Here is a 57,671-nt window from a genome sequence, read left to right on the forward strand (position 1 = left end):
AGCCGGTTCGGAACGCGGATCACACGGGGCTGGCCGTTGAGTTCAAAGAAGACTTTGACCTCGCCCTTTTCGTCAGTATCGCCAATGGCCTGACAGCGGATTTCCAGCGTCTTGCCCGGGTCGATCTCGGCGGTGATCTCTTCGCCCGGCTCCATGCCATAGAAGAACGTGCGCGTGGGCAGGGTGCGCACAGGGCCATAGGTCCGATGGCGGCCCATGTAATCCAGGAACACCTTGGGATACATCAGATATCCGTTCAGATCCTCGTCATCGACCTCTTTGCCTTCCAATTGCTGCGACAACTCGGTCCGGGTGGCCTCAAGATCCACGGCTGCCACATCTTTGCCGGGGCGGGCGGTATTCGGGGCCTCGTCCTTCAGCACCTTCTTGATGATCGTGTCGGGGAACCCGCCCGGAGGCTGACCCAGGTTGCCGCGCATCATGTCGACCACCGAGTCGGGGAAGGCCACATCGGTATCCGGGTCTTCGACCTGCGCGCGGGTCATGTTCTGGCTGACCATCATCAGCGCCATGTCGCCGACAACCTTCGAGGATGGCGTCACCTTGACGATATCGCCGAACATCTGGTTCACATCGGCATACATCTGCGCCACCTCGTGCCAGCGTTCCTCCAGCCCTAGCGAACGCGCCTGCGCCTTGAGGTTGGTGAACTGACCGCCGGGCATCTCGTGCAGATAGACCTCGGACGCCGGGGCCTGAAGGCTGGATTCGAAGGCTGCGTATTGGCCACGCACCACTTCGAAATAGTCGCTGATTTCGCGGATTGCCTTAATGTCCAGCCCGGTGTCCCGCTCGGTATGGCGCAGCGCCTCGACCACGGTGCCCAGCGTCGCCTGGCTGGTGTTGCCGCTGAAGCTGTCCATCGCGCAGTCTACCGCGTCCACGCCGGCCTCAGAGGCCGCAAGAATGGTCGCGCTGGCGATGCCCGCCGTGTCGTGCGTGTGGAAATGGATCGGCAGACCGACCTCTTCTTTCAATGCGCGGATCAGGATCTTGGCGGAGGCCGGCTTCAGCAGGCCGGCCATGTCCTTGAGACCCAGCACATGTGCACCTGCATCGCGCAGATCCTTGGCCATGCCGACATAGTATTTCAGGTCATACTTGGCGCGGTCCGGATCAAGGATATCGCCGGTGTAACATACTGTGCCTTCACAGATCTTACCGTTCTCAACGACCGCATCCATCGCGACGCGCATGTTTTCGACCCAGTTCAGCGAGTCAAATACGCGGAACACGTCGATGTTGTGCGACGCCTGACGCACGAACTCCTGCACCACGTTGTCGGGATAGTTGGTGTAACCAACCCCGTTCGCGCCGCGCAGCAGCATCTGCGTCATCAGGTTCGGCATCGCTTCGCGCAGGTCGCGCAGGCGTTGCCACGGGCATTCCTGCAAAAAGCGATAGGCCACGTCGAAGGTCGCGCCGCCCCAGCATTCGACGCTGAAAAGCTGCGGCAGGTTCGCGGCATAGCTGGGTGCCACCTTGATCATGTCAATCGACCGCATCCGGGTCGCCAGCAGCGACTGATGCCCGTCGCGCATGGTGGTGTCAGTGATCAGCAACTGCCGCTGTGCCTTCATCCAGTCGGCCACGGCCTGCGGGCCTTTCTGCTCCAGCAGGTTGCGGGTTCCCATCTGGGGTTCGGCCTTCAGCGCGGGGGGCTTGGCCTCTTTCAGATCGGCACGCGGCTCGGGCCGGTCCTTTGTTTCTGGGTGCCCGTTCACCGTGATGTCGGCAATGTAGGTCAGGACTTTGGTGCCCCGGTCGCGGCGGCGCTTGAAGGTGAACAGATCCGGCGTCGTGTCGATGAACTTGGTGGTGTATTCGTTCGACAGGAACGTGGGATGTTTCAGCAGGTTGATGACAAAGTCGATATTGGTGCTGACGCCGCGGATCCGGAACTCGCGCAGGGCACGGTCCATACGGCTGATCGCCTTGTCAGGCGTGGGGGCCCAGGCGGTGACCTTGGTCAGCAGCGAGTCGTAATACCGCGTGATCACCCCGCCCGCATAGGCCGTACCGCCATCCAGGCGGATGCCCATACCGGTGGCCGAGCGATAGGCAGTGATGCGGCCATAGTCGGGGATGAAATTGTTCTGCGGGTCCTCGGTGGTGATCCGCGTTTGCAGGGCGTGGCCGTTCAGTTGCACGTCAGCCTGGCTGGCCGCGCCGGTGGCCTCGGCCAGTGATTTCCCCTCGGCGATCAGAATCTGTGCCTGAACGATGTCGATGCCTGTGACTTCTTCGGTGACGGTGTGTTCAACCTGCACGCGCGGGTTCACTTCGATGAAGTAGAACTTGCCGGTTTCCATATCCATCAGGAATTCGACAGTGCCCGCGCATTCATAGTTCACATGGGCACAGATTTTGCGACCCAGCTCACAAATCTCGGTGCGCTGTTCTTCGGACAGATACGGCGCAGGGGCGCGTTCAACGACCTTCTGGTTACGGCGCTGGACCGAGCAATCGCGTTCGTAGAGGTGATAGATCTCGCCATGTTTATCGCCGAGGATCTGTACCTCGACATGGCGGGCGCGGGTGATCATCTTTTCCAGATACCCCTCTCCATTGCCGAACGCGGCTTCGGCCTCTCGGCGGCCTTCCAGAACCTTTTCTTCCAGTTCATCCTCGGACTGGATCGGGCGCATACCGCGTCCACCGCCGCCCCAGGAGGCCTTCAGCATCAGGGGATAACCGATTTCGGCAGCTTCCTTGCGGATCGCGTCCATGTCGTCGCCCAGTACCTCGGTCGCAGGGATTACTGGCACACCGGCCGCGATGGCGACGCGCCGGGCGCTGGCCTTGTCACCCAAGGCGCGCATGGTTTCTGCCTTGGGGCCGATGAAGGTAATGCCGTTCTGAACGCAGGCATCCACGAAATCCGGGTTCTCGGACAGCAGGCCGTAGCCCGGGTGGATCGCATCTGCACCACATTCTTTAGCCACGCGGATGATTTCATCGATCGAAAGATAGGCGGCAACCGGCCCCATCCCTTCGCCAATGCGATATGCCTCATCCGCCTTGAAACGATGCAGGCCCAGCTTGTCCTCCTCGGCAAAGACGGCAACGGTGCGTTTTCCCATCTCATTGGCTGCGCGCATCACGCGAATGGCAATCTCGCCGCGATTGGCGATCAGGATCTTGTTGAAGTCGGTCATGTCAGGTCCCGGTCCTACTTGTTTGGCCGTGTTCATAGGCGGACAATACGCGCTCGTATATCAGTCGTTCTGGGTAGAACCGGCATGTTAACGCTCGCAAACGCCTTCTGTTAGCGCTATCTTTCTATACGTGCTGCGTTGCGGCATCAATCAGTGTCTCGATCGGTGGCAACTGATCCAGCGTTTCCGCGCCCAGCTGTCCCATATTCGCCGTCATATCCTGCCGCAGAATATCGATGACATGGGCCGGTCCGCGCGCGCCCAATGCGGCAAGACCATACAGGAAAGCCCGCCCAAGCATAACAAAATCGGCCCCCAACGCCCTGGCGCGCAGAATATCAAGGCCGCCTTCGATGCCGCTGTCAAAAATCAGCGGCAAATTCGTCGCCGCGCGGATCGCCGGAAGCACCTCGATACTGGCCGGCGCGCCATCGAATTGCCGGCCCCCATGATTCGAAACCCAGAGCGCGTCGACGCCCGCCTGTTGCAGCCGCTCGGCGTCCTTGGCCCGCATCACGCCCTTTACGACAAACGGACCGTCCCATGCGTCCCGCAGCCACTTTACATATTCCATGTCCGGCGAGGTTCGCAGCAGGTATCCGATATGAGCGGTCGGCGGCAGAGCGCTGTCGCCGTCGATGTATTTGTCCAAAGTCCGCATTCTCGGCATACCGCGCCGCGCCATTCCCAGAGCCCATCCGGGTCTTTGCGCGACTTGCAATAGCAGCCTTGGGGTCAGTCGCGGCGGGTTGGTCAGGCCCGAGCGAGTCTGCCGCTCGCGCCGGGATGCGACCGGTACGTCAGCGGTCAGGATGAGCGTCGAGAACCCCGCCGATTTTGCGCGGCTTAACACGTCCTTGCGTATCTCGGGGTTCCTCGGAGGGTAAAGCTGAAACCAGGCATTCGGACCAAGAAAAGGGGCCATTTCCTCGGGACTTTGGCTCGCCACCGTCGACAGGACATAGGGCAATCCCGCTGCGGCGGCGGCCTGCGCCAGCAGTATTTCCGCGCCGGGCCAGATCAGCCCGCACATTCCGATGGGCGCCATGCCAACAGGCAGCAGGTAGTCCTGGCCCAGAAACCGCGTGCTGGTATCGCAGTTGATTGGCCCATGCAGGATCGAGGGCAGGAATCCGATGCGGTCCAGCGCGTCCCTGTTGCGGTGCAGAGTGGCTTCGTTGCCCGTGCCGCTGGCCAGATACTCCCAGACGAAATGCGGGATTCTGCGCTGCGCGCGGCGTTTCAAATCGGCAATGCCGGGGAATGTACTGTGCAGGTCCATGTGAATTGATCCGACCTGCCACGCGATTCTGCAAGGATTTCAGGCCGCTGGTGCCGGCGGGGCCGCGTTGGGCGGTTGCGCTGGCTTCCGTTTGGTCCTTTCGGCCTCTGGAATTGCCGCAGAGACCGACCGGGCGGCGTGCACCTGGTTGCGCCCTTTGTCCTTGGCAACGTACAGCGCGTCATCTGCGGCGCGCATCAGATCCTGTGGCATGGTTCCATGCGCCGGGTAATGGGCCACACCAACCGAGATCGTGATACGCGGCAGCGATTTCTCGCCATAGCGGACCGCGACCGCCTCGACCGCCTGGCGCAGCTGTTCAGCCCGCATCATCGCGTCGTCCGGCGTGTTGTCCGGCAGGATCAGCATGAACTCCTCACCGCCAATGCGACAGGCAACCTCGTCCCGGTCGCAACCTTGTTCCAGCGCCGAACCCACGGCCCGCAGAACCATGTCCCCGGCGTCATGCCCATGCGTGTCATTGAACTTTTTGAAATGATCGACATCCACGGCGATCAGGCTCAGCTGTGCGCCGGTTTGCTGGCTGCGGCTGATAGCTTTGCGCAGGGTTTCGGTCATGTGCCGGCGGTTGAACAGCCCGGTCAGGGGGTCCCGGACTGACTGATCGTGCAACTGATCCCGCATCCGCACATTTGCGATTGCCATGCTGATTTGTTCGGCGCAGAGCTGCGCCAGTTTCTTGCTGGCGTGAAACGAGTTGTCGGTGCCTTCGTGGGCGCGCAGGTGCAGCAATCCAACGGTTTCGCCATGGGCCAGAATAGGGAAACAGAAATATGGCCGTCCGTCATGCGGTTCTGCATGTTCGCAGACAAAGTCGATCTCGGACGCCCCGTATTCATAGGTCCGGCCCCGTCGCAGGCCCCAGCACCCTTCGGGATGTATATGCGCCTTATGTGTTCCTCCGTTCCAGCTGGCGCAGCCATCCAGAACGTCCCGCGAATTCGAGTAGACATAAACGCTGCCTTCCGCCTCGGGCAGGATATGGGTCATGAACCGCGAGACCATGTCGAACAGTTCGTCCAGAGACCGGCTGGATTGCAGCCATTCGTTCAACTCGCCCAGCAACCGAACCTCACGTGCAAGGCGAAGCTGGTCATCCATCAACTCGCGTTCCTTGGCGGCGCGGATGCGCAGATCGCGCACCTGCCGACGATTCGTGCGATGGATCACCAGAATGACCGCCGTCAGCGCCAGCAGCGACACCGCGCAAAGCACTGTCAGAGATAGCCGCACGCGCGTGATGAACAGGTCCCGTTGTGGCGTGATGTCCGAATAGAACTCAATCGCGCCCAGAAACCGCCCGTCTTTGATGATCGGGGTATATATCTCGGCCACATGGCAGGTTTTCTTGCCGCCGGCCTCCATACTCTCCATGTCGAAAGACCGAACCTCGGAGATCGGTTTTTCTTCGTGCCTGTAGTACATATTCCCTGTGGCAATGACCTCTTTGAAATAGGGGTTGGCGTTCACCGACCCGACATCCGCCTCGCGCGTTGACCAGAACACACGCCCGGATGCATCGAACAGTTTGAAACGGTAGATGTCCGTGGTTTCTGGCAAAAGCTCCAGAAACTCCTGATCGTGTTCGTCCAGAATGCCGTGTCCAAACGTGGCCTCAACGTCGTGAAGATGGGTTGCGACCTGCTGATTCAATTGCGCCGCACGGTGCCGCAGATCCGATTCCAGCATCCGGTCGACCACCGGCGCCGGTATTGCGTAGATCCCCCATCCCGCAAGCGCCGTCAGCGCCACCAGCATCAGCGAGATGCCCGCGATTTTCAGGCCCGATGTCCGGCCCTTTATGTCATTCTGTTTCATTTCCCGCGCTCCCACAGCTTTGGGTCAAGCATCTTTGGTAAGGTTTTACGGGGAGTTAACGGCGATGGCGCGTTTGTTTAGAATTAAGCTGAAACCATGCAAAATCCTTGTGAACAAGCCGTGAACAAACTCTTTCCCTCGGCGCGCATCCGGCGTAGTTTGGACCCATGAGCAGTTATGACGAAATGGACGCGTTTGAAGGCGCATCGCTGTCCGCGCGGGCGATGGCGACGCGCCCGACGCCCTATCTGGACGAGTTGAACCCGGCGCAGCGTGAAGCGGTTGAGCGTCTGGACGGCCCGGTACTGATGCTGGCCGGTGCGGGGACGGGCAAAACCAAGGCCCTGACTGCCCGTATTGCGCATTTGCTGAGTACCGGCCGGGCACGCCCGAACGAGATTTTGTCGGTCACTTTCACAAACAAGGCCGCGCGCGAGATGAAGGAGCGTGTCGGCCGCCTGCTGGGGCAGCCGGCAGAAGGGATGCCGTGGCTGGGCACCTTCCACTCGATCTGTGTCAAGCTGTTGCGTCGCCACGCAGAGCTGGTCGATCTGAAATCAAACTTCACCATTCTGGACACTGACGACCAGTTGCGCCTGCTCAAGCAACTGGTCCAGGCCGCCAATATCGACGACAAACGCTGGCCTGCACGGATGCTGGCCGGGATCATTGACGATTGGAAGAACCGCGCACTGACGCCGGACAAGGTGCCTGCTGCGGATGCCGGGGCCTATAACAACAAGGGTATCGAGCTATACGCTCAGTACCAGACCCGCCTGCGGGAACTGAATGCGGTGGATTTCGGCGACCTGCTTTTGCATATGGTCACGATCTTCCAGACCCATCAGGATGTGCTGGAGCAATATCAACGCTGGTTCCGCTACATCCTCGTGGATGAATATCAGGATACCAACGTTGCCCAGTACCTCTGGCTGCGCCTGCTGGCCGGGGCGCATAAGAACATCTGCTGTGTGGGCGACGACGACCAGTCAATCTATGGCTGGCGCGGGGCCGAAGTGGGCAACATTCTGCGGTTCGAAAAGGATTTCCCCGGCGCCTTCGTGGTGCGGCTGGAGCAGAACTATCGCTCGACCCCGCATATTCTGGCGGCCGCGTCGAATGTCATTCGCGGCAATGAAAGCCGTCTGGGCAAAGAGTTGTGGACCGAAGCGGAAGAGGGGCACAAGGTCCATCTGATCGGTCATTGGGATGGCGAGGAAGAGGCCCGTTGGATCGGTGAGGAAATTGACGCCTTACAGGGGGGCACACGCGGAATTCGTCAGATGAATCTGGATGAAATCGCCATCCTCGTGCGCGCTTCTCACCAGATGCGCGCATTCGAAGATCGGTTTCTGACCATCGGACTGCCCTACAAGGTGATCGGCGGCCCGCGGTTCTATGAGCGGATGGAGATTCGCGATGCCATGGCCTATTTCCGGCTGGTGGTCAGCCCCGGAGACGATCTGGCCTTCGAGCGGATTGTGAATACGCCCAAACGCGGCCTTGGCGACAAGGCACAGCAGACGATTCAGATGACGGCACGGGAAAATGGGGTGTCTCTGGTCGACGGCGCGCGAATCGCGGTCGACAACGGGCTGATCAAGGGCAAGGGCGGCAAGGCGCTGCGCGAGTTGATTGACGGGTTGGCGCGGTGGAACGCGATGACGCGCGGGCCACGGCTTGAGGTCGACGACGAGTCGGTGATTGATGACGGTGCCCCCCTGCGGTTCGGTGAACCTGAAATGACGCATATTGAACTGGCACAAGTCGTTCTGGACGAATCCGGCTATACCGCGCACTGGCAGAACGAAAAGACACCCGAGGCACCGGGGCGGCTGGAAAACCTCAAGGAACTGGTCAATCAGCTCGACAATTTCGAAAACCTGCAGGGGTTTCTGGAACACGTCAGCCTGGTCATGGACAACGAGCAGGAGGGCGACGGGGCCAAGGTCTCGATCATGACGCTGCATGCGGCCAAGGGGCTGGAGTTTCCCGCTGTGTTCCTGCCGGGGTGGGAGGACGGGCTGTTCCCCTCGCAGCGGTCGATGGACGAAACCGGAATCAAGGGATTGGAAGAGGAACGGCGGCTGGCCTATGTCGGCATCACCCGGGCGGAAGAGGTCTGCACGATTTCCTTCGCCGCCAACAGACGGGTATTCGGGCAGTGGCAGAACTCGATGCCGTCGCGCTTCATCGATGAATTGCCCGAGGATCATGTTGAGGTTTTGACGCCCCCGGGGCTTTATGGCGGGGGACAGCATGCGGCCAGTATCGAAACCCGCGCGGCAGAGGCAAATGTCTATAACTCGCCCGGGTGGAAACGGATGCAGGCGCGGCAGGGGCAGTATGGAACCTCTCAGCCACGCGAAAGCCGCAATACGGTGATCGACGCCACGGCAGTCGCCAGCTTCACACTGGGCGAGCGCGTGTTTCACCAGAAATTCGGCTATGGCGCAGTGATCGGTATCGAGGGAGACAAGGTCGAGGTCAATTTCGACAAGGCCGGGGTCAAGAAAGTCGTCTCGCGGTTTTTGTCAGCCAAGGACGACGTGCCCTTTTAGTCAAATCGAATGTGCCTGGCGGCACATGCTCTGCCTTTTCTGGGGCGCCCGGCACCGGCCGAGGCGCCCATTTATTTGTCCGTGAAAACAAAAACGGCGGTTCCCAGGGAGGAGGAGGGGAACCGCCGTTCTTTTCAACACCAGGGCAGGGAGGAGGAGAGCCCCGATGTATCCGAACCCGGGTCTGATCCCGGTATGAGGAAGACGCGGCGACGTCAGGGAGGAGAAGAGGCGTCGCCGCGCGCTTTCAACACCAGGGCAGGGAGGAGGAGAGCCCCGATGTATGCGAACCCGGGTCTGATCCCGGTATGAGGAAGACGCGGCGACGTCAGGGAGGAGGAGAGACGTCGCCGCGCACTTTCAACACCGGGAAAGGGAGGAGGAGTACCCGGTGTGTTCGTGTCCGGCGTCCGGAGCCGGTATAAGGGGCGGCGACATCAGGGAGGAGGAGAGATGCCGCCGCTGAAATACAGGTCCTTAAGGGAGGAGAAAGGACCTGATCTCGGTTATGTGGTGTTGCGCTTAGTGCGCAAAGTGTTCTTCGGCCGCCTGCTGCGCCAGACGACGGATCATCGAGCGGTGCAGGCCAAGGTCGGCCAGTTCGCGATCCGACAGTTCGGACAATTCGCTGACCGTCTGGCGATAGACGCGATAGCGGGCGAACCGGGTCTTTGCAGCCTCGATCAGCGAAGCCAGGCCGGTTGTCGGAGCGCCTTTGAGCGCGGTCTGATGTGTTGCTACAGCCATTTGCGTAACCCGTAATATTGTGTTGCTGCCGGTGTTTCCGGCGTTTGCTTGAGACTGAAAATAAGTGAATGCTGCGATTGCACAATAGCTGATGGTGTCAATGCTGCTATGCAGCAAGTGCATAGATATCAACGCGTTGCGATCCCGTTGGCGAATTCCCTTGAAAATAAGGGTATTGGCTGCGCCTTTTCTGAGGTGCGGAAAACTTCGTGTTTTTTGGCATGCCGGGTTCTGCCCCTTCTTTGTGCGGTGTCTTCCGAAATTTGTGCGTTATGAAATTGGGAGGGATCGGTGATGGGCGGCCATCGAACCGTCATGGGAAATCGTGGGCGGTTAGCGGAAGGGGTGCATATGCGCCGACCCGTCCGGGTTGATTCGTTGGGTTGGACCTGATCGATCTGGTCTTTCGGGCAATAATCGCTTCTTGGTGAATAATTATTGGGAAATCGTGGGACAAGGTGGGCGCGCAGCTATACTACAATATGTAGCGATCATGGTTAGACAGATGCGTATTTATGGTAATTTCGGAGTATTTTCATTTAGCCTTCGCTCCGATATAAAGTGATTCCGGAGCTGGTTTTGAAAATTTTCCTGTTGATTTCCATGAATTCCCATGGCATCCCTTATTTATCCGATGAGGACGAGGTACATGGGGCGCCAAACGACCCCGAACCAACAAAAACAGGTTTCATACAGGCATCTCGCTTTCATCAATCAAGAGATCCGGCGCGCGGGCGAGCAGACATCCCCCCAGGTGGCGCGCGCAGCTGGACATCCCGCAAAGCGGGTCAATGCGGCGGGTTGATCAGTGGCAGCAGATCAACCCGCCGTTTTTCATCCGGGGGGAAATGTAGGTGGGGCGCAAGCGAAAGGGACAGTCGTCTTGGCGCGCAGGTTCAGAGGTGAAAGCCACCACAAGGTGGATGCGAAAGGCAGGGTATCAATCCCGGCCTCTTTTCGCCGTGTGCTTGAAGCTTCGGACCCGAACTGGCAGCCCGGTGACAGCCCTGAACTGGTGATTGTCTATGGCGACCACCGCCGCAAATTCCTTGAATGTTACACGATGCAGGCGATTGACGAGGTCGACGCCAAGATCGACGCGCTGCCGCGCGGCTCGATGCAGCGGAAGATGCTGCAGCGCATGTTCCATGGTCAGTCTTTCCCGACCACAGTAGACGAAACAGGAAGGCTGGTGCTGCCTGCCAAGCTGCGCAGCAAGATCGGGCTTGAAGGCGAAGCTTTCTTTATCGCCGCCGGCGACACGTTCCAGATCTGGAAGCCCGAGACCTACGAATCCGTTGAACTGGCCGCTGCCGAAGAATGGCTCGACGATCAGCCCGAGGATTTCGACCCGCTGGAATTCCTAGACGGCACCGGGGATGCCTAGCGGCATGACCGGCGCGGATACCCCTTCGGACAAACCTCATATCCCTGTTTTGCTGCGTCCGTTGCTGGCAGCCGTAGCCCCCGTGACCGGCGTCTGGCTGGACGGGACATTTGGTGCCGGCGGCTATACCCTTGGTTTGCTGGAGGCCGGGGCGGACAAGGTCATTGGCGTGGATCGGGACCCGCTGGCCTTTGAGATGGCGGCGGATTGGGCGGGTGCCTATGGTGACCGGCTGGTGATGCAACCCGGAGTGTTCTCACGCATGGACGAATATGCGCAGGATTTGGATGGGGTGGTTCTGGATCTCGGCGTTTCGTCCATGCAGCTGGATCAGGCCGAGCGCGGCTTTTCTTTCATGAAAGACGGCCCGCTGGACATGCGTATGAGCCAGGAGGGCGAAAGCGCAGCCGATCTGGTGAACAACGCGACCGAGGCGCAACTGGCCGATATCCTGTTTCACTATGGCGAGGAACGCGCCAGCCGCCGTATCGCCAAAGCCATCGTCAGGGCGCGGGCCGAAGAAACGATCACCACAACGCTGCGACTGGTTGAGATCATCGAATCCTGCCTGCCGCGTCCGAAACCGGGGCAGTCGCACCAGGCCACGCGCAGTTTTCAGGGGCTGCGGATAGCGGTGAACGCCGAGTATGAAGAACTGTTTCAGGGCCTCATGGCTGCCGAACGGGCGTTGAAACCGGGCGGACAGCTTGCCGTGGTCACCTTTCACTCGATCGAGGACCGGATGGTCAAACGGTTCTTTCAGTCCCGTGCCGGCAAAACAGGGCGCGCCAATCGCTATGCGCCCGAGGTGGAACAGGAACAGCCGCAATTCACGCTCAAGACCCGCAAGGCCGTGGGTCCGGACGCGGAAGAGTTGCAGGACAATCCGCGCGCGCGCTCGGCCAAGCTGCGCGTTGCAATTCGGACCGAGGCTCCGGCCGGGGAAATAGATGCCCGCGCCATCGGCATGCCGCAACTGGGGGAAAGGGCAAGATGAAGAGTGTTTTGTATGTGTTGACTGCTCTGGCCGTGTTTGGACTGGCGCTGTGGGCGTATCAGGAGAATTACCGCACCCAGCAGGTGGTGAAGGAAACGCAGAAATTGCAGCGTGAGATTGGCATGGCGCAGGTGCGGCTGGCGGTGCTGAATGCGGAATGGGCCTATCTGAACCGTCCCGACCGGTTGCGCGAACTGGCGGATCTGAACTTTGAACGCCTGGGTCTGCTGCCCCTGCGTGCGGAACAATTCGGTCGTGCGGATCAAATCGCATATGCCGAGGACCCCGACCTGCCGATTGTCGACCCGATCGAACTGCAGGCTATCACCGACACCCAGGCGCTGGGTGAGGTGCAGATCCCATGACCCGCACGCCTCTGCGTCCTCTGGCCCGCATTCTTGACGCCCGCGCGCGCGGTGAAAACCCCAAGACGATTGAACGCGAAAACATCCGTCGGCGTCACGAAGACATGAAGGACCGCGCCCGCGCCCGGGCCGAAGGGCGTCTGCTGGTGCTGGGTCTGTTCTTTTTCTGCGCTTTTTCTGTGGTGGGCTTTCGCATGGGCATGCTGGCCACGTCCGAGGCGCAGGAACCGCTGGCCTCGGCCCCCGGTGCCGCAATTGCGATGCAGCGCGCCAATATCGTGGATCGCGAAGGGCGCATTCTGGCGACCAATCTGGACACCTATTCGGTTTACGCCCAGCCGCCCTTGATGATCGACCCGATTGCGGCTGCTGATCAGTTGGTGGCGATCTTTCCCGATCTTGAGAAAGAACGACTGGTCAAGGATTTCACAGGCAGTCGCAAATTCCTGTGGATCAAAAAGCGCATTTCTCCTGAACAGAAACAGGCGGTTCACGATATCGGTGATCCCGGCATTCTGTTCGGCCCGCGCGAAATGCGGCTGTATCCGAACGGACGTCTGGCAGCGCATATCCTGGGTGGTTCCGGCTTTGGCCGCGAAGGCGTGAGCGCCGCTGAGGTCATCGGTGTGGCCGGTGTCGAGAAACAGTTCGACGACTATCTGCGCGACCCGGCAAACGGCAACAAGCCCCTGCAACTGTCGCTGGACCTGACCGTTCAGGCGGCGGTCGAGCAGGTGCTTTACGGCGGCATGAGGATCATGAATGCCAAGGGCGCGTCGGCCGTTCTGATGAATGCGCATACGGGCGAGGTGGTCTCGGCCGCGTCGCTGCCGTCCTTCGACCCCAACGATCGCCCGCGCCCGCCGACATCGGGGTTTGATCCCTCGGACAGCCCCCTGTTCAATCGCTATGTGCAGGGCGTTTACGAATTGGGCTCGGTCTTCAAGATCTTTACCGCTGCACAGGCGGTTCAACTGGGGTTGGTGAACGCGAACACCATTATCGACACTTCGGGCCCGATGAAGATTGGCCGCTTTCCGATCGGCGAGTTCAACGGCAAGAACTATGGCAAGATCAGCGTTTCGGACGTGATCGTCCACAGCTCGAACCGGGGCACCGGGCGGCTGGCGCTGCAAATCGGGGCGCAACGGCAGCAGGATTTCCTTCAGTCCCTTGGCATGTTCGAACCCACTCCGTTCGAGATTGTCGAGGCCGCAGGAGGGGAGCCGCTGAAGCCCAGGAAATGGGGCGAGCTGAGCACCGTGACCATTTCTTATGGGCACGGGTTGTCGACCAGCCCGATGCATCTGGCTGCGGGTTATGCGGCGATTGCCAATGGCGGGTATTATGTCAGCCCGACCGTCCTGCGCAAAAACGGGCCGCAATATGGCCCACGCGTGTTGTCGGAAAGTGCCGCGAAACAGGCGCAGAAAATGCTGCGTCGCGTAGTGACTGACGGCACGGCCAGTTTCGGCGATGTGGCCGGTTATGATGTGGCCGGCAAGACCGGGACGGCCGACAAGCCGAAACCGCGCGGCGGGTATTATGACGACAAGGTCATTGCCACCTTTGCCACCCTCTTCCCCGCCTACGACCCTAAATACGTGCTGATCGTCACATTGGATGAGCCGTCCATCGTCGCCTATGGCGAAAAGCGGCGCACGGCGGGCTGGACAGCAGTTCCCGTCGCGGCAGAACTGATCGGTCGCGTCGCCCCTTTGCTGGGTCTGCGTCCACGGCTTGAGCCTGAGGCGGGCGCTGCTATAACGCTGACCTCAAATTAGGCTGTCCGAAAAGAGGTGGGGCATGGGCGCAAGGACAAAGAAACTCAGCCAACTGGCCCTGACCGCACGGGGGGGCGTCAATCCCGACATCACCGGGCTGGCCGTCGACAGCCGCGAGGTTCAGGAGGGTTACCTCTTTGCCGCGCTGCCCGGCACGCGGGTTCACGGCGGTGAGTTCATTCAGTTCGCCCTGCGTATGGGCGCGGTTGCCATTCTGACGGATGCCGAGGGCGCGGAGATCGCAGCAAGTGAACTGACCGCGTCTGACGCAGCCCTGATCGTCGTCGAAGACCCCCGTCAGGCGCTGGCCGGATGCGCCGCGCTGTGGTTCGGCGCGCAACCGCAGACCATTGTCGCGGTCACGGGGACCAACGGCAAAACTTCGGTCGCCACTTTCGTGCGCCAGATCTGGATGGAACTGGGTCACGCGGCGGTGAATCTTGGCACAACCGGGGTCGAAGGCGCATGGACCGCGCCGCTGGCCCACACGACCCCCGAACCGATCACGCTGCATCGGTGTCTGGCCGAGGCCGCCGAAAACGGTGTAACCCATGCCGCGATGGAGGCATCCTCGCACGGGCTGGAACAGCGCCGTCTGGATGGTGTGCACCTGACGGCGGCCGGGTTTTCAAACTTCACGCAGGACCATCTGGACTATCACGAAACCTTCGAAGCCTATTTCAACGCAAAGGCCGGCTTGTTTGACCGTGTGCTGCCACAGGATGGCACAGCCGTCATCAACATGAGCGACCCAAAAGGCGCTGCCCTTTGCAAAATCGCCGAGGCGCGCGGCCAATCGGTGCTGCGGGTCGGTTTGGGGGACGCCGATCTTTGCCTGATAAACCAGCGCTTTGACTCGACGGGCCAGGATTTGCGCTTTGCCTGGCAGGGTAAAACCTTCCAGACCCGGCTGAACCTGATCGGCGGGTTTCAGGCCGAGAACATCCTGCTGGCATGCGGATTGGTCATCGCCGCCGGGGAAGAGCCCGAGCGTGTCTTCGAAACCCTGCCGCACCTGTCCACAGTGCGCGGCCGGATGCAGTTGGCCGCAACCCGGGAAAACGGCGCCGCCGTGTTTGTGGATTACGCCCATACGCCCGATGCGGTGGCGACCGCCCTCAGGGCGCTGCGCCCGCATGTGATGGGCCGCCTGATTGCCATAGTTGGTGCAGGCGGGGATCGCGATGCCACCAAACGCCCGTTGATGGGTAAGGCGGCGTCGGATCACGCAGATATCGTCTTTGTCACCGATGACAACCCGCGCAGCGAAGATCCGGCCACCATTCGCGCCGCCGTGTTGCTGGGTGCGCCCGAAGCGACCGAGGTTGGCGACCGGGCCGAAGCCATTCTGCGCGGCATTGATGCCTTACAACCCGGCGATGCGCTGTTGATAGCGGGCAAGGGGCACGAAACCGGGCAGATCGTGGGCGATCAGGTTCTGCCCTTCGATGATGTCGAACAGGCCAGTATCGCGGTTGCCGCTCTGGATGGGAGGGTCGCATGACGCTCTGGACAGCGGCAGAGGCCGCGCAGGCGACCGGTGGGCGTGCCACCACGGATTGGCGGGCGGATGGTGTTTCCATCGACACCCGTACATTGCAGCCCGGGGACCTGTTCGTTGCATTGAAGGCCGCGCGGGATGGGCATGACTTTGTGGCGCAGGCTCTGGAAAAGGGGGCCGGGGCCGCCTTGGTATCGCGCGTCCCCGATGGCGTGCCCGAGGATGCGCCGCTGTTGATCGTTGCGGATGTTCAGGAAGGCCTGGAGGCGCTGGGGCAGGCGGCGCGCCAGCGTAGCGATGCGAAAGTCGTTGGCGTTACCGGCAGCGTCGGCAAGACGTCGACCAAGGAGATGCTGGCGACGATCCTTGAAGCACAGGGCAAAACGCATGCCAGTGTCGCCAGCTACAACAACCATTGGGGCGTACCTTTGACGCTGGCCCGGATGCCGCGCGACACCGAATTCGCCGTGATCGAGATTGGAATGAACCACCCCGGAGAGATTGCGCCCCTGGCCCGGCAAGCCCGCCCTCATGTAGCGCTGGTGACAACAGTGGCCGCGGTGCATCTGGAGGCGTTCGACTCGGTCGCCGGAATCGCGCATGAAAAGGCGGCGATATTTGACGGGCTGTCACAAGGCGGGTCCGCCATCGTGAACGCCGACATTGATCAGGCAGACATTCTGCGGAGCTGTGCCCGGGATCGCGGCGCAAAAACGGTCGAGTTCGGCCGGAACGGCGCGGATTACAAATTGACGGAAGTGTCGCAGCGGCCCGACTCGGTTCATGCGACGGCGTCTGTTGCGGGCAGGACAGTCTCGTTTAACGTAGGGTCCGCAGGTACACATTTTGCAATGAACGCGCTTGGGGCATTGGCTGCTTGCGTCGAAATGGGTGTCGATCTGGATCAGGCCATCGCCGGGCTTGGCGCGTGGTCGCCCGTCAAGGGGCGCGGGGTGCGGGAACAGATCACGCTTTCAAGTGGCGGGCAGATCGAATTGCTGGACGACAGCTATAACGCGAACCCGACCTCGATGGAGGCCGCGCTGGACGTTCTGGCCGCATCGCAGGCGGCTCGCCGCATCGCATTTCTGGGCGATATGAAAGAGTTGGGAGCCCAAGAAACCGCCATGCACGCCGACATGGCTGGTGTCGCGGCGATGGCGCGGGTCGATCAGGTGCATTGCATCGGCCCGTTGATGCAGGCGCTGCATCAGGCTTTGCCCGAAGAGAAGCGCGGGCTTTGGTTTATGACCAGCGACGAGATGGCCGCGCAGCTGACGGATCTGGTGCGCCCGGGCGACACGGTGCTGGCAAAAGGATCGCTGAGCATGGCGCTGGCACAGATTGTTGACGGTTTGCGGAAAATGGGGCAAGGGAGCGCGCTTGACCCATGATCGCCGCACGAGAAAGGTTTTGACATGCTCTATTGGTTGACCGCCCTGTCGGATGGAGGGGATTTCTGGAACCTCTTCCGCTATATCACGTTCCGAGCGGGCGGGGCCTTTCTGACGGCGCTGATTTTCGGGTTCATCTTTGGCAAGCCTCTGATCAACGTGCTGCGCAAAAAACAGGGCAAGGGTCAGCCGATCCGGGATGACGGTCCCGAGGGTCATTTCTCGAAAGCCGGAACTCCGACCATGGGCGGGTTGCTGATCGTTGGGGCGCTGGTGACTTCGACACTGGCCTGGGCGCGATGGGACAACCCCTATGTCTGGATGGTGTTGTTCGTGACGCTGGCCTATGCGGCGATAGGCTTTGCGGATGATTACGCCAAGGTTTCGAAACAGAATACCCAGGGTGTTTCAGGCCGGATGCGGCTGGCGCTGGGGGTCATTATTGCGGTTCTGGCATCGCTCTGGGCGACGTTGCACCACCCTGATGCATTGCAGAACCAACTGGCGGTGCCGGTGTTCAAGGATACGCTGGTCAATCTTGGGATATTCTACATTCCTTTTGCCATCGTGGTGATTGTCGGGGCCGCGAACGCGGTCAACCTGACCGATGGGCTGGACGGGCTGGCGATCATGCCCGCAATGATTGCTGCATCGACGCTGGGGATCATCGCCTATGCGGTGGGTCGGGTCGACTTTACCGAGTATCTGGATGTGCATTACGTGCCGGGAACCGGCGAGATTTTCATCTTTACCTCAGCGTTGTTCGGCGCGGGGCTTGGGTTCCTGTGGTATAACGCGCCGCCCGCCGCGGTGTTCATGGGCGACACCGGTTCACTGGCGCTGGGGGGCGCGCTGGGTGCCATTGCGGTGGCCACCAAGCACGAACTGGTGCTGGCTGTTGTCGGTGGTCTTTTCGTGGTCGAAGCGCTGAGCGTGATCATTCAGGTTCTGTATTTCAAGCGCACCGGGCGCCGTGTGTTCCTGATGGCGCCGATCCACCACCATTATGAGAAAAAGGGCTGGGCCGAGCCGACCATCGTGATCCGGTTCTGGATCATCTCGCTGATCCTGGCGATGATCGGTCTGGCGACGCTGAAAGTCCGGTAAAGCTCCCGCCAGGTTCGGCGGACCTGTGGTCCGACTGCCACCTGTTGGGCCCGGCTCGCGCTGGAGCGCGAGCCTTTGCCCCCCTTGCCATCAGTGACCTCTTCTGCGCAGTGTGGCCGCCAATCGGACGGCAAAAAAGGGTAGGTCGGAATGATCCCGGTCAAAGGGTTTTCAGGGCAGAAGGTTGCAGTTCTGGGGCTTGGCAGGTCGGGTCTGGCTGCCGCCCGCGCATTGCGGGCAGGCAAGGCCGAGCCAGTCTGTTGGGATGACAATCCCGCCGCCCGTGAGACCGCTGAGGCCGAGGGCTTCACTTGCATCGACCTGCACCGTCACGGGGCGTTTGACGACATCGCCGCGCTGATCGTTTCGCCCGGAATCCCGCATCTTTACCCCGAACCAAACCCGGTCGTCGTGGCGGCATTGGATGCCGGTGTTCCGGTCGACAATGATATCGGTCTGTTCTTCAGGTCTTTCGCCGGGCCGGAGTGGAACAGGTTTGACACCCCGCCGCGCGTGATCGCGGTTACCGGGTCGAACGGGAAATCGACTACGGCGGCCCTGATCCATCACATCCTGACCGCAGCCGGGCGCGCGGCGCAATTGGCCGGAAATATCGGGCGCGGCGTGCTGGATATCGATCCCGGCAGCGATGGGTCGGTCGTAGTGCTGGAGCTTTCCAGCTATCAGACCGAACTGGCGCGTGCCCTGACACCGGACGTTGCAGTTTTCACCAACCTGTCGCCGGACCACCTGGACCGGCACGGAGGGATGGGCGGCTATTTCGCAGCCAAGCGCAGGCTTTTTGCCGAAGGTGGTCCAGACCGCGCAGTCATCGGCATTGACGAAAAAGAAGGCGCGTTTCTTGCGGGGCAGCTGTCGGAAGGGCCTGCGGACGATCAGGTGATCCGCATCTCGGTGACGCGAAAGCTGACCGGGCCGGGCTGGCAGGTCTTTGCGCGCAAGGGGTTCCTGTCAGAGTACCGCAAGGGCCGGCAGGCGGGCTCGATCGACCTGCGCGGGATCCGGGGGCTGCCCGGGGCGCATAACCACCAGAACGCCTGCGCTGCTTACGCAGCCTGCCGCGCGTTGGGTCTGGCCCCCCGCGTGATCGAGGATGCGCTGCACAGTTACCCCGGTCTGCCGCATCGCAGCCAGATCATCGCCGAAGCAGACGGCGTGACCTATGTGAACAATTCCAAGGCAACAAATGTGGACAGCGCGCTCAAGGCGCTGAGCGCCTTTGCAAAGATTCGCTGGATTTGTGGCGGGTTGCAGAAAGAAGGTGGCCTGGATGCCCTGAACGGCGCCGCCGATCAGGTGATCAAGGCCTATGTCATCGGGCGCGAGGCGGCCGGTTTTGCCATGCAGTTGCAGGCTGAGGCGCAGGTTTGCACAACTATGGCGGCCGCCGTTGAACAGGCGATGGCCGATGCACAGCCGGGTGAGACGATCCTGCTGGCCCCGGCCGCGGCCAGCTTTGATCAATATGACAATTTCGAACAACGCGGCGAAGACTTTGTGGCGCAGGTCCGGCAGCGGCTGGCCGATTAGGTGTTTGCAATAGACCGCCGGTTGGGCGAAGCTGAATTGCTAGCTGCTTGACGCGCCATGCTTATTGGGTTTGCCTTTCGGAAATTCAACACGAGGTCATGATTATGCCATACCGTAAGTTTTCTCTGATCCTTCCTGCCGTTCTGGCGATCGGAGCCTGCACGAACGTTGGTGCGAATTACCAGCCGATTGTCGACGGACCGGTCGGTCCGAATTACAACGCGGATCTGGCCCAGTGTCAGGCGTTGGCAAGATCGCAACCCACGGTAGACAGCAACACGGCAGGCGCCGCCGCGATTGGTGCCGCCGGTGCCGCCGGTGCGAAAGCCATTATCGATGACAGCGCCAGCGATCTGGGCCGCGCGGCTGTCGCGGGCGCTTTGGTTGGTGCCGGGGCAAGCGCGATCAACAATACCCAGAATCAGGAAGTCATCGTGCGCAACTGCATGCGCGGGCGCGGCTATAACGTCGTGGGCTAACGGGCTGCGATGGCTGTTCCGGCGGCGTGGCCCGAGGACCACGCCCACTGGAAATTGTAGCCGCCCAGCCAGCCGGTGACATCCACCGCTTCGCCAATCACATAGAGGCCGGGGACATCCCTGGCCTCCATTGTTTTGGACGACAGGTCATCGGTGTTGATCCCGCCCAGCGTGACCTCGGCGGTGCGGTAGCCTTCGGTACCCGAAGGCGTCAGACGCCAATCGGACAGCGCCGCAACTAGTTCGGTCAGCGCGGCGTCCGACTGATCGGCCAGATTGCCCAGCATCGGAACATGCTGGCTGAGGTAATCCACCAGTCGCGCGGGCAGGTGGCGCGCCAATTCGGTGGTCAGCGCCTTGCGGCCCCCGGCCTGGCGCTGTTCGCGCATCAGGTCGAACAGGGGAAGCTCAGGGATCAGATTGACGCGGACCGCCTCGCCCTCGCGCCAGTAGGACGACAGTTGCAGCACCGATGGCCCACTGAGACCGCGATGGGTGAACAGCAGCGCTTCGTCAAATGTGGTGCGGTCGTTTGACAGCCGCGCGGGCAGAGAGACCCCGGAGAGGTCCTTGAACTTCCCGTCCGAAAAGGTGAACGGCACCAGTGCTGCCCGCGTCTCGGTCATCCGAAGCCCGAACTGCTGCGCAATGTCATAGGCCAGCCCGGTCGCCCCCATCTTGGGGATCGACTTGCCGCCCGTGGCCAGTACGAGGTTGGTACAGGTCAGGCCAAGGCGCTGCCCTTCACGCTCAACCTGTAACGCATAGCCGCCGTCGGTCTTGCGCAGGTCCTTCAGCTCGGTCCGCACCCAGAGCTCGGCCCCGGCGCGCTCCATCTCGGTCAGCAGCATCTGGATGATCTGCTTCGAGGACCCGTCGCAGAACAACTGACCCAGCGTTTTTTCATGCCACGCGATGTTGTGGCGTCCGACAAGATCAATGAAATCCCATTGCGTGTAGCGCGCCAAAGCGGACTTGCAGAAATGCGGGTTCTGCGACAGGAAGTTGCCCGGACCCGCATACATGTTGGTAAAGTTGCAGCGCCCGCCGCCCGAGATACGGATTTTCTCACCCGGCGCTTTCGCGTGATCGATCACCAGAACGCGCCCGCCGCAATGCGTCGCGCACATCATACCGGCAGCGCCGGCACCGAGGATGATCGTGTCATAGGTCATGCGCAGCGCATGGCGTGGATTGAAAGCGAAGGCAAGGGGCCACGCCGACGTCCGGACCAAGAATGGCCGCGAATGTCATCCGGCCATCGCCTGTTTTGAGAACCGTTGGCAATGCGGATTGTCAGCCGCCCGGTGCACTGTCATGTTTCCACATTAAGAATAGGACTGCAGGTCAAGTCAGCGAAGAAGGATAGCCGATGCAATTCCCCGAGTTTATTTCAGCATTTCCTAAGCTGGACGTGCCCTTTCCGGACGATGTGGTCCAGACGTCAGTCGTGCGGTCAGATGCCGGTCTGGTCGCCTTTTTCACGTTTCTTCAGGACATGGAGCTCCCCTTGCATGCCCATGGCGCCCAGTGGGGAACGGTTGTTGCCGGCGCTGTTGAACTGACTATTGGCGGCGAGGCCAGAACCTATCGCCCCGGCGACAGCTATTCGATTCCGGCCGGGGTTGAGCATGGCGGCGTTATCAAGGCCGGTACAAAGGTCATCGACGTGTTTGAAGAGCCTGACAGGTATCCGATCAAAGCATGACCTGAACACGGCAGGCGCGGTTTTTGCCTCTCACGGATTTGAACGCCGTCGGTTCCGCGCTTTTGTTAAGTGGATTTCTGCGCCTGCCCGTCATTCCGCTAGCCCAATCGCCAAATTCCCTGTAGACTCTCAATCAGATCCCGAAAACGGGACGTGAGCGAGGCAGAGAGTGGCGGTATCTCATGACTGAGATGGTGTATGGCGCGGTCCAGGACCAGCGCGGCGAACCGATTCTACCAAAGTGGTGGCGAACGATTGATCGCTGGACAATGTCCTGCGTGCTGATCCTGTTTGTCATCGGGTTGTTGCTGGGGCTGGCCTCATCGCCGCCTTTGGCCGGGCGCAACGGGTTCGATCCTTTCCACTATGTCGAACGTCAGGCGCTTTTTGGCGGGCTGGCGCTGATCGCGATGCTGCTGACCTCGATGATGTCGCCGATACTGGTGCGGCGGCTGGCGGTTCTGGGCTTTCTGGCGGCCTTTGTGGCGCTGGTTTTCCTGCCGGTTTTCGGCACCGATTTTGGCAAAGGCGCGGTGCGTTGGTACTCGCTGGGCTTTGCCTCTCTGCAACCGTCCGAGTTTTTGAAACCCGGCTTTATCGTGGTGGCGGCGTGGCTTCTGGCGGCGTCACAGGAAATTAACGGCCCGCCGGGGCGGTTGTGGTCCTTCGCGCTGTGTATGGCCATTGTTGCGATGCTGGTTCTGCAACCCGATTTCGGGCAGGCTTGCCTGATCCTGTTTGGCTGGGGCGTGATGTATTTCGTTGCCGGGGCGCCGATGATGCTACTGGTCGGTATGGCTGGCGCCGTCGTCATGGGCGGCATGTTCGCTTATTCGAACTCCGAGCATTTCGCCCGCCGCATTGACGGCTTTCTCAATCAGGAGGTCGACCCAACCACTCAGCTTGGCTATGCCACCAACGCCATTCGCGAAGGCGGCCTTTTTGGTGTCGGCGTGGGTGAAGGTCAGGTGAAGTGGTCGCTGCCCGATGCTCACACCGATTTCATTATCGCCGTCGCGGCCGAGGAATACGGTCTGATCCTCGTTCTGATCATCATCGCGCTCTATTCGCTGATTGTCGTTCGGTCACTGTTGCGGCTGATGCGCGAGCGGGACATGTTCATCCGGCTGGCGGGCACCGGTCTGGCCTGCATGTTCGGCGTGCAGGCGATGATCAACATGGGCGTGGCCGTCCGGTTGCTGCCTGCCAAAGGCATGACGCTGCCATTCGTCAGTTACGGTGGCTCGTCGCTGATCGCGGGGGGCATTGCGATCGGCATGCTTTTGGCGTTTACCCGAAACCGCCCACAGGGCGAACTTGGCGACATTCTGCGCGGACGAGGATAATGGAAATACCCTACCTGTTGATTGCGGCTGGCGGCACCGGAGGCCATATGTTTCCGGCGCAGGCGCTGGCTGAGGCGATGCTGCACAAGGGCTGGCGGGTGCGCCTGTCCACGGATGCCCGCGGCGCGCGCTATACCGGTGGCTTTCCCCATTCGACCGAGATTGTTCAGGCCTCATCGGCTACTTTCGCGCGCGGCGGTCTTGCCGAAAAGGCGTTGGCCGGACCCAAGATCGCGGCGGGGGTGACCGGGATGGCGGTGCAGATGATGCGCGACAAGCCCGATGTCGTGGTGGGGTTCGGCGGATACCCCTCGATCCCTGCGCTGGGTGCGGCGACGATGCTAAAGATCCCGCGCATGATCCACGAACAGAACGGGGTTCTGGGGCGTGTGAACCAGCTGTTTGCCTCGCGCGTGTCGCACGTGGCCTGTGGTGTCTGGCCCACGGATCTGCCCCAAGGGGCGAAGGGTATCCACACTGGCAATCCCGTGCGTGCTGCGGTGCTGGAGCGAGAGGCCGCGGGGTACATCCCGCCCGGTGAATACCCGATGTCGATCCTGGTGATGGGCGGATCGCAAGGGGCCCGTATCCTCAGCGATGTGGTGCCCGATGCAATTGCCGCTCTGCCGGAAAACCTGCGCAGCCATATCCGCGTTGCGCATCAGGCCCGCGACGAGGATGGTGAGCGGGTAACCGCGTTTTACGCCGATAACGGTATCCGGGCCGAGGTCAAACCGTTCTTTCAGGATGTTCCCCGCCGCATGTCGGACGCGCAGTTGGTGATCAGCCGCTCTGGCGCGTCCAGCGTCGCGGATATTTCGGTGATCGGGCGGCCTTCGATCCTGATCCCCTTTGCCGCCGCCGCAGGCGACCATCAAACCGCAAACGCGCGCGGGCTGGTTCAGGCAGGTGGCGCGATCATGATCCCTGAAAACGTGCTTGACGTTCCCGCCCTGACCGAGCAAATCACCGCAGTTCTGACCAACCCCGAAGCCGCGCAAAAGATGGCCCATGCCGCCCTATCGACCGGCGCCCCCGACGCGACCGAGCGTCTTGTGGCCCTTGTCGAGCAACTGGCGCAGAAGGAGACCGCATGAATCCCGCAACCAAACTGCCGCAAGACGTAGGGCCGATTCACTTCGTTGGGATCGGCGGCATCGGGATGTCCGGCATTGCCGAGGTGCTTTTGAATCTGGGCTACCGGGTGCAGGGGTCCGACTTGAAGGCGTCCAAGATCACCGACCGCCTGGCCGGTTTGGGGGCCGAGATTTTTGTTGGCCAGCGCGCCGATAACCTGGAAAACGCCGCAGTCGTGGTGGTTTCGACCGCGATCAAGCCGGGCAACCCGGAACTGGACGGCGCGCGCGCGCAGGGTCTGCCGGTGGTGCGCCGGGCCGACATGCTGGCCGAACTTATGCGCCTGAAATCCAACATCGCCATTGCAGGCACCCACGGCAAGACCACCACAACGACGATGATGGCCGAGCTTATGGTGGCGGGCGATTTCGATCCGACCGTGATCAATGGTGGCATCATCCACGCCTATGGGTCGAACGCGCGGATGGGGCAGGGTGAATGGATGGTGGTCGAGGCCGACGAATCCGACGGCTCGTTCAACCGCCTGCCGGCGACCATCGCCATCGTCACCAATATCGACCCCGAGCATATGGAGCATTGGGGCGATTTCGACCGGCTACGCGACGGCTTCCACGAATTTGTCTCGAACCTGCCGTTCTACGGTCTGGCGGTCTGCTGCACCGATCACACCGAGGTTCAGACGCTGGTGGGTCGTATCACCGACCGCCGCGTGCGCACCTATGGCTTCAACGCGCAGGCTGATGTGCGGGCGGTGAACCTGACCTATAAGGGCGGTGTCGCGCATTTTGATATCCATCTGCAATACGAAGACACCGTGATCGAGGGTTGCACCTTGCCGATGCCGGGGGATCACAACGTCTCGAACGCGCTTTCCGCAGTTGCCGTCGCGCGCCATCTGGGCATGAAGGCCAGCGAGATCCGCGACGCGCTGGCCAATTTTGGCGGCGTCAACCGGCGCTTTACCAAGGTGGGCGAAGTCGACGGCGTCACCATCATCGACGATTACGGCCACCACCCGGTTGAAATTGCGGCTGTTCTGAAGGCCGCTCGTCAGGCCACCGAGGGCCGCGTCATCGCCGTGCATCAACCGCACCGCTATTCCCGCCTGTCCAACCTGTTCGACGATTTCTGTACCTGTTTCAACGATGCCGACGTCGTGGCCATCGCCGAAGTATTCGCGGCAAGCGAAGACCCCATCGAAGGCGCAGGCCGCGATGATCTGGTGCAGGGTCTGATCCGCCACGGTCACCGCCACGCCCGCGCATTGCTGGACGAAGGCGATCTGGTGCGTCTGGTGCGCGAACAGGCCCGCCCAGGCGACATGGTTGTCTGCCTTGGGGCCGGCACGATCAGCGTCTGGGCCAACGGCCTGCCCGAACGTTTGCAACAAAAACAAGCTGTCTAACGCGATGGACTCTGCTGAGGCGCAACTTTAAAGTGTGACCTCGCAACCGCAGAAATGACGTCCTCGGAGGGGCAATTGGTGTATTCGGTGGTATTCGCAGGCTTATGGGTCGTGGCCTCGACAATCGTGGCCATGTTGCCGATGCGTCTGCAGTTTCCACCTGGGGTCGTGCTGTTTGTTTCAGCGCCTGCCCTGATCGTCTGGCTGGGGCATGATTTCGGCTGGTTCTTTTCGGTTCTGGCCTTTGCCGCCTTTGCGTCGATGTTCCGCAATCCGATCCGGCACTACTGGCATCGCTGGACCGGGCAGGAGGTCGGGGAATGAGCTGGTCCATCGCTCTTGCCGCCCTGTGGGGGATAGCCGCGAATGTTCTTGCAATGCTGCCCAGCAAGGACAACCACTGGACCCGCGCCTATGTCCTGATTGCGGTGGGTATCCCGATTTTGGGATATGTCACCTATGAGAACGGCCCATGGATCGGATTACTGGTGCTGGCGGCCGGCATGTCCGTGCTGCGCTGGCCGGTGATTTATCTGGGGCGGTGGTTGCGGCGGATCGGGCGGCATCACTATTGATCGCAGCAGCGATCCTTTTTGCGCTGCTCGCCGTAGGTTCGTTTCTGGGGACGACCGCCGTGACGCATTCACTTGCCAGACGGGGCCACGTTTGGATCGTCGTTTGCCAGATTGCGGTTTTGGTCCTTTTGTCCGTTCTTACCGTTGCTTCGGAGAGGGGCGGCGCACCGCTGGACGTCGATTACCTCCGGTTCGTGTTGTTCTGGGTCCTGATCGTACCTGCGTTATCAGGAGCTGTCCTTGGCGGTTTGGTCGGACTATTGCGGACAGTGGCAGGCAGTCGCTGAAATGTCGTTGATCTCTGGATGACAACCCGGATCGTCGCGGCTAGAAGGTGGCAATGACACTTACATCGCTTCCCGTTCGCGGCAAACTTTCCGAAAACAGGTTTCTAAACGACCTCACCTGGCTCCGGGTCGGCGGCCCGGCGGATTATCTGTTTCAGCCGGCGGACATTGACGATCTGCGGAACTTTTTGCGCGAACTGCCCGCAGATACGCCGGTTTTCCCGATGGGCGTCGGTTCCAACCTGATCGTGCGGGACGGCGGGCTGCGCGCCGTGGTGATCCGCCTTGGTCGCGGGTTCAACGGGATATCCGTCGACGGCAACATTGTCACCGCAGGTGCGGCGGCGCTGGATGCGCATGTTGCACGCAAGGCGGCGGATGCGGGCGTCGACCTGACCTTTCTGCGCACCATCCCCGGTTCCATCGGTGGTGCGGTGCGGATGAACGCGGGTTGCTATGGCAGCTATACAGCGGATGTGCTGCGTAAAGCGACCGTTGTTACCCGGCAGGGGAATGTCGTTGATCTGACACCAGAGGATCTGAACTTCCGCTACCGCCAGTCTGACCTGCCGGAAGGGGCAGTGCTGGTCTCGGCCACATTCGAAGGCTCTGCTGGTGATCCGGAAGAGTTGCATGGTCGCATGGCGGCGCAGTTGCAAAAGCGCGATGAAACACAGCCCACCAAGGACCGCAGCGCCGGATCGACGTTCCGCAACCCGGCCGGGTTTTCCTCGACCGGGCGGGCGGATGATGTGCATGATCTGAAGGCGTGGAAAGTGATTGATGATGCGGGGATGCGCGGCGCGACAAAAGGTGGCGCGCAGATGAGTCCCAAGCATTCGAATTTCCTGATCAACACTGGCACTGCTACCGCTGCCGACCTCGAAGGTCTGGGGGAGGAGGTGCGAAAAAAGGTTTACGAAACAAGCGGCATCACGCTAGAGTGGGAAATCATGCGGGTCGGTGATCCGCTGAAGGAATAAAGCCCCAGCCGTCAGACCAAAACAGGCAAATTCAGGTGACGGATCAAAGGCATAACGCAGTACGGACCACGACATAAGGTCCGGGGACATTGAGGCGCACGTTGGGTATGTCGAGCAGGACAAACCCCAAAGTGGCGGTATTGATGGGTGGACCCTCGGCGGAACGCGAGGTGTCTCTCAGCTCTGGGCGCGAATGCGCAGCCGCCCTTGTGGGAGAAGGCTTTGAAGTGGTCGAACTGGACGCAGGTCCCGACCTCTATGCGCGCCTTTTGGACATTAAGCCGGATGTGGTTTTTAACGCTCTGCATGGCCGCTGGGGCGAGGATGGCTGTGTGCAGGGTCTGCTGGAATGGATGCGGATCCCCTACACGCATTCCGGTGTGCTGGCTTCGGCCCTTGCCATGGACAAGCAGCGCAGCAAAGAGGTCTATCAGGCCGAAGGGCTGCCGGTTGTTCCCAGCGTGATCGTGCCCAAGATCGAAGTTGCCCGGGCCCACGTGATGGAACCGCCCTATGTGGCCAAGCCCAACAACGAAGGCTCCAGCGTCGGCATTTACATCGTGCATGAGGGATCCAACGGTCCGCCGCAGCTGTCGGACGACATGCCCGAACACATCATGGTCGAGAAATATGTGGCAGGGCGTGAACTGACGGTGACCGTGATGGGCGACCGCGCCCTGTCTGTAACCGAGATCATGACCGATGGCGGCTGGTACGACTACGACGCCAAGTACAAGCCCGGCGGTTCGTGGCATGTGGTGCCTGCGGAAATCCCGCAGGGCATTTTTGACCGCTGCATGGACTATGCCCTGCGCGCCCATAATGCCCTTGGCTGCAGAGGTGTCAGCCGAACGGATTACCGCTGGGATGACAGCCTGGGGGCGGACGGGTTGTTTCTGCTGGAAACCAACACGCAGCCCGGCATGACGCCGACATCGCTGGTGCCGGAACAGGCGGCGCATCTGGGCATGAGTTTCGGGCAGCTCTGCGCCTGGATGGTGGAGGACGCGTCATGCGACCGCTAAGAGCCACCCGCGCCCCGGTGATCCACCGCAAGAAACAGGTGGCCGGGCCAGATGCCGATTTTGAATCGGGTGTCCGATCCGGCACCGGGCCAAAGCTGCGCCTGCGCGGCGCGCGGCTATTCGGGCGCAAATCGCGGCGGTTCGACCCGGCGCCATCAAGGCTCAGCTACCGGCTGCAACGGTGGATGCTGACGCCCGGCATTCGACGAGGGTTGAAATTCGGGCTGCCGGTTTTCGTGATTTGTGCCGCGGTGGGATTCTACTTTGGGGCCGAACACCGCCGCGAGGCGGTGGTGGCCTATGTGAACGACCTCAAAATCTCAATCCAGCAGCGCCCGGAATTCATGGTCAACCTGATGGCCATCGACGGTGCGGGTACTGGCCTGTCGGACGATATTCGCGAAGTGGTTCCGCTGGATTTCCCCATCAGTTCCTGGGATCTGGATGTCGAGCAGATCCGCGACACGATCACCGGGCTGGACCCGGTAAAATCGGCGACCGTGCGCGTACGCCCGGGGGGGGTTTTGCAGGTGGACGTGGTCGAGCGTCAGCCGGTCATTGTCTGGCGAACCCGAAGCGGGATCGAATTGCTGGACGAAACAGGCGCCCATGTGGAACGCATCGCCTCTCGTAAGGACCATGCCAACCTGCCGTTGATCGCAGGCAGGGGTGCGGATGCCCATGTGGCCGAGGCGCTGGAGCTTTTGACCACCGCTCGCAGTCTGGGCGCGCGCGTGCGCGGGCTGGTTCGTATTGGCGAGCGCCGCTGGGATCTGGTTCTGGACCGCGGTCAACGCATCATGTTGCCGACCGACAGACCGGTACGCGCGCTGGAGCGTGTTCTGGCCGTGAACGAGGTGCAGGACCTTCTGGAACGCGACGTGGCGGTGGTTGACATGCGCCTTGGGCAACGTCCGACGATCAGAATGACCAAAGCCGCCAGCGAAGACTGGTGGAATACAAAAGTGACAGTGGGTAGCGAGCAGTAAGACCATGATGACCGATCTCTATCAGTCCCAGCGTGCCATGCGGCAGATGCGCAGGCAGGCGATGCAACGCGGCGTGGTTGCCATTCTGGATATCGGCAGTTCCAAGATTGCCTGCCTCGTGTTGCGGTTCGATGGCACCGGACGCCTGAGCGAAGACAACAGCATCGGATCAATGGCCGGTCAGACCGGGTTCCGCGTGATCGGGGCCAGAACCACCCGTTCGCGCGGTGTGAAGTTCGGCGAAGTCTCGGCAATGCAGGAGACGGAAAGCGCCATCCGCACGGTTCTGCAGGCGACGCAGAAAATGGCCGATATTCGCGTGGACCACGTGATCGCCTGTTTTTCGGGTGCCAATCCGCGCTCATACGGTCTGGATGCGCAGGTCGATCTTGAGGGGCAACTGGTGACCGAGGCCGAGGTTGGCCGGGTCCTGAACGCCTGTGACGTGCCTGACTATGGCGCGGGGCGCGAGGTGCTGCATGCGCAACCGGTAAATTTCGCGCTGGACAACCGCTCGGGCCTGATCGACCCGCGCGGGCAGATGGGGCAATCGCTGGCGGTGGACATGCATATGCTGACCGTCGATGCCGTGGCGATCCAGAACATTGTGCGCTGCATCAAGCGCTGTGATCTGGAATTGGCGGGGATCGCAAACTCGGCCTATGTGTCGGGCATTTCCGCGCTGGTTGAGGACGAACAGGAACTCGGCGCGGCCTGCATCGACATGGGTGGCGGTACGACCAGCGTGTCGATCTTCATGAAAAAACATATGATTTACGCCGATTGCGTGCGGATGGGCGGAGATCACGTCACAGCTGATATCTCGATGGGTCTGGGCATTCCGACGGCGGTGGCCGAACGGATCAAGACCTTTAACGGGGGTGTCCACGCGACCGGTGCCGACGACCGTGATCTGATTGATATCGGCGGCGATACCGGCGACTGGGAACATGACCGCCGCACGGTCAGCCGGGCCGAACTGATCGGCATCATGCGTCCGCGTGTCGAGGAAATTCTGGAAGAGGTCCGTATCCGCCTGGACGCTGCGGGGTTTGACCATATGCCGATCCAGCAGATCGTTCTGACGGGTGGCGGCAGCCAGATCATGGGGCTGGACGGGCTGGCCACGCGTATACTGGGGCAACGGGTGCGGCTGGGCCGCCCGCTGCGTGTACATGGCCTGCCGCAATCGGCGACCGGGCCGGCGTTTTCGTCTGCGGTCGGGCTCAGCCTGTTTGCGGCGCATCCCCAGGACGAATGGTGGGACTTCGAAATCCCGGTCGACACCTATTCCGCGCGACCCTTCAAGCGTGCCGTGCGCTGGTTCCGTGACAATTGGTAAGTTCGCGCGGATTGCGGCGCTGATCGCCCTGACCCCGTTGGCGGCGCAGGCCCAGACGCGCATCACACCCGAAGCTTTCCTGAATGCGGTGCAAGGCAAGACCGTCAAGTTTCATGACTATCCCAGCGGAATTCTGGTTGGGACAGAGGAATTCCTTAGCCCGACGCGGTCAGTCTGGCGCATGGTCGGGCGCGGCTGCGTCTATGGTCAGATCACAACGCCCAACGGGCAAATCTGCTTTTTGTACGAAGATGACCGGGACGGGCTGCCGGTATGCTGGTGGCCGTTCCTGTACGAAGACCGTCTGATGGTCCGGTTGGCCACCTTTTCCAACGCGGAGATTCAAGAGGTGCGCAGCATGACCGAGGACGGTTTGAATTGCCCAAGTGCCCCAATTAGCTAAAGAAACGGGTTGCAGGCCACGCCATAATCCAGCAAGATATCCACAAGGCCCGTCAGAGGCCCCGCGGCAGGACCTGAGCAGTTTACCGCAACCAGATAAGTCGCAAGCCCCTAAGTGACGCGCGTTTCGGCGACGCCGCGCGAGTCGCTTGTTTTGTGGTGTCCGGGGGCCACTCCGCAATATCTGGCGATCAACGCGAAATACCGCCGCCTGCTGCCTTATTTCCTCCATATTTTGTGGATTCGCGCGATTTTTGGCGTGACCTTTGCGGTTTCGAGCGGTAGAATTGTTAGCGGATAGGTAAGAAAAACACCGCTTTGGCGGGTCAATAAAACAGGCGGACAGAGCATGACATTGAATCTTTCGATGCCCGGGCACGACGAACTGAAGCCTCGGATTACAGTTTTTGGCGTTGGCGGTGCAGGCGGCAACGCTGTCAACAACATGATTGAAAAACAGCTGGACGGCGTCGATTTCGTGGTCGCCAACACTGACGCGCAGGCGCTGCAACAAAGCCAATCGTCCGCGCGGGTGCAGCTGGGCGTCAAGGTCACCGAGGGTCTTGGCGCAGGGGCGCGCCCGACCGTAGGTGCCGCCGCAGCCGAGGAAAGCATCGAACAGATCGTCGATCATCTGGCTGGCGCACATATGTGTTTTATCACTGCTGGTATGGGTGGCGGCACAGGAACGGGGGCGGCGCCGATCATCGCGCAGGCTGCCCGTGAACTGGGCGTTCTGACCGTCGGCGTTGTCACCAAACCCTTCCAATTCGAAGGCGCCAAGCGGATGCGTCAGGCCGAGGACGGCGTGGATGCACTGCAAAAGGTCGTCGACACGCTGATCATCATCCCGAACCAGAACCTGTTCCGTCTGGCTAACGAAAAGACGACCTTCACCGAGGCGTTCTCGATGGCGGACGACGTTTTGTATCAGGGTGTTAAAGGCGTAACCGACCTGATGGTGCGCCCGGGCCTGATCAACCTCGACTTTGCCGATGTTCGCGCCGTGATGGACGAAATGGGCAAGGCGATGATGGGTACTGGTGAAGCCACCGGCGAAGATCGCGCGGTTCAGGCGGCTGAGAAGGCGATTGCCAACCCGCTGCTGGATGAAATCAGCCTGAAGGGCGCCAAAGGCGTGTTGATCAACATCACCGGCTCGCACGACCTGACGCTGTTCGAACTGGACGAAGCTGCCAACCGCATCCGCGAGGAAGTGGACCCCGAAGCCAACATCATCGTCGGTTCGACCCTGGATACCGCGATGGAAGGCGGCATGCGCGTTTCGGTCGTGGCGACAGGTATCGACGCCAGCGAAAAGCACGACGATGTGCCGGTTGCGCGTCGCTCGATGTCGGCACCGCTGACCCGTACCGTTACGGCAGAGGAACCGCAGCAGGATGAGACCCCCGCCGCTGCGCCCGAGCCTGTCGAAGCTGCAATGCAGCCGACAGAGGTGAATCGGGAACCGTCGCTGTTTGAAACGGCCGAAGAGCCGGCGCAGCCGCAGTTCCAGCCGCAGGTCGAACAGGATGATGACGGTCTGCCGCCGCCGGCCTACCAGCCGCGCGTTGCGGAATTTGAACCGACACCAGAGCCGGTCGAGCCCGCCCCGGAGAACTATGTCGCGCCCCAGCCACAGGCCGCCGCAGGCACGCCATCACCCGAAGCGCTGCAGCGTTTGCAGGCCGCGGTGCAGAACGTGCCCGCGTCCGAGCGGAGCCCGTCAATGGTTCGCCCTCAGACGCCGCAACCGGCCGCCGAGCCACAGGCAGATGCGCAGGATCGGCCCCGGTTTGGCTTTAACCGCCTGATCGACCGGATGACCGGTCACGCGGCGGATACACCCGCTCAACCAGTCCGTCAGCAGCCCGTGATGCGCCAATCTGACGCCACGGCACCTGCGCATGATGAGGCCGACCCCGAGCAGGACCGGATCGAAATTCCGGCCTTTCTGCGCCGTCAAGCCAACTGATCACGGTAACAAAATCACCAAAAAGGGTCGCCGTTTGGCGGCCCTTTTCTTTTAAAATACAGCCTCTTGACTGTCTGTAAGCAGGCTTTTGCCGATCTGTTACATTCATGTTTCATTCAGTTACAAAGAGTGAGTTGAGCCTTGACGCTTGCTTCCTTAACTGAGTGTCCAACACGGCACACCAAAGGCCGGACACCACTCACCGAGGTTCACCTTGCAACATACGCTCAAATCTCCGATCACGTTTACAGGCGTCGGGCTGCACAGCGGCAAGCCTGCGACGATGGTCCTGAAGCCGGCAGCCGCCGGCCACGGCGTCTGGTTCAAACGGACGGATATCGAGCTGGGCAATGCGTTGATCCCTGCGATCTATGACGTGGTCGAGCGGACCCCGCTCTGCACCCGTCTGGTGAACGAAGCAGGCGTCTCGGTATCGACTGTCGAACATATCATGGCCGCGCTGGCAGGCTGCGGTGTGCACAACGCGCTGATTGAAATCGATGGCCCCGAAGTTCCGATCATGGATGGCTCGTCGATTGAGTTCGTGCGCGGGATCATGACCAAGGGCGTGCGCCGTCAGGCCAGCCCGGTTCTGGCATTCGAGGTTCTCAAGCCTGTCACGGCAACACGCGAAGGGGCCAGTGCCTCGATCGCGCCCGCGGACAGGCTGGTTATCGACTTCCATATCGATTTTGAAGATGGCGCCATCGGCAGCCAGACCAAAACGCTGGATATGCGCAACGGCTCGTTCGCGCGCGAACTGAGCGATTGCCGCACTTTCTGCCGCCGGACCGATGTCGAGGCGATGCGCGAAAACGGTCTGGCCCTTGGTGGTACGCTGGAAAACGCCGTTGTTGTTCAGGGCGACGAAGTGCTGACCCCGGGCGGTTTCCGCCACGAGGACGAGGCTGTGCGCCACAAGATGCTGGACGCGCTGGGGGATCTGTACCTGGCGGGTGGCCCGATTCTGGGGCATTTCACCGGTGACAAATCCGGCCATGCCATGACCAACACGCTGCTGCGCAAACTGTTCGAAACGCCCGGTGCGGTTCGTCCGGTCCTGTGCACACCCGAACAGGCCGCGCGCCTGCCGGGACAGGGGCTGGTGTGGGACGAAATCCCCGAAGTTGCCTGAATAGATCAACTCTGTCGACAATTCCGCCAAAGGGCCTACTAAGGCGTTTTGCCCCGGAATTATATGTGCTAAACCAAGCCCCAATCCGGGGCTTGCCCCAATAAGCAATACGACAAGGATATGCGGAATGGTTGGCACCAAAGCGGCAGTCAGATTCGCAGGGGCAATTCTTCTGGCAGCAGTTTTGACGGCATGCGGCGACAGTGGCGCAGACCGCGATCAGAACCTTGAGGGGTTCACTCCAGAACAGATTTTTACGCGCGGTGAGTACGAGCTTTCGCAAAATCGCTCGGATGATGCGGCGTGGTACTTCTCGGAAGTAGAGCGCCTGTACCCGTATTCGGACTGGGCCAAACGGGCGCTGATCATGCAGGCGTTTTCGTTCCACGCAGACGAGAATTACGAGGAAAGCCGCGCCGCGGCGCAGCGCTATATCGACTTCTACCCGACGGATGAAGACGCTGCGTATGCGCAATACCTTCTGGCCCTCAGTTATTACGATCAGATCGATGAGGTCGGGCGTGATCAGGGTCTGACCTTTCAGGCGCTGCAATCCCTGCGCACCGTGATTGAGGTGTACCCGGACAGCGAATACGCCACCTCGGCGGTGCTGAAATTTGACTTGGCCTTTGACCATCTGGCCGGCAAAGAGATGGAGATCGGGCGCTATTACCTGCGTCAGGATCACTATACGGCGGCCATCAACCGGTTCCGTGTCGTGGTCGAGGATTTTCAGACCACCACCCACACGGCAGAAGCGCTCTATCGTCTGATCGAGGCATATCTGTCGCTGGGTCTGGTGGACGAGGCGCAATCGGCGGGTGCCATTCTGGGCTATAACTATCAGTCGTCTGAATGGTATGACGCAGGCTACAAGCTGCTGACCTCGCGCGGCCTGGACCTCAAGAGCCGTGGCAACAACTGGCTGAGCCAGATCTATCGCCAGACAATCAAAGGTGAGTGGTTGTAATCGCCATGGTTAAAGGCGTGGGACGCTAAGACCCGATGCTGCGCGCCCTGGATATCCGCGACATGCTGATCATTGACCGGCTGGAACTGACGTTTCAGCCGGGCCTGAACGCGTTGACCGGTGAGACCGGCGCGGGAAAGTCGATCCTTCTGGATTCACTGGGGTTTGTGCTGGGTTGGCGGGGTCGCGCGGAACTGGTGCGTCAGGGCGCTGCGCAGGGTGAGGTTGTGGCCGAATTCGAACTGCATGGCGCCCATCCTGCCCACGCCATTCTGGCCGAAGCCGGCTTGCCCGGTGGCGAGGAACTGATCCTGCGCCGCGTCAACACCGCCGAGGGTCGCAAAACCGCCTGGGTCAATGACCGCCGCTGTTCAGGCGAGGTCTTGCGGGCGCTGTCCGAGACCCTGATCGAACTGCACGGCCAGCACGACGATCGCGGTTTGCTGAACCCGCGTGGACACCGGGCGATGTTGGATGATTATGCCGGGGCAGGCGACCACATCGCGGCCGTCCGCGCGGCATGGGCCGAGATGTCGCGCGCACGGAAGGCATTGGCCGAGACCGAAGCGACACTTTCAGCCATGCGCGCCGAAGAAGAGTTTCTGCGCCACGCCGTCGCCGAACTGGACAAGTTGGACCCTCAGCCGGGCGAGGATGCCGAGCTTGATGCCCGCCGCCGCATGATGCAGGGGGCCGAGCGCATCCGTGACGATGTTGCCCGTGCTTATGACTTGCTGGGCGGCGAGGGGGCCGAAGGGGCAATGTCCGATGCCGTACGCTGGCTTGAGGGCGTCTCGGACACTGCAGGCGGACAGCTAGAAGAACCGATCGCCGCGCTGGGGCGCGCCCTGATCGAACTGGGCGAGGCGCAGGATGGCGTCAATTCTTGTCTGCAGGCGCTTGATTTCAACCCGGCCGAACTGGAAGCTGCCGAAGAACGCCTGTTTGCAATCCGTGCGCTGGCTCGCAAACACGATGTCGCCCCAGATGATCTGGGCGCGTTTGCCGATACCCTGCGCGACCGTCTGAACCGGCTGGATGCGGGCGATGCCGATCTGGCCGAACACCACGCCGCGGTCGAGGCCGCGCAGGGCGACTATGACGCCGCCGCCGCCGTTCTCAGCACTGCGCGCCGGCAGGCGGCCGGGCAGTTGGATGCTGCCGTCATGACGGAGCTGGCCCCGTTGAAAATGGAACGCGCCGTGTTCCAGACCGAAATCACGCCAGCGGATCCCGGTCCCGAAGGGACCGACGCCGTGGCCTTTACGGTTGCAACCAACCCCGGCGCGCCGTCCGGACCGCTGAATAAGATCGCCTCGGGCGGGGAACTCAGCCGGTTCTTGCTGGCGCTCAAGGTCTGCCTGACAGGTGATGACAGCGCCCGCACGATGATCTTCGACGAAATCGACCGGGGTGTCGGCGGCGCGACTGCCGATGCAGTTGGCCGCCGTCTGGCGTCGCTGGCGCAGGGCGGGCAGGTGCTGGTGGTGACACATTCGCCGCAGGTTGCCGCCCGCGCGGCACATCACTGGCGGGTGCAGAAACAGGTCACCAACGGGCAGACCCTGTCGACGGTTGTTCCATTGGCCGATCCTGATCGCGTCGATGAAATTGCCCGCATGGTGGCTGGTGACACCATCACGGACGAAGCCCGCGCCGCCGCCCGCGCCCTGCTTGAGGCATGACGTCCTCACAGCCGCGCGATCCGTCTTTTAACTGTGCGCCCCGTGGCTTACTAAAGGATATGTAATTATCCCCGAGGTCCAATGACCCAATCAACCCGCACCGTTCTGCGCAACCAGCTCAATCAGGCTCTGGCCGCGATCAAGGACGCCTGGCGGGTGATGCTGCGTCGTGGTCCCAGCCAGATCCAGTTCTGGTTTATCGCGCTGGCCATCGGAATCGCGGCGGGGTTCATGGCACTGGGGTTCCGCAAGGCGATCCGGGCGCTGCAAGCTTATGTCTACGATACCGAGGATATTCTTCTGCTTCACAGCCACGCGGAAAAACTGCCCTGGTTCGTAATCCTGATCACGCCGATCATCGGCGGTCTGGTCGTGGGTATCATCCTGCACAGGTTCACCGATGACGGCCGGGTGCGTTCGGTCGCGGATGTGATCGAAGGCGCGGCGGTGACCGATGGCAGAGTGGAAACCAAGGCCGGTATCGCATCGTTTCTAGCCTCGTTGATCACGCTCAGCACCGGCGGGTCCACGGGGCGCGAGGGGCCTGTCGTGCATATGGCCGGCGTGATTTCGACCTGGGTCAGCAACCGTATCCATGCAGACGGCATCACCGGCCGGGACCTGCTGGGCTGCGCTGTGGCCGCTGCGGTTTCGGCCAGTTTCAATTCGCCCATCGCCGGCGCTCTGTTCGCGCTTGAGGTTGTGCTGCGCCATTTCGCCGTGCATGCCTTTGCCCCCATCGTTATAGCATCGGTCGCGGGCACGGTGATCAACCGGTTGGAATATGGCGACGTGACCGAATTTGTTCTGGAAACGCCCGGTTCACTGCAATTCTATGTCGAGCTTCCCGCGTTTCTGCTTTTGGGGCTAATCTGCGGCTTGGTTTCCTTGTTGCTGATGCGCTCGATCTTTTTCGCCGAGGATATCGGCAACCATATCCAGAGCCGCCTGTCCCTGCCGCGCTGGCTGCGTCCGGCGGTGTCCGGGGCGATGCTGGGCCTGCTGGCGATCTGGTTCCCGCATATTATCGGTGTTGGGTATGAGACCACGATCCGCGCTCTGGCCGGTGACCTGTTGCTGACATCGGCGATCCTGTTTGCCGTCATTAAAACCGTCGCGCTGGCCATCACGATGGGGGGTAGGATGGGCGGCGGCGTCTTCTCGCCCTCGCTGATGATCGGTGCACTGACCGGTCTGGCCTTTGGTCTGATTGCAACCGGGTTGCTGCCGGACGTGTCTGGTACGCACACGCTTTATGCGTTTGCCGGAATGGGGGCCGTAGCTGCCGCAGTTCTGGGCGCGCCGATCTCAACCACGATGATCGTCTTTGAACTGACCGGTGACTGGCAGATCGGGCTGGCGGTGATGGTCTCGGTCTCGATGTCCACGGCGCTGGCTTCGCGCCTGGTGGATCGGTCCTTCTTCCTGACACAGTTGGAGCGCCGCAACGTGCACTTGGCCGCGGGACCGCAGGCATATTTGCTGGCGATGTTGCGGGCCGGGGCGGTGATGCGGCCCATCGGGGACGCCCGTTCGATTTCCCGAGACGAGGCAATGGCCCTGATCGAAAAGGGTCTGTGCGTTCAGGCCAGCGCAACGCTGGAGGCCGCAATGCCCTATTTCGACCGTGATGACATCCCCTGCATTCCGGTTGTGGTGATTGACGAGGACGGGTGCGAAAACCCGGTTGGTGCGCTGTATCATATCGACGCGCTCAAGGCTTATAACCGCGCGCTGGCGGCGACCGCGGCCGAGGAACATTCCTAGTTGCGATACACAGTCGCCGTATCGCCGAGGTAGTTGTCCCACGCGAACCAGTAAGAAATATGGCCGGCAACCCTTGGCAATTGCGCGCCGTCCGGTCCGATCAGCGCCTCTTCGGTCAGGGTCCATTTCCGCCCGGCCTCATCCACCAAACCGGCCTGTGAGGCCGTGAAACGGTTCGATTTCCGCTCATAGGCCCGCACCGCGCGTTTGTCGGGGTTGCCGATCAGAACAAGCGGACGACTGGCAATTGCGTCGTTGATCACGCGGGTTCTGTCGAACGCGTCCAGAGGCCACGCCCGCGCGGCACCAAACTGGCGGATGGCAAAGACGTAATCCTTCTGCCGATGCTGCGACTGATCCACCAGTGCCGGGAACATCAGGTTGGGCGAGGCGAAATACTCGCGATAGACAACACCTGAACCGTAATTCCTGCGGTGTCCGGTGTTGAGCGACAGAACCCTCGTGTCGGGATGCGAGGTCTTCCAGCTTTCCCAAGTCGTGATAACGACCGGGCGCTGTTTCAGCTCGATACCGCTGTCGACCAGAGGGCCGACAACCGGCTTGCCGGTGTATTGGTTCCACAGGGAATTCGTCTCGCGGTCGAACATCAGCTTGTTCGAACGGTAAAGGAAACCGGATGAACCAAAGACCAGCGGCTTGCTACGCCCCGCGACCTTTGTTTCGAACAGGATACCCGACCCGCAGAGCGTACAATAGGCCAGCGCCACGGGAACACCGCCGATCACCTCATTGAACATCTCGTGCCAGCCCATGATCCGAAGCGGGTAGGCGCGCTCATCCCCGTTAATCGAAACGCCGAACACCAGATCGTCCGGCTTGAGGTAATCTGCACGTGACGCATCGATCAAAGTTGGGTTGTCCAGCGAGGGGATGCCGTCCTTGTACACGCCGCCCCAGGATATTTCTTCCAGCCGGATCTGCATTCTGTTGCGTTGCAGGTATTCGGGGCGCAGAAAGACGCTGAAATTCGGGTCTATACCCAGCAGAACCTCGCGTTTGAACGCAATCAGCGACGGGTGCGGAACAAGCTGCGGATTTCCTTCCTGCCACAACATCCAGTCGAACCAGTCGGAGCCGATGTCTTCGCCGGTCAGGGTGTCCATCACCTGCGCGATCTTGCGACTGCGCCGTTGGGCATATCGCATACCGGTCAGCAAGGCCGGGACAACGTCCGGGTTTCCGCGCTGAACCAGATAAGCCATGCCCTGTTCAAATTCGGACGTGCTGCCGTATAGGGTGGTTCGCACGGCCTCAAGAACCGGGTCCTGTTGGGCCCAAAGCGCCCCGGGCGCAACCGCTCCGGCCCCCAGCAAGCCTGCGAAGCTGCGACGTGTGATCGACATGGCATCCTCCGGTGGTGAACCTGCCTATTGTGCACCGTTCGACGATCACATGCATTCAACAGCCGCGTGAGCGTGGCTTAACCCGAATGGGCCTTGGTTTCTGAAGCGGCGTGTCTCTGTCTGCCTTCAGCGGCAATAGGGTCCGCTGCGCTGCGCCAGATCGAAATGGAAATGATCGGCGTGAAACCGGTTCGCCTCGGGGCCCAGCACTGTGCTGAACAACCCGCAAGCGCCGCGGTGCAGCTCTCGCAGCACTTCGTTCGTTTCTTCGGCCTTCCACCCATCCAGAACTGAAATTACCGTTCCGTCGTTCAGAACGAAGGCCGAAATATCAATCGCGCGCCCCCTTGCATGTTCCGACAGGCGCGCGCCAAGCCTGTTGTTCTGCGTCCGGCAGGAATAATGGCCGGACAGGCGCATGCCTTTCAGCCCGCCCCCGTGATCGGCAAAGGCCGGTATGGCGGTGTTCTCGATCCATGTTTTGAAGGTAATCGCGGTCCAGCAATCCATCAGCGCCAGTTGGCTGAGCGCGACGTCGGCAACCCGGTGTACCCGAACCGGCTTCACGATACCGCAGCCCCGGTACTTGCCCGCGAATGTATCAAGCGTTTCACCGAGAATGGTCCAGTCGTCACAGACCGCGCCGCGTTCACGCATCTGTTCCCTCCCCAGGGCGATCTTGCGAAATTTGCAGGGCCGCACTTGCGGACGTTTGGAGGTTGCCACCGCCGGGTCTTGCGCACTTGGCTCAACAGGCTGTGAGGCCCCACCTTCAACCTCATCAAACTCGACAAACTCCGAGGTTGTCGGGAACGGCGTTTCGCTGCAATCCGGTTCGGCCTCGGCGGATCCGGCGCAAAATATCAGGCAGGCAGCCAGTGCCCGGATGGCAGCCAGTGCCCGGATGGCAGCTTGGGATCGTGCCGCCAGCGCTGTTGCATCAGCGCGCAACAGCCGCGCTCGCTAAATTTGCTCCACTTTGACCGAGTCTTGTGGGTAAAACGCCAGATGGTCGCGAATGTCGGCCACGGCGGGGATCGGGTCCTCATAGCTCCAGACCGCGTTTTCGGTGATCGAGGATTTGTTGACGATTGAGAAATGCGTGGCATCCCCTTTGCCGGGACAGTGGGTGACCTTGTCGGTTTTGTCCAGAAACGCCATCGCCACATCGCCGCGCGGGAAATAGATCACTGGCGCCTTGTCGCCCTCCAGCAGCTCCAGCGCGTTTGTGGTCTCGCCCAGAATGGCGCCGCCTGAACGCACGCTCCACTTGCCCGGTGCTTTACGGATCGTGATCTGATTGGTCATTTCTTCGCCTTCCCTCATCGTCTCGGGGCCTACCCCATGCCTAAACTATGTAACAGTCCGGTGTCACACCGGCGCGGTTGCGGCATCCAACCACAGTTGCGCCTGATCGCCCAGTCTTGGCCGTATTTTTTCCGCAACGTCTCGGTGGTAATCATTCAGCCACCCGCGTTCTTCGGCCGTCAGCATGTCGACCAGGATCAACCGCCGGTCGATTGGAACAAAGGTGAGTGTCCGCCAGTTCAGCATGGCGCGTTCCGCGTCACCGCCGGGCAAGGCCGGCGCTTCCTGCACCACGACAAGGTTTTCGATGCGGATGCCAAACGCGCCTTCGCGGTAATATCCCGGTTCGTTGGACAGGATCATGCCGGGCTTCAGTGGCACATGGCTGACCTTCGACAGGCGCTGCGGCCCTTCGTGAACGCTCAGATAGGCCCCGACGCCATGCCCGACGCCGTGATTGAAGTCCTGTCCCGCCGCCCATAGCGGCGCGCGCGCGACGCATTCGATGTCGCGCCCCGCCAGCCCGACCGGCCAGCGCAACTTGGACAAGTTGATCATACCCCTCAGGACACGGGTGAAACAGGCTTTTTCCTCATCACCGACTTCGCCAATGGCAATGGTGCGGGTAATGTCTGTGGTTCCGTCCAGATATTGCCCGCCGCTGTCCAGCACCAGGATATGTCCGTTTTCCAACCGGCTGTCGGTTTCTTCCGTCACCCTGTAATGCATGATCGCGCCATTTGGCCCGGTGCCGGCGATCGTGTCGAACGAGATATCCTGCAACGCGTTGTCCTTGCGCCGGTTGTCCTCCAATCGGGTGACCACCTGCGTCTCGGTCACGGTGCCGGGGGCCTGGGCATCGAGCCAGCACAGCGTTTCGATGACTGCAACGGCATCGCGCAGATGCGCCTCGGCGCTGCCTGCGATTTCGGCCGGGTTTTTGCAGGCCTTGGGCAGGGCGCAGGGATCGCCCCCGTCGACCATCCGATCCTGCAATATGTCAGCTACAGCCTGCGGCAGTGTTCCCAGATCGACCTGAACCTGACCGTCCAGCGCGGCGACAGCATCGGGAAACTCGCCCGGTTCGCGGATCGAGACATTAGCCCCAAGATGGCTGTCCAGCCTGTCGAGTTTTTGCGCCGCCATGTACAGGTCAACCCGGCCGTCGGCATGCAGGATGGCAAAACTATGCGCCACCGGGTTATAGCCGATATCCGAGCCGCGGATGTTCAGCAGCCACATGATCGAATCCGGCAGGGTTATCACAGCCGCGGCACATCCCGCTTCCTGCAACGCACGGGCCAGGCGTTCGATCTTGCTTTTTGCCGTTTCCCCGGAAAATTCGATCGGGTGCGCTTTGACCGGTTTCATCGGCGGGTCCGGCTGATCGGGCCATATCCGGTCCACCAGATTATCACAGCGGATCAATTCGATCCCGCTGTCTGACAACTCTTTGAGGGTGGCGGATATCTGACCGGCGGGGTGCAGCCAGGGGTCAAAACCAACCTTGCCACCCGAGGGCAGTTGGTCCTTCAGCCATGCACTCAGGCTGACTTCGGGCCAGGCAACCGGCGTAAACTCGGCGGCCACCTGCGCCTTGACCTGCGTGCGATAGCGCCCGTCAACGAAAACGCCGGCCACATCTGCCAATACGGCGCAGAACCCGGCTGATCCTGTGAATCCCGTCAGCCATGCCAGACGCTCGTCCCGGGGGGCCACATATTCGCCCTGATGGGCATCCGAGCGGGGTACAAGGAACCCGTCCAACCCCTCTTGCGCAATCTCGTTGCGCAGCGCAGCCAGTCGTGGCGGCCCTTGTTCCGGGCGCGCAGTCACCTCAAATGACTGAAACATCTCAAACCTCTTTCAGACGGGCTGTCCCCGTGTCCGTTCCGAAACCCCCTTCTGTCGGAGGTGCAACCATATCTAACTGGCTTTTTTCATCCCCATGATCCGGGCCCGTGCCCGGGGATCACTGTCGAACAGCGCCGCAAGCTGTTCGGTCATCGCGCCCGCCAATTGTTCGACATCCGTAATCGTCACTGCGCGGTCGTAATAGCGCGTCACATCATGGCCGATACCGATAGCCAGCAGTTCCACCATGTTCCGCTTTTCCACCATGGCGATCACGTCGCGCAGGTGTTTTTCCAGATAATTGGCAGGGTTAACGCTCAAAGTTGAATCGTCGACCGGCGCGCCGTCCGAGATGACCATCAGGATCTTGCGCTGTTCGCGCCGGGCCTGCATCCGACGGTGCGCCCATTCCAGCGCCTCGCCGTCAATGTTCTCTTTCAGCAGCCCCTCTTTCATCATCAGGCCCAGATTCGGCCGCGCGCGCCGCCACGGTGCATCGGCACCCTTGTAGATGATGTGGCGCAGGTCGTTCAGGCGGCCAGGTTGCTGCGGTCGGCCATCGTTCAGCCATGCCTCGCGTGCCTGACCACCCTTCCACGCGCGCGTGGTAAAGCCCAGAATCTCGACCTTCACGTTGCACCGTTCCAGCGTCCGCGCCAGCACGTCGGCACAGATCGCCGCGATCGAGATCGGACGGCCGCGCATGGACCCCGAATTGTCCAGCAGCAGCGTCACCACGGTATCCCGGAACTCAGTGTCCTTTTCGACCTTGAAGCTGAGCGGTGTGGTCGGGTTGGCAACCACGCGTGCCAGGCGCCCGGCATCCAGAATGCCTTCCTCGCGGTCAAATTCCCACGACCGGTTCTGCTGAGCCTGCAAGCGGCGCTGCAATTTGTTGGCCAGTCGTGACACGGCACCTTTCAGCGGTTCGAGTTGCTGATCCAGATAAGCGCGCAGCCGCTCCAACTCGGCCGGTTCCGCCAGATCCTCGGCGGCAATCTCTTCGTCATACGTGTTCAGATAGACCTTGTAATCCGGATCGGCCTCAGAGGCTGGTGGCGGGGCAGGCGGCTCCAACGGGGCCTCGCCCTCGGGCATCTCGGCCTCATCGCCCAGCTCATCTTCGGCCATCTCGTCCATCGAGACCTGTGCCTGCGACTGGTCCTGCTGCTCTTCCTGCGTCTGTTCCGGCGTGGCGTCGGCGTCCTGATCATCCTGATCGTCCTGGCCGGTGCTGTCTGGATCGGGCTGCTCCTCTGCGTCGTCCTCGGCTTGATCTTCCTGTTCGTCATCCAGCTCATCGGGATCGTCGCCCAACTGGTCGCCATAGCCCAGATCCTTGATCATCTGACGGGCGAACTTGGCGAATTCTGTTTGATCCGAGAGGATTTCGTCGAGGTTTTCCAGCGTCCCTCCGGCCTGTTCCTCGATGAAGCCGCGCCACAGGTTCATGATGTTTTCCGCAGCCGGCGGCAGGTCGCGCCCGGTGGCCAGATGCCGGATCAGGTAGCCGGCCGCGACGGACAGCGGCGCATCGGCAGGCTGTTTGCACTGGTCATACCCGCGCCGCAGGGCTTCGTGCCCGATCTTGACGTCGATATTCGACGCTGTACCGGGCATGTCGCGCGCGCCCATCGCCTCGCAGCGGGCAACTTCCATCGCCTCATACAGATCGCGCGCCATATCGCCCGGCGGTGCATATCGCGCATGGGTCGCGTCGTCGTGATACCGGCGCTGCAACGCCAGCGCATCCGCCGTGCCCCGCGCCAGCAAAACCTCTTCGCGAGTCATCCTACGGCTGACCTGCGGCAGCCGCATCGACTCGCCCGTCAGACCCGATGGATCGACCGTGTACGAGACGTTCAACTCAGGATCATCGGCCATCACCTTGGTGGCTTCGGCCAGCGCCTTCTTGAACGGATCGGCGGGGTTGTCGTTGGGTTTGCTCATCAGGGCAGGTCCGGTCTTGTTCTGTCCCGGCAACCTAGAGCCATTCCGGGGCCTTGGCCATAGGGCCAACCCCGTTTTCGCATCAAACCAGCGCTGAGCCTACAGCAGCACCGCGCGGCATTCGGCAATCCGGTGGGCCAGCTGACGTTCTGCCCCAGCGGCGATCCGCGCGTCAAAGCTATAGTCCATATCGGCCAGCAGATAGGCGACTTCGACCCAGCCCCGCACGCGCCAGCGCCCGGGTTGATGTTCCTCGACGCCTTCAGCCAGGGCCCAGGGCAGGACCGCCTCAAGCATCACATCGAACTCTTGCTGAAGATTCGCGACCGACCCGGCCTTTTCATCCATCCTTGCCCTTTGCCGCGCAGCCAGAGCTTCGAGCCGCCCAGAGCAAATTGCAAAAAGCTCGGCCCGGTCTGATGAGGCAACAGGCAAAGCAGGCGCGGAAGATGCGAGGAGTATGGTGAAAACCGAAACTAATGAATACAAACGCAATAGTGACATGCAAATACTATAACACAGATGTGCAATGTATAAATAAAGTATATACAAAGAGGTTTGCTTTTGTGACTTTGCCACCACATGGCGCCACACATTTGGCAAGCTGCGCAATATCCGGATCATACCACCAGATACAGTGGCTCTGACCTCGACAGAGTTCAAACAAGGCGGTCAAATATAGGAGAAGCGGCTTGATACCACGCGCTTCATGGCGCGGAGGCGCCGGGCTCCGCTCCTGCGTCGATCAGTGAAGTTTCACCGCAGACCAGCCGGGCCAGCAAATCAACGTGCACGTCCAGCGCATCCACGACCGTGTAACCCGTCGACTGCCCGTCAAACGCCAGGTTAAGGTCTGTCCCCGCCAGAACCACGGCATCCGCCCCGAACTGGTCGACCATCCGCAGCCCGGCGTCCAGAAAAAGCTGGCGTTGTGCGTCGGTGCAGTACCCTGCGACCGCCATGTCCTGATACGTCTGCCCCAGAGACTCGATTTCCTCTTCCAACGCAATCGCGCGTGTCTGCCGCAACTGACCGAAAAGTCCGGTCCGCATCACGACCCGCGTTCCCAGCAAGCCAACCGACCTGAAACCTTGCGCTGCAAAATATGTGTCCAGCGGTTTCACGGCAGATACCAGAGGCAAGGACGACAGGGCCACCGTCTCGTCAAAACAGAAATGCCCGCCCAATGAGGTAATGGCCGCGCAGTCCGCGCCCGCTGCTTTGAGCCGGTCAATCAGACCGGCATAGACACGCGCCTGTGCGTTCCGCTCGTCGGCCAGATTGTTGCGGATCAGTTCCTGCACATCGGCATGCACGATGGTCAGTTCCAATGGCTGGCCACGCGCGGCCATCGCTGCGGTCAGCCGTTGGTAATATACCACTGTCGCCGCAACCCCGATACCACCGATTAAGCCAATGTGCATGATCAGACCCTGTGTTCCAGAAAAAATCGAGAAGCGGAGCCCTTACTCCGCCCTCTATTATCAATATGAGATGAGCTTAGATTTCAAGTTTTTGCGAAACTTCCGAGACGAAAGTCCTTTGATATGTAACGATCTTTCTTCCGACGTCCCGGTTATCGGATTGCGTGACGTAATCGTATTCCAGGATCGCAAGATAGGTGTAGACGAGTTGATCCAGAGATTTCTGACGAAACCCTGTAAAGCTTTTTTCCTTCCAGTCCCCGTATTCACCCTTGAGAATATTGGGATAATACCAGCGCCCGATGTCAATCAGTGCGGACACACGCTGTAAGCAGTTCAAACGGCGCTGAAAAAACTCGCCTTCCGGAAGGCGTTCGGGGTCGAGAGAGGCTAGGTGAGAGGCCTCGGAGATCGCAAAGACACAATCCTTGGCCCAATCCCGAACCTCGCTGATCACAGTGCCATGAGCCGCCTCTTTCTGCAGCCGAAGGGCGCTGTCCGAAATCTCGTTGGCGACTTTGTCAGTTTCGATAGCCTGCCGGGCGTTTTGTGCAGATTTTACGGAAAATGCTATGCTCGCAACTGCCGCAATGGCTGCGACCCCTGCGGCGATCCACTCGGCCAAAATTACTTCTCCGGCCATAGCATCCTCCTATGATCTATTGGCTCACCCCAGGCTTGCGCTCGCTGCGCTTTCCGGCAATTCCTCGTCAAAGCAACGCTGATAGAATTCGGCGACGGTCTGGCGCTCCAACTCGTCACATTTGTTCAGGAAGGACAGGCGGAAAGCATAGCCGATATCGCGGAAAATCTCGGCGTTCTGAGCCCAGTTGATCACGGTCCGCGGGCTCATCACCGTGGACAGATCACCGTTCATGAAGGCGGTCCGGGTCAGGTCGGCGACCGTCACCATCTGGCTGACTGTTTTGCGGCCCTTCTCAGTGTTGTAATGCGGGGCTTTGGACAGCACGATCATCGTTTCAGCGTCGTGGCTGAGATAGTTCAAGGTCGAGACCAGCGACCACCGGTCCATCTGCGCCTGATTGATTTGCTGGGTGCCGTGGTAGAGCCCGGTCGTATCACCCAGGCCGACGGTGTTCGCGGTGGCGAACAGGCGGAAGTTCGGGTTCGGGGTGATGATCTCGTTCTGGTCCAGCAGCGTCAGCTTGCCGTCATGTTCCAGCACGCGCTGGATCACGAACATCACGTCCGCGCGGCCGGCGTCATATTCGTCGAACACGATGGCGACAGGATTGCGCAGCGCCCAGGGCAGGATGCCTTCGTGGAATTCGGTCACCTGCTTGCCGTCGCGCAGCTTGATCGCGTCTTTACCGATCAGGTCGATCCGGCTGATATGGCTGTCCAGATTGACCCGCACGGCAGGCCAGTTCAGGCGGGCGGCAACCTGTTCGATATGGGTGGATTTGCCGGTGCCGTGATAGCCCTGAATCATCACCCGGCGGTTATGGGTGAAGCCGGCCAGAATCGCCAGAGTTGTCTCGGGGTCGAACTTGTAAGTCGGATCGATCACCGGCACACGGTCGCTGCACTCGGCAAAGCCTTTGACGGCCATGTCGCTGTCAATACCGAACACTTCACGGACCGAGATATCTTCGGTTGGTTTTGCGTTGATGTCGATCGATCCGTCAGCCATTCGCCTTGTCCTTATCCTTTGGCCCGTATTGCCGGGTCTGAACCCGTGTGTGGTGCAACATATTGCAGGCAAGGGCAAGGGAAAGCCGCGCCCGTCAAAGGCTGAGGGGGTGTTTCCTTGAAACTGGCCTTATCGGCGCGGCGGGCCGGTTAATCCAGAATGGCGTCGCGCACCCGTATCAAGCTGCGCTCGTCCACAAAACGGGGGGTCTGGCGCATATAATCCTGAAACGCGCGGCCATAGCCCTGCAGCAGCCAGCGCTCCTCGTTCAGAACGAACAGGAAATAGATTAGGAACAATGCGGCGGCCAGACCCAGCGTCAACCAGGACCCGCTGGCAATACCCAACCCGACCGTGGCCAGAACCGAAGTCACGTATTGCGGGTTGCGCGAATAGGCATACATGCCACCCGTCACCAGCCCATCGCTTTCGCAATAGGTGTTGTCGAGCCCCAGAAAACGATAGCCCCAAAGCGTTATGCCGAAGGACAACACCATGATCGGCACGCCGACCACGTAGCGGGCCCAGTGGCCCAGGCCGTTCACCCAAACCTCGCTGACGGCAAAAACGACGGTTGCACCGCAAAACAGACGAAACAGACCAAAGGCGGTGTGGTGCCGCCACCCGCTGGCGCTGGGCCACAGGCCCAGCCGGGGCAGGCGCAGGTTCAGCGCCAGATAGGCGCTCAGAAGGGTGGCTGAGCCTAGGGCTACCAACAGTGCAATCGCGTGCAGGGGGTAGACGAGGTGTTCCATATCGCGTTCCGTTTGGGACATTTCACAGGTCGGATATGGGCCCGGTGCGCGGCCCATGTGACAGGCCGTAACGGGTATTTGTAACAGGTTGAGGACGATTCCCCGTGGAATGGCGTGGTGCGTGTTGGTTTTGGGCCCTATGCCATTTGCGCCCGGCGACGGCGAGAATGTTCAAATCGGTGTGGTCCGGGCACCTCAGCGACTGGACCAGATCGAATACGGGTCTATTTGTGCGCGTTCTCAATCACATGCGCGACGGCAAAGGCCCTTTGTGCAAGCTCTGTCCCGGCATCCTCCGCGAAAGCCAGGTTCACGCACCGATCATAGAGCTGCTTGGATGTGTAGAACTCATAAACGCGCGTGTTTCCCGGGCTTTCCCAAAACGCGGTGATCCAGATGGATTCCCGTCCCGGCACGCGCCCGTTGCACCAGTCATGCCAGAACCGGTTCACCAGGACATCGTCAGACGCAGCAGATACCTGTTCCAGAAGGGAGTCCAGAGACCAGCCTGCTAGCGCAAACATGCACAGCGTGTCGTCCAGACACCCGCCGGACCTCTCGATCTCGCGCGTAAGATATGCGCGCTGAAATTTGTTCAGCACCTGCCATTCCTCGGCTGACCAATTGTCAGGATTGCCGGTCGCAAAGCGGTTCAGGCTAACTTCAGATCCGACATTGGAAACGTCTTGGTCAACGGCCAGTATTTCCAGAACTCGGGGCAGCAAGTATCCCCATGTCGCCTTGGCAATTCCCTTTGGGTCAAAAGCGGCGAAAAACCAGTCCTGGATATAGTGCAGAGGAAGTTCGTCTATCGGAGGGGTGAAGAAATCGGCCTCGATTTCTGCATCCATGCAGCAGCCTTTGCAGACCTCGATACTCTGCGGCTTTGGGTATGCAAAAACCTTGTACGCCTCGGCGATGATGTCAGAAAACGGATGATCCGGCTGTATCTTCGCTTTCAGTGGTTTTTGTCGTTTGCGCGCCATGGGTTTAGGTTCGGAACGGGAGAGGAGCACGCGGCGCTTTAGGCGACATGCTTGTACCGAATACGGAAGTCAGAAAGGCGACCATTTCACCGCACCGCCTTACTTGAAATTCCGGCTGTCCTTGATCTGATCCCAGGCCCAGACGACCTCCTGCAGTTGTTCTTCCTGGGACCGGTCGCCGCCATTCATGTCCGGGTGCAGCACTTTGATCAGTTTCTTGTAGGCCTTGCGCACCTCGGCCTTGGTCCAGCTGTCATTGGCTTCCAGGATTTCGATCGCGCGACGCTCGGTCGGGGGCAGGCGGCGGCCGCCGCCGCCCGACGTGCGGCCCGGGTTCTTGGTGGCGTTCGCGCCCAGAACCTGATGCGGGTCCTCGATGCCCAGACGAGCCCAGGCACGCGCTTCGGGGTCGCCCATCGGCTTGGTTTCCCGTTCCCACACTTTGTCCTTGGACCGCTGCGCATTCAGTTCGGCCTCGGTCGTGCCGTCGAAAAAGTTCCATTTCTGGTTATATTCGCGCACATGCTTCTGACAGAACCAGAAGAAGTCGTCCAATACATCCGGCGCCTTGGGGGCCCGAAACTTGCCCGCCTCTTCGCAGCCCTCATGGTCGCAGATTCGCACTGACGTCTCGGACGCGCCCGACATCCCCCGACGTCCGCGCGGGTTCTTTTTCTTGGCGCTGGAAACGGACATATCGAATCCGAATGGGTCTGATTTCGTCATGCTGTGATCCTTACGAACGCATCTTTTCGACTCGGAGGCAGCAGTTTAATCTAAGCAGCCGAAAGTAGAAGAGGGGGGCGGCAAAATTTTTGCCGTTGAGCGTAAAATTGACCGTGACCGACGAAATCCGAACCCGCCTGCAGGCCGCCTTTGACCCGCATGAGCTTGACGTCGTGGATGACAGCGAAAGCCATCGCGGTCACGCGGGTTATCAGGAAGGTGGCGAAAGTCACTTCAACGTTCGCATACGGGCCCGCGCGTTCGAGGGCCAGTCCCGCGTCGCCCGCCACAGGGCGGTACACAAGGCGCTGGGAGATATAGTGCCGCGCATCCATGCGCTTGCGCTGGATATCAACTCGTGACGGTCTGCGCTGACCTTTTCAAGCTTCGGTCATGCCGCCAGTGAAATTGCACGATTGACCGCGATCCCCTGGTTGATCGCACGATAGGTGGGAAATGGCAGTCTGTGCATCGTATCAATGTCCCGCTGTATCCATTGCTGTTCTTCCAGCCGGTGAAGCGAGTTAGACAATGCCCGATCCGAGATCGTGATCAGACCGGATTTTAGGGTCGAAAAGCGTTGCGGCTTGTCGGTCAACGCCAAAATCGGGGCCGTCCAATTGCGTCGGAGCAATGCGAAATCCTTGTCATCTGGCACAGCATTTACAATTCGACTGGCAGTTTCGGCCGCCGACAATCCGGTTTCGGTCAGGCGGAACTCGGGGCGCAGCGGATGTCCATGACCGGGATTCCGTTCCAGAAAACCAAGCTGAATCAGGTGATCCAGGCTTTGGGCAAAGGCCGTCCTGCGGGCGCTTGTCGCCGCCAGCAAGGGGGCTTGCCGTCCCGGGGTGCCCGCATGCATCAACGCCAGAATGTTCAGGGACCAGGCGCGGGACGTGAGCTTGACAAGAATTTTTATGTCCATAAAGTATAGTTACTTTATTTTATGTCAGAAGGAAAGTTCAATGCCGGTAGCTTCATTGGAAAATACTATAACTCTGGCGATGTCCGTCAAAGACAGGCATGCCAGCGCCGAATGGTATCAAGCCATGTTGGGTTTTGAATTGATCTACCACATGGACGAAGCCGGGTGGAGCGAACTAAAAACTAGGACCGAAGGCGTGACGTTGGGATTGGGCGAACAGGCCGAACCAGCTCCGGGCAACACCGTCCCGGTATTCGGGGTGTCGGATATTGGGATTGCGCGTCAGGCCCTTGAAGCCTCGGGTGTCAGGTTCGACGGGGAAACAGAAACGATCGAGGGTATGGTCAGCACCGCGACGTTTTATGACCCGGACGGTAACGCACTGATGCTGGCCCAGGACCTCAGCCAGGCCGCCGACGCCGCAGAATAGCCTGCCCGCATCCGAGCGTTCGGAAGCCGGGCGAAGTAGTTAGGTCTGCTCTTTGTTCGTTTCGGGCATGTCCGGGCGGGTCAGGGTCAAGGGCGGGTCCTTGACTTCTTCCGAAATCGGCGCGGGGGCCTGCACTTCTTCCGGTCCCGGCACCGGCTGCGCAATGGGCACGTCGTCGCTGTCTTCAAACGGCTTGTGTGCCGGTGCTACGGCAACTTCAACCTCGCGCCGGAACACCAGAACATTGCGCCAGTTCACGGTCGAGCCGGTCAGGCCCGCACGTTCTTCGCTGGGCAGCAATTCGGCGCGCTGATATTCCCAGCCATCCTGACCCATCTGGTTCAGAACCTGTTCAACCGATGCGGCAAACCGGCCTTCTGCGGTTTTCTCACCCTTGGCCTTGATGCCTTTTTGCGGGGCGGGGACGACTCTGTATTCGTAGCGCTGCATCAGATCTTCCTGGTTACCGGGTCCGGGCAATCTAACATGTTGTAGGTTTTGGGAAAGCCATCTTCGTAGACACAACAATATCCGCCGGTTCTGTTGCGCGAACCACTCGGGCATGGATCATGAAAAAGAAAAGCGGCAAAGCACTCAGTCAGCTTTGCCGCCCGTTTTCTTTCAGCCGTACGGTTTACGATCCCAACTTCTTGCTGACCAGTTCGTTCACAGCTTTTGGGTTGGCTTTGCCACCGGTGGCTTTCATTACCTGACCGACAAACCATCCGGCCAGTTTCGGGTTCACCTTGGCCTTTTCGACCTGCGCCGGGTTGGCAGCAATAATCTCGTCCAGCGCAGCTTCGATTGCGCCGGTGTCGGTGACCTGTTTCATGCCGCGGTCTTCGACGATCTGCGCGGGATCACCGCCTTCGGTATAGACGATTTCAAAAAGGTCCTTGGCGATCTTGCCTGAAATTGCATCCGACGAAATCAGGTCAATGATGCCTGCCAACTGAGCCGGCGAGACCGGCAACTCGGTAATGTCGTGATCTTCTTTTTTGAGGCGGCCAAACAGTTCGTTTATCACCCAGTTTGCCGCCAGCTTGCCGCTGCGGCCCTTGGCGACCTCTTCGAAATAGGCGGCCGATTCCACCTCGGCGGTCAGTACAGATGCGTCATAGTCGGTCAGGCCAAACTCGCCGATAAACCGCGCTTTCTTGTCGTCGGGCAGTTCCGGCAGCTTGGCGGCGATGTCGTCCACCCATGCCTGCTCGATCTCCAGCGGCAGCAGGTCGGGGTCGGGGAAGTAACGATAGTCGTGCGCCTCTTCCTTGGACCGCATCGAGCGGGTTTCACCCTTGTCCGGGTCGTACAGGCGGGTCTCCTGATCCACCGTACCACCACCTTCGACGATGGCGATCTGGCGGCGGGCTTCAACCTCAATCGCTTGCTGGATAAACCGCATCGAGTTCATGTTCTTGATCTCGCAGCGGGTGCCCAGATGCGAGAAATCCTGCGTTTCCTGATATTTTTCATATGCGCCCGGCAAACAGATCGAGACGTTTACGTCGGCCCGCAAGTTGCCATTTTGCATGTTGCCATCGCAGGTGCCCAGATAGCGCATGATCTGGCGCAGCTTGGCGATATAGGCCGCTGCCTCTTCGGGGCCACGAATGTCGGGTCGCGAGACGATTTCCATCAGGCAAACGCCCGTCCGGTTCAGGTCGACAAAGGACATATGCGGGTCCATGTCGTGGATGGACTTGCCTGCGTCCTGCTCCATGTGGATGCGTTCGATCCGGACCATACGCGCGGTTCCGTCGCCCATTTCGACCAGCACTTCACCTTCGCCCACGATGGGATGATAGAGCTGGGAAATCTGATAACCCTGCGGCAGGTCGGGATAGAAATAATTCTTGCGGTCGAATGCCGATTTCAGGTTGATATCCGCCTTAAGGCCCAGACCAGTCCGCACCGCTTGCTCAACGCAGTACTCGTTGATAACCGGCAGCATCCCCGGCATCGCCGCGTCGACAAAGGCCACATTCGCGTTCGGCTCGGCCCCGAATTGGGTCGATGCGCCCGAGAAAAGTTTGGCGTTGGATGAGACCTGAGCGTGCACCTCCATCCCGATAACCAGTTCCCAATCGTGCTTGGCCCCGGCAATGGTTTTGGGTTTGGGCATTTCGTATGTCAGGTCGAGCATGGCGCGCCTCATTTCCGCAGAAGTCTGAGCCTGCGTATTAGGCGCGCCGCGCCAAAGGGGCAAGGGGAAATCAGTGCTCGGACAGGCGCAGGCCAGCGGGTGTAAAGGTCACGTCCATACCGCTGCGCAGTTCTTCCCGGAACAGATCGCCGATGGCGCGCAGCGCATCGCGCTGACCACGCGCGGCGAAGCGCTCTGGCGAGTTAATGCGGACCGAGTTGTTAAACCCGTTGGCCGCATGCGCCCAGATCAGCGGGTGCAGCTCTGTCATGTGGTCGCGGATCAGCCAGTTTGCCGCCTCGTGTATCTGGCCACGTGCCAGATCGGCCTTGTCGTTCAGGCCATGCCCATTCTGGATCGTGATGGCGCAATAGGCCGACAGCATATTGACGGTCTGCTGGTCGGGGCGACGGTGCAGGATGTCGTGCAGACCTTCCAGGAAGTATTCCACATCCAGCCGCGCACAGGCCTCTTCATCCAGCGCGATGGCGTCGAACTGTACCCAGGTATAGCCGCCGGCACCCCAGGTATCGCGGGTCCTCGCCGCGTTGCGAAGGGCCTGGACCTCAAGCTCTTCATAGCTGCCGAACCAGCGCGGCAGCAGGTGCGTTCCCATCGCCCGCATGTGGCGCTGGTTTTGCGGATCCAGCGTGATCAAGCGTTCATATTCGTCGGCCACACGCAGGTTCGATTTACGCTGCCCTGCCAGCAGGGCACAGCCCGTCGCAGCGACCAGAGGGCTGTCAGGTGCCGCCTTCCGGCAACCTGGCAACAGCGCCGCAGCCCTGTCGAAATGAGCCGCACAGCGCGACCGGTGCAGCGGCGGCAGGGTCGCGTGTGTCGCAGTGCCGCGCCAGGCCCAGGCCAGGTCGATATGTGCCAGCGCGACAACCAGCGCGATCATCGGATCATCGGGGTATTCGCGCATTTCATCTTCCAACTCGGAAATGCCGCACAGCAGATCATAGTCGGATAAAGCGGTTCCATCGGACAGGGCGTGCTCAGCGGCCAGAACCACATCGGACCGCGCCCCAAAGGCCAGCAGGTCGGCGATCGGCATCCCGTCGGGGGCAGTCTTGCGCCCTTCGTCTGCGGCCCGCATCTGTTTCGACAGTTCCTCCCAACGGTCCTGTCTGGCCAGCGTTCGGCCCTGTTCGATCACGTCCCGTCCGACCAGGTCCTCAGCGCTGACCGTCGCCACCGGAATATTCAGTTGTCCCTTGTCGGGCAACGCAGCGGCAACCGCCCGATCAGCCGCGCAAATCTCGGGCGTGGCCTGAAAAGAATGGGAAGAAGGTCGGGCAAGACGCGCCCTGAAAAACCGAAACATGGTAAAACTCGAAACCGCAAAAAAACTGGTACGCTGGTTTGAAAGGGTGGATGAAACTCACCTCAAATTCAAGCTTTTTGCAGAGAACTCGGTGCGAACTGAGTGTCAATGAGCTCGATTGGGGTGGATTGTTTCAGAAAACGGTAAAATGATGTCGAACGACGCGAAACCCGGCCGCTTGCAGGACCTTTTCGAAATCTTTGTGGGGCGGAACTGATTCATCCGGCAGCCGAATCCGTTTGTCAGACTGCAGGACTAGCGACACACGAACCGAAAAGTCCCAGCGCGTATCAAAGCGGAAATGGTCGATTTCGGCAAGGCTGACACGGGCGCGGCGCGTACCGGAAAACCATTGCAGCCCGTTCTGATCAAGGCTCAGCCCGGCACTGGTGTTTCGCGCGATATCCCACAAGGCAGGCAAAGTGGCCAAGGCCAGAAACCCCACGATCCACCACGCCGCGTCAAACAGAACCACAAGCGCAATCAATGCCGCATAGACGCCAGCCACGATTGCGATGGCGCGCGGTGACCTGTTCCGGCGGGTGAATGTGTACGGTGTCATGCGCCGATTATGCGGGTCACCATTTCCGTCGTGTCACGCGACAAATTCGGTGTGTCGGCGATGCGGGTCAGCTGCGCGCGGATCAGATCCTGTCGGTCCGCATCATACCTTTTCCAGGTCTGGAAGGCGGAACACATCCGTGCGGTGGTTTGCGGGTTGACCGGTTCCAGCCTGATCAGCCAGTCTGCCAACAGCGCGTAACCGGCCCCGTCTGCGCTGTGGAACCCGGCATGGTTCATCGCCAGCGCCCCCATGACCGCACGGAAACGGTTCGGATTTTTCCAGTTGAAATCCGCGTGCTCGGTCAACGTTTTCGCTGTATTTGCGGTCACTTCGGGCGCAGCCATGGACACCTGCAGCCCAAACCACTTGTCCATCACAAGACGATCATGCTGCCACTGATCGTAAAACGCGGTCAGTTCGGCCTCGCCCTTGCGGGCGCGCAAAAGACAGGACAGGGCGGTCAGTTGGCGGGTCATGTTGTCGGCCGCAGCGTACTCGGCCGTTGCCTTGGCACCGCCATCAAGCCGGGTTGTCAGGAACAATGCCGCACCGCCAAGCGCTCGCTTGCCGGCCTGCGCGGCGTCGGGGCTGTAGGGCGCGTCGATCAGGGTTTCACTGTGCAAACGAGGCAGCAGGTCCTGCACGTGCTGTGCGGTCGCCTGCCGCAATGTTTCGACCGCCTGCCAGATCGCCATGGGGTCGGGAGTTTCGCCGCGCTCAAACAACTCGGCGGCCAGCTCGGATTGGGACGGCAGCCCCAGCATCAGCGCGCGGTAAGCAGGGTCAAGGTCGCCGTCGCGCAATACCGCCAGAATACCGTCCAGATAATCGGCATCCGGAGACGCATCATCCCGGATCATCCGCAGCAAAGTATCCTGCGCCAGTGACCGCCCGGCCTGCCAACGATTGAACGGATCGCTGTCATGGGCCAGCAAAAAGGCGCGTTCGGCATTCGAGTGATCATGCTCCAGTATCACCGGTGCCGAAAAATCGCGCAGGATCGAGGCGACGGGTCTGGCCGCCAAGCCGCTGAAAGCAAAGCTTTGTTCGGCTTCGGTCAATTCCAGAACCTCAGTGGCGCGCACCTCGTCACCGTTTTGTCCCAACAGGCCGACGGCGACCGGGATGACCTGCGGCAGCTTATCCGTTTGACCCGGTGTCGGTTCAGTGCGCTGCGAAAGGGTCAGGGTGTAGGTGCCATCGGCCCAATCATCGGTAACCGAAACGCGGGGCGTGCCCGACTGGCTGTACCAACGTTTGAACTGGCTCAGGTCGCGGCCTGTGGTGTCCTCGAACACCTTGATCCAGTCTTCGATGGTGCAGGCCTGCCCGTCATGCCGGTCAAAATACAGATCAAGCGCTTGTGCATAGGCATCGTCGCCTACC

51 protein-coding genes (2 of these 51 only partly in view) are annotated in these 57,671 nt (G+C 60.7%); 28 read left to right on the top strand and 23 right to left on the bottom strand.

The window, feature by feature from the left end; genetic code table 11:
- The 3 genes from ACXAC3_RS09010 to ACXAC3_RS09020 all read right to left on the bottom strand — a co-directional run.
- A protein-coding gene (locus tag ACXAC3_RS09010) for a pyruvate carboxylase (protein ID WP_475158941.1) crosses the window boundary here: on the bottom strand, positions 1-3,179 show its 5' portion. 259 nt of this gene lie to the left of the window's left edge; only the first 3,179 of its 3,438 coding nucleotides appear in the window; it begins with the start codon at positions 3,177-3,179; its stop codon lies beyond the left edge, outside the window.
- Positions 3,180-3,303: 124 nt separating this feature from the next.
- On the bottom strand, positions 3,304-4,461 hold the full coding sequence (locus tag ACXAC3_RS09015) for an alpha-hydroxy acid oxidase (RefSeq protein ID WP_475158943.1): 1,158 nt from the start codon (positions 4,459-4,461) through the stop codon (positions 3,304-3,306).
- Positions 4,462-4,500: 39 nt separating this feature from the next.
- Complete coding sequence (locus ACXAC3_RS09020; RefSeq protein WP_475158944.1) at positions 4,501-6,300, bottom strand: sensor domain-containing diguanylate cyclase; 1,800 nt, start codon at positions 6,298-6,300, stop codon at positions 4,501-4,503.
- A gap of 167 nt (positions 6,301-6,467) precedes the next feature.
- Between ACXAC3_RS09020 and ACXAC3_RS09025 the strand changes: the two genes are divergently transcribed.
- Positions 6,468-8,861, top strand: a complete 2,394-nt coding sequence (locus ACXAC3_RS09025) for an ATP-dependent helicase (RefSeq protein WP_475158946.1) — start codon at positions 6,468-6,470, stop codon at positions 8,859-8,861.
- Positions 8,862-9,383: 522 nt separating this feature from the next.
- On the opposite strand, the gene ACXAC3_RS09030 is transcribed toward ACXAC3_RS09025, so the two are convergent.
- Complete coding sequence (locus ACXAC3_RS09030) at positions 9,384-9,608, bottom strand: DUF1127 domain-containing protein (protein ID WP_475158948.1); 225 nt, start codon at positions 9,606-9,608, stop codon at positions 9,384-9,386.
- 883 nt (positions 9,609-10,491) lie between these two features.
- Between ACXAC3_RS09030 and mraZ the strand changes: the two genes are divergently transcribed.
- The 9 genes from mraZ (at position 10,492) to ACXAC3_RS09075 (ending at position 20,173) form a co-directional block, all read left to right on the top strand.
- Positions 10,492-10,995, top strand: a complete 504-nt coding sequence (gene mraZ, locus ACXAC3_RS09035; protein ID WP_475158951.1) for a division/cell wall cluster transcriptional repressor MraZ — start codon at positions 10,492-10,494, stop codon at positions 10,993-10,995.
- A 4-nt stretch (positions 10,996-10,999) separates the two neighbouring features.
- The gene (rsmH, locus tag ACXAC3_RS09040) at positions 11,000-11,992 is read left to right on the top strand and encodes a 16S rRNA (cytosine(1402)-N(4))-methyltransferase RsmH (RefSeq protein ID WP_475158954.1); all 993 of its coding nucleotides are present in this window, start codon (positions 11,000-11,002) and stop codon (positions 11,990-11,992) included.
- Positions 11,989-12,357 carry a cell division protein FtsL gene (gene ftsL / locus ACXAC3_RS09045; RefSeq protein ID WP_475158957.1) on the top strand — a complete coding sequence of 123 codons (369 nt, stop codon included), beginning with the start codon at positions 11,989-11,991 and terminating at the stop codon, positions 12,355-12,357. Before rsmH ends, ftsL begins: the two co-directional genes overlap by 4 nt.
- A complete protein-coding gene (locus ACXAC3_RS09050) occupies positions 12,354-14,141 on the top strand; it encodes a peptidoglycan D,D-transpeptidase FtsI family protein (protein ID WP_475158959.1) in 1,788 nt (595 codons plus the stop codon). Before ftsL ends, ACXAC3_RS09050 begins: the two co-directional genes overlap by 4 nt.
- A gap of 22 nt (positions 14,142-14,163) precedes the next feature.
- Positions 14,164-15,645: a UDP-N-acetylmuramoyl-L-alanyl-D-glutamate--2,6-diaminopimelate ligase gene (locus tag ACXAC3_RS09055; protein WP_475158961.1), complete on the top strand. Its 1,482-nt coding sequence runs from the start codon at positions 14,164-14,166 to the stop codon at positions 15,643-15,645.
- Positions 15,642-17,036, top strand: coding sequence for a UDP-N-acetylmuramoyl-tripeptide--D-alanyl-D-alanine ligase (locus tag ACXAC3_RS09060; RefSeq protein WP_475158962.1), 1,395 nt, complete (start codon positions 15,642-15,644; stop codon positions 17,034-17,036). The genes ACXAC3_RS09055 and ACXAC3_RS09060 overlap by 4 nt, the downstream gene beginning before the upstream one ends.
- A 24-nt stretch (positions 17,037-17,060) precedes the next feature.
- A complete protein-coding gene (gene mraY, locus ACXAC3_RS09065; protein ID WP_475158963.1) occupies positions 17,061-18,143 on the top strand; it encodes a phospho-N-acetylmuramoyl-pentapeptide-transferase in 1,083 nt (360 codons plus the stop codon).
- A gap of 150 nt (positions 18,144-18,293) precedes the next feature.
- Positions 18,294-19,694 carry a UDP-N-acetylmuramoyl-L-alanine--D-glutamate ligase gene (murD, locus tag ACXAC3_RS09070; protein ID WP_475158964.1) on the top strand — a complete coding sequence of 467 codons (1,401 nt, stop codon included), beginning with the start codon at positions 18,294-18,296 and terminating at the stop codon, positions 19,692-19,694.
- A gap of 104 nt (positions 19,695-19,798) precedes the next feature.
- Positions 19,799-20,173 carry a glycine zipper family protein gene (locus ACXAC3_RS09075; protein ID WP_475158965.1) on the top strand — a complete coding sequence of 125 codons (375 nt, stop codon included), beginning with the start codon at positions 19,799-19,801 and terminating at the stop codon, positions 20,171-20,173.
- Here ACXAC3_RS09075 and ACXAC3_RS09080 read toward each other — a convergent pair.
- Positions 20,170-21,348 carry a BaiN/RdsA family NAD(P)/FAD-dependent oxidoreductase gene (locus tag ACXAC3_RS09080; protein ID WP_475158966.1) on the bottom strand — a complete coding sequence of 393 codons (1,179 nt, stop codon included), beginning with the start codon at positions 21,346-21,348 and terminating at the stop codon, positions 20,170-20,172. The genes ACXAC3_RS09075 and ACXAC3_RS09080 overlap by 4 nt on opposite strands.
- 197 nt (positions 21,349-21,545) lie before the next feature.
- Between ACXAC3_RS09080 and ACXAC3_RS09085 the strand changes: the two genes are divergently transcribed.
- The 16 genes from ACXAC3_RS09085 to ACXAC3_RS09160 all read left to right on the top strand — a co-directional run bounded on the left by ACXAC3_RS09085 (position 21,546) and on the right by ACXAC3_RS09160 (position 38,865).
- Entirely contained in the window at positions 21,546-21,881 is a 336-nt protein-coding gene (locus ACXAC3_RS09085) for a cupin domain-containing protein (RefSeq protein ID WP_475158967.1), read from the top strand.
- Positions 21,882-22,063: 182 nt separating this feature from the next.
- Positions 22,064-23,227, top strand: coding sequence for a putative lipid II flippase FtsW (ftsW, locus tag ACXAC3_RS09090; protein ID WP_475158969.1), 1,164 nt, complete (start codon positions 22,064-22,066; stop codon positions 23,225-23,227).
- A complete protein-coding gene (locus ACXAC3_RS09095; RefSeq protein ID WP_475158971.1) occupies positions 23,227-24,324 on the top strand; it encodes a UDP-N-acetylglucosamine--N-acetylmuramyl-(pentapeptide) pyrophosphoryl-undecaprenol N-acetylglucosamine transferase in 1,098 nt (365 codons plus the stop codon). Before ftsW ends, ACXAC3_RS09095 begins: the two co-directional genes overlap by 1 nt.
- Positions 24,321-25,730 carry a UDP-N-acetylmuramate--L-alanine ligase gene (gene murC, locus ACXAC3_RS09100; RefSeq protein ID WP_475158973.1) on the top strand — a complete coding sequence of 470 codons (1,410 nt, stop codon included), beginning with the start codon at positions 24,321-24,323 and terminating at the stop codon, positions 25,728-25,730. The genes ACXAC3_RS09095 and murC overlap by 4 nt, the downstream gene beginning before the upstream one ends.
- A gap of 78 nt (positions 25,731-25,808) precedes the next feature.
- Positions 25,809-26,054, top strand: coding sequence for a DUF2484 family protein (locus tag ACXAC3_RS09105; RefSeq protein ID WP_475158975.1), 246 nt, complete (start codon positions 25,809-25,811; stop codon positions 26,052-26,054).
- Positions 26,051-26,305: a DUF2484 family protein gene (locus tag ACXAC3_RS09110; protein ID WP_475158977.1), complete on the top strand. Its 255-nt coding sequence runs from the start codon at positions 26,051-26,053 to the stop codon at positions 26,303-26,305. Before ACXAC3_RS09105 ends, ACXAC3_RS09110 begins: the two co-directional genes overlap by 4 nt.
- A gap of 340 nt (positions 26,306-26,645) precedes the next feature.
- Complete coding sequence (gene murB, locus ACXAC3_RS09115) at positions 26,646-27,575, top strand: UDP-N-acetylmuramate dehydrogenase (RefSeq protein WP_475158979.1); 930 nt, start codon at positions 26,646-26,648, stop codon at positions 27,573-27,575.
- A 107-nt stretch (positions 27,576-27,682) separates the two neighbouring features.
- On the top strand, positions 27,683-28,600 hold the full coding sequence (locus ACXAC3_RS09120) for a D-alanine--D-alanine ligase (RefSeq protein ID WP_475158983.1): 918 nt from the start codon (positions 27,683-27,685) through the stop codon (positions 28,598-28,600).
- Complete coding sequence (locus ACXAC3_RS09125) at positions 28,588-29,589, top strand: cell division protein FtsQ/DivIB (RefSeq protein WP_475158985.1); 1,002 nt, start codon at positions 28,588-28,590, stop codon at positions 29,587-29,589. The genes ACXAC3_RS09120 and ACXAC3_RS09125 overlap by 13 nt, the downstream gene beginning before the upstream one ends.
- 7 nt (positions 29,590-29,596) lie before the next feature.
- Positions 29,597-30,931: a cell division protein FtsA gene (gene ftsA / locus ACXAC3_RS09130; RefSeq protein ID WP_475163394.1), complete on the top strand. Its 1,335-nt coding sequence runs from the start codon at positions 29,597-29,599 to the stop codon at positions 30,929-30,931.
- A complete protein-coding gene (locus ACXAC3_RS09135; RefSeq protein ID WP_475158987.1) occupies positions 30,918-31,334 on the top strand; it encodes a hypothetical protein in 417 nt (138 codons plus the stop codon). Before ftsA ends, ACXAC3_RS09135 begins: the two co-directional genes overlap by 14 nt.
- A gap of 348 nt (positions 31,335-31,682) precedes the next feature.
- Entirely contained in the window at positions 31,683-33,308 is a 1,626-nt protein-coding gene (gene ftsZ, locus ACXAC3_RS09140; RefSeq protein WP_475158988.1) for a cell division protein FtsZ, read from the top strand.
- 214 nt (positions 33,309-33,522) lie between these two features.
- The gene (lpxC, locus tag ACXAC3_RS09145; protein WP_475158990.1) at positions 33,523-34,443 is read left to right on the top strand and encodes a UDP-3-O-acyl-N-acetylglucosamine deacetylase; all 921 of its coding nucleotides are present in this window, start codon (positions 33,523-33,525) and stop codon (positions 34,441-34,443) included.
- Between the two features lie 127 nt (positions 34,444-34,570).
- Complete coding sequence (locus ACXAC3_RS09150) at positions 34,571-35,413, top strand: outer membrane protein assembly factor BamD (protein ID WP_475158995.1); 843 nt, start codon at positions 34,571-34,573, stop codon at positions 35,411-35,413.
- 35 nt (positions 35,414-35,448) lie between these two features.
- Entirely contained in the window at positions 35,449-37,098 is a 1,650-nt protein-coding gene (recN, locus tag ACXAC3_RS09155; RefSeq protein WP_475158997.1) for a DNA repair protein RecN, read from the top strand.
- Between the two features lie 81 nt (positions 37,099-37,179).
- Positions 37,180-38,865, top strand: coding sequence for a chloride channel protein (locus tag ACXAC3_RS09160; RefSeq protein WP_475158999.1), 1,686 nt, complete (start codon positions 37,180-37,182; stop codon positions 38,863-38,865).
- On the opposite strand, the gene ACXAC3_RS09165 is transcribed toward ACXAC3_RS09160, so the two are convergent.
- The 12 genes from ACXAC3_RS09165 to ACXAC3_RS09220 form a co-directional block, all read right to left on the bottom strand.
- Entirely contained in the window at positions 38,862-40,229 is a 1,368-nt protein-coding gene (locus ACXAC3_RS09165; protein WP_475159001.1) for a DUF3179 domain-containing protein, read from the bottom strand. The two genes, ACXAC3_RS09160 and ACXAC3_RS09165, sit on opposite strands and share 4 nt — an antisense overlap.
- A 126-nt stretch (positions 40,230-40,355) precedes the next feature.
- The gene (locus tag ACXAC3_RS09170; protein WP_475159003.1) at positions 40,356-41,180 is read right to left on the bottom strand and encodes an extensin-like domain-containing protein; all 825 of its coding nucleotides are present in this window, start codon (positions 41,178-41,180) and stop codon (positions 40,356-40,358) included.
- A 12-nt stretch (positions 41,181-41,192) separates the two neighbouring features.
- Positions 41,193-41,537 carry a DUF427 domain-containing protein gene (locus ACXAC3_RS09175; protein ID WP_475159007.1) on the bottom strand — a complete coding sequence of 115 codons (345 nt, stop codon included), beginning with the start codon at positions 41,535-41,537 and terminating at the stop codon, positions 41,193-41,195.
- A 63-nt stretch (positions 41,538-41,600) separates the two neighbouring features.
- Positions 41,601-43,391 (bottom strand): aminopeptidase P family protein, encoded by a 1,791-nt coding sequence (locus ACXAC3_RS09180; protein ID WP_475159010.1) that lies wholly within the window; start codon positions 43,389-43,391, stop codon positions 41,601-41,603.
- A 72-nt stretch (positions 43,392-43,463) separates the two neighbouring features.
- On the bottom strand, positions 43,464-45,341 hold the full coding sequence (gene cobT, locus ACXAC3_RS09185; RefSeq protein WP_475159012.1) for a cobaltochelatase subunit CobT: 1,878 nt from the start codon (positions 45,339-45,341) through the stop codon (positions 43,464-43,466).
- A gap of 99 nt (positions 45,342-45,440) precedes the next feature.
- On the bottom strand, positions 45,441-45,689 hold the full coding sequence (locus tag ACXAC3_RS09190; protein WP_475159013.1) for a hypothetical protein: 249 nt from the start codon (positions 45,687-45,689) through the stop codon (positions 45,441-45,443).
- A 359-nt stretch (positions 45,690-46,048) separates the two neighbouring features.
- The gene (locus ACXAC3_RS09195; protein WP_475159015.1) at positions 46,049-46,765 is read right to left on the bottom strand and encodes an aspartate/glutamate racemase family protein; all 717 of its coding nucleotides are present in this window, start codon (positions 46,763-46,765) and stop codon (positions 46,049-46,051) included.
- Positions 46,766-46,841: 76 nt separating this feature from the next.
- Positions 46,842-47,408: a hypothetical protein gene (locus tag ACXAC3_RS09200; protein ID WP_475159018.1), complete on the bottom strand. Its 567-nt coding sequence runs from the start codon at positions 47,406-47,408 to the stop codon at positions 46,842-46,844.
- 24 nt (positions 47,409-47,432) lie between these two features.
- Complete coding sequence (gene cobS, locus ACXAC3_RS09205; RefSeq protein ID WP_475159023.1) at positions 47,433-48,419, bottom strand: cobaltochelatase subunit CobS; 987 nt, start codon at positions 48,417-48,419, stop codon at positions 47,433-47,435.
- 149 nt (positions 48,420-48,568) lie between these two features.
- A complete protein-coding gene (locus ACXAC3_RS09210) occupies positions 48,569-49,174 on the bottom strand; it encodes a methyltransferase family protein (RefSeq protein WP_475159024.1) in 606 nt (201 codons plus the stop codon).
- A gap of 224 nt (positions 49,175-49,398) precedes the next feature.
- Positions 49,399-50,160: a hypothetical protein gene (locus ACXAC3_RS09215; protein ID WP_475159027.1), complete on the bottom strand. Its 762-nt coding sequence runs from the start codon at positions 50,158-50,160 to the stop codon at positions 49,399-49,401.
- Positions 50,161-50,259: 99 nt separating this feature from the next.
- On the bottom strand, positions 50,260-50,886 hold the full coding sequence (locus ACXAC3_RS09220) for a J domain-containing protein (RefSeq protein ID WP_475159030.1): 627 nt from the start codon (positions 50,884-50,886) through the stop codon (positions 50,260-50,262).
- 107 nt (positions 50,887-50,993) lie between these two features.
- Between ACXAC3_RS09220 and ACXAC3_RS09225 the strand changes: the two genes are divergently transcribed.
- Positions 50,994-51,248 (top strand): BolA family protein, encoded by a 255-nt coding sequence (locus tag ACXAC3_RS09225; protein ID WP_475159032.1) that lies wholly within the window; start codon positions 50,994-50,996, stop codon positions 51,246-51,248.
- A gap of 29 nt (positions 51,249-51,277) precedes the next feature.
- Here ACXAC3_RS09225 and ACXAC3_RS09230 read toward each other — a convergent pair whose 3' ends face one another.
- The gene (locus ACXAC3_RS09230; RefSeq protein ID WP_475159033.1) at positions 51,278-51,814 is read right to left on the bottom strand and encodes a winged helix-turn-helix transcriptional regulator; all 537 of its coding nucleotides are present in this window, start codon (positions 51,812-51,814) and stop codon (positions 51,278-51,280) included.
- A gap of 40 nt (positions 51,815-51,854) precedes the next feature.
- Here ACXAC3_RS09230 and ACXAC3_RS09235 point away from each other — a divergent pair, with 40 nt between their 5' ends.
- On the top strand, positions 51,855-52,244 hold the full coding sequence (locus tag ACXAC3_RS09235; protein WP_475159035.1) for a VOC family protein: 390 nt from the start codon (positions 51,855-51,857) through the stop codon (positions 52,242-52,244).
- A gap of 39 nt (positions 52,245-52,283) precedes the next feature.
- Here the strand turns inward: ACXAC3_RS09235 and ACXAC3_RS09240 are convergent, their stop codons facing one another.
- The 5 genes from ACXAC3_RS09240 to pepN form a co-directional block, all read right to left on the bottom strand.
- Positions 52,284-52,694: a DUF4177 domain-containing protein gene (locus ACXAC3_RS09240; RefSeq protein ID WP_475159039.1), complete on the bottom strand. Its 411-nt coding sequence runs from the start codon at positions 52,692-52,694 to the stop codon at positions 52,284-52,286.
- A gap of 184 nt (positions 52,695-52,878) precedes the next feature.
- On the bottom strand, positions 52,879-54,390 hold the full coding sequence (gatB, locus tag ACXAC3_RS09245; RefSeq protein ID WP_475159041.1) for an Asp-tRNA(Asn)/Glu-tRNA(Gln) amidotransferase subunit GatB: 1,512 nt from the start codon (positions 54,388-54,390) through the stop codon (positions 52,879-52,881).
- 70 nt (positions 54,391-54,460) lie between these two features.
- Entirely contained in the window at positions 54,461-55,720 is a 1,260-nt protein-coding gene (locus ACXAC3_RS09250; RefSeq protein ID WP_475159046.1) for a hypothetical protein, read from the bottom strand.
- 133 nt (positions 55,721-55,853) lie between these two features.
- Positions 55,854-56,282: a hypothetical protein gene (locus tag ACXAC3_RS09255; RefSeq protein WP_475159049.1), complete on the bottom strand. Its 429-nt coding sequence runs from the start codon at positions 56,280-56,282 to the stop codon at positions 55,854-55,856.
- Positions 56,279-57,671, bottom strand: partial view of an aminopeptidase N gene (gene pepN, locus ACXAC3_RS09260; protein WP_475159051.1) — the 3' portion only. 1,160 nt of this gene lie beyond the right edge of the window; the window shows 1,393 of its 2,553 coding nt (coding positions 1,161-2,553); its start codon lies beyond the right edge, outside the window — the gene reads right to left on this strand; the stop codon is at positions 56,279-56,281. The genes ACXAC3_RS09255 and pepN overlap by 4 nt, the downstream gene beginning before the upstream one ends.

The organism is Ruegeria sp. ABV4_181 (genome assembly GCF_056158465.1).

What these genes read in the sequence shown, in the direction of transcription:
- ACXAC3_RS09175 (WP_475159007.1), bottom strand. Translation starts at nt 41,537, where the DNA reads ATGACCAATCAGATCACGATCCGTAAAGCACCGGGCAAGTGGAGCGTG.
- murB (WP_475158979.1), top strand. Translation starts at nt 26,646, where the DNA reads ATGACACTTACATCGCTTCCCGTTCGCGGCAAACTTTCCGAAAACAGG.
- ACXAC3_RS09120 (WP_475158983.1), top strand. Translation starts at nt 27,683, where the DNA reads ATGTCGAGCAGGACAAACCCCAAAGTGGCGGTATTGATGGGTGGACCC.
- rsmH (WP_475158954.1), top strand. Translation starts at nt 11,000, where the DNA reads ATGACCGGCGCGGATACCCCTTCGGACAAACCTCATATCCCTGTTTTG.
- ACXAC3_RS09235 (WP_475159035.1), top strand. Translation starts at nt 51,855, where the DNA reads ATGCCGGTAGCTTCATTGGAAAATACTATAACTCTGGCGATGTCCGTC.
- ftsW (WP_475158969.1), top strand. Translation starts at nt 22,064, where the DNA reads ATGACTGAGATGGTGTATGGCGCGGTCCAGGACCAGCGCGGCGAACCG.
- ACXAC3_RS09060 (WP_475158962.1), top strand. Translation starts at nt 15,642, where the DNA reads ATGACGCTCTGGACAGCGGCAGAGGCCGCGCAGGCGACCGGTGGGCGT.
- ACXAC3_RS09050 (WP_475158959.1), top strand. Translation starts at nt 12,354, where the DNA reads ATGACCCGCACGCCTCTGCGTCCTCTGGCCCGCATTCTTGACGCCCGC.
- ACXAC3_RS09030 (WP_475158948.1), bottom strand. Translation starts at nt 9,608, where the DNA reads ATGGCTGTAGCAACACATCAGACCGCGCTCAAAGGCGCTCCGACAACC.
- ACXAC3_RS09240 (WP_475159039.1), bottom strand. Translation starts at nt 52,694, where the DNA reads ATGCAGCGCTACGAATACAGAGTCGTCCCCGCCCCGCAAAAAGGCATC.
- ACXAC3_RS09255 (WP_475159049.1), bottom strand. Translation starts at nt 56,282, where the DNA reads ATGACACCGTACACATTCACCCGCCGGAACAGGTCACCGCGCGCCATC.
- ACXAC3_RS09210 (WP_475159024.1), bottom strand. Translation starts at nt 49,174, where the DNA reads ATGGAACACCTCGTCTACCCCCTGCACGCGATTGCACTGTTGGTAGCC.
- ACXAC3_RS09125 (WP_475158985.1), top strand. Translation starts at nt 28,588, where the DNA reads ATGCGACCGCTAAGAGCCACCCGCGCCCCGGTGATCCACCGCAAGAAA.
- cobS (WP_475159023.1), bottom strand. Translation starts at nt 48,419, where the DNA reads ATGGCTGACGGATCGATCGACATCAACGCAAAACCAACCGAAGATATC.
- ACXAC3_RS09150 (WP_475158995.1), top strand. Translation starts at nt 34,571, where the DNA reads ATGGTTGGCACCAAAGCGGCAGTCAGATTCGCAGGGGCAATTCTTCTG.
- ACXAC3_RS09230 (WP_475159033.1), bottom strand. Translation starts at nt 51,814, where the DNA reads ATGGACATAAAAATTCTTGTCAAGCTCACGTCCCGCGCCTGGTCCCTG.
- ACXAC3_RS09025 (WP_475158946.1), top strand. Translation starts at nt 6,468, where the DNA reads ATGAGCAGTTATGACGAAATGGACGCGTTTGAAGGCGCATCGCTGTCC.
- ACXAC3_RS09180 (WP_475159010.1), bottom strand. Translation starts at nt 43,391, where the DNA reads ATGTTTCAGTCATTTGAGGTGACTGCGCGCCCGGAACAAGGGCCGCCA.
- ACXAC3_RS09075 (WP_475158965.1), top strand. Translation starts at nt 19,799, where the DNA reads ATGCCATACCGTAAGTTTTCTCTGATCCTTCCTGCCGTTCTGGCGATC.
- ftsL (WP_475158957.1), top strand. Translation starts at nt 11,989, where the DNA reads ATGAAGAGTGTTTTGTATGTGTTGACTGCTCTGGCCGTGTTTGGACTG.
- ACXAC3_RS09085 (WP_475158967.1), top strand. Translation starts at nt 21,546, where the DNA reads ATGCAATTCCCCGAGTTTATTTCAGCATTTCCTAAGCTGGACGTGCCC.
- ftsZ (WP_475158988.1), top strand. Translation starts at nt 31,683, where the DNA reads ATGACATTGAATCTTTCGATGCCCGGGCACGACGAACTGAAGCCTCGG.
- ACXAC3_RS09055 (WP_475158961.1), top strand. Translation starts at nt 14,164, where the DNA reads ATGGGCGCAAGGACAAAGAAACTCAGCCAACTGGCCCTGACCGCACGG.
- ACXAC3_RS09220 (WP_475159030.1), bottom strand. Translation starts at nt 50,886, where the DNA reads ATGACGAAATCAGACCCATTCGGATTCGATATGTCCGTTTCCAGCGCC.
- ACXAC3_RS09160 (WP_475158999.1), top strand. Translation starts at nt 37,180, where the DNA reads ATGACCCAATCAACCCGCACCGTTCTGCGCAACCAGCTCAATCAGGCT.
- ACXAC3_RS09095 (WP_475158971.1), top strand. Translation starts at nt 23,227, where the DNA reads ATGGAAATACCCTACCTGTTGATTGCGGCTGGCGGCACCGGAGGCCAT.
- ACXAC3_RS09250 (WP_475159046.1), bottom strand. Translation starts at nt 55,720, where the DNA reads ATGTTTCGGTTTTTCAGGGCGCGTCTTGCCCGACCTTCTTCCCATTCT.
- ftsA (WP_475163394.1), top strand. Translation starts at nt 29,597, where the DNA reads ATGACCGATCTCTATCAGTCCCAGCGTGCCATGCGGCAGATGCGCAGG.
- ACXAC3_RS09020 (WP_475158944.1), bottom strand. Translation starts at nt 6,300, where the DNA reads ATGAAACAGAATGACATAAAGGGCCGGACATCGGGCCTGAAAATCGCG.
- ACXAC3_RS09195 (WP_475159015.1), bottom strand. Translation starts at nt 46,765, where the DNA reads ATGCACATTGGCTTAATCGGTGGTATCGGGGTTGCGGCGACAGTGGTA.
- ACXAC3_RS09215 (WP_475159027.1), bottom strand. Translation starts at nt 50,160, where the DNA reads ATGGCGCGCAAACGACAAAAACCACTGAAAGCGAAGATACAGCCGGAT.
- ACXAC3_RS09190 (WP_475159013.1), bottom strand. Translation starts at nt 45,689, where the DNA reads ATGGATGAAAAGGCCGGGTCGGTCGCGAATCTTCAGCAAGAGTTCGAT.
- murC (WP_475158973.1), top strand. Translation starts at nt 24,321, where the DNA reads ATGAATCCCGCAACCAAACTGCCGCAAGACGTAGGGCCGATTCACTTC.
- ACXAC3_RS09165 (WP_475159001.1), bottom strand. Translation starts at nt 40,229, where the DNA reads ATGTCGATCACACGTCGCAGCTTCGCAGGCTTGCTGGGGGCCGGAGCG.
- murD (WP_475158964.1), top strand. Translation starts at nt 18,294, where the DNA reads ATGATCCCGGTCAAAGGGTTTTCAGGGCAGAAGGTTGCAGTTCTGGGG.
- ACXAC3_RS09080 (WP_475158966.1), bottom strand. Translation starts at nt 21,348, where the DNA reads ATGACCTATGACACGATCATCCTCGGTGCCGGCGCTGCCGGTATGATG.
- ACXAC3_RS09015 (WP_475158943.1), bottom strand. Translation starts at nt 4,461, where the DNA reads ATGGACCTGCACAGTACATTCCCCGGCATTGCCGATTTGAAACGCCGC.
- ACXAC3_RS09110 (WP_475158977.1), top strand. Translation starts at nt 26,051, where the DNA reads ATGAGCTGGTCCATCGCTCTTGCCGCCCTGTGGGGGATAGCCGCGAAT.
- ACXAC3_RS09200 (WP_475159018.1), bottom strand. Translation starts at nt 47,408, where the DNA reads ATGGCCGGAGAAGTAATTTTGGCCGAGTGGATCGCCGCAGGGGTCGCA.
- recN (WP_475158997.1), top strand. Translation starts at nt 35,449, where the DNA reads ATGCTGCGCGCCCTGGATATCCGCGACATGCTGATCATTGACCGGCTG.
- mraY (WP_475158963.1), top strand. Translation starts at nt 17,061, where the DNA reads ATGCTCTATTGGTTGACCGCCCTGTCGGATGGAGGGGATTTCTGGAAC.
- gatB (WP_475159041.1), bottom strand. Translation starts at nt 54,390, where the DNA reads ATGCTCGACCTGACATACGAAATGCCCAAACCCAAAACCATTGCCGGG.
- cobT (WP_475159012.1), bottom strand. Translation starts at nt 45,341, where the DNA reads ATGAGCAAACCCAACGACAACCCCGCCGATCCGTTCAAGAAGGCGCTG.